This is a genomic window from Ruegeria sp. HKCCD7181, from assembly GCF_057221055.1.
Window position 1 is genome coordinate 56,854 of sequence record NZ_JBWVBC010000008.1, and the last position, 54,680, is coordinate 111,533.

At 57.6% G+C, this 54,680-nt stretch carries 60 protein-coding genes (2 of these 60 only partly in view); 32 read left to right on the forward strand and 28 right to left on the reverse strand.

Annotated features, from left to right (window positions below):
- On the reverse strand, window positions 1–207 hold the 5' end (the start) of the coding sequence (locus AC2TCY_RS15900; protein ID WP_480848803.1) for an AzlC family ABC transporter permease. The gene continues 510 nt to the left of window position 1, outside the view; only the first 207 of its 717 coding nucleotides appear in the window; its start codon is at window positions 205–207; its stop codon lies off the left edge, out of view.
- Between AC2TCY_RS15900 and AC2TCY_RS15905 the strand changes: the two genes are divergently transcribed.
- The 5 genes from AC2TCY_RS15905 (at window position 206) to AC2TCY_RS15925 (ending at window position 4,706) form a co-directional block, all read left to right on the forward strand.
- Entirely contained in the window at window positions 206–1,147 is a 942-nt protein-coding gene (locus AC2TCY_RS15905; protein WP_480848805.1) for a formate dehydrogenase accessory sulfurtransferase FdhD, read from the forward strand. The genes AC2TCY_RS15900 and AC2TCY_RS15905 overlap by 2 nt on opposite strands.
- A 122-nt stretch (window positions 1,148–1,269) precedes the next feature.
- A complete protein-coding gene (locus AC2TCY_RS15910; protein WP_480848806.1) occupies window positions 1,270–2,223 on the forward strand; it encodes an AEC family transporter in 954 nt (317 codons plus the stop codon).
- Between the two features lie 59 nt (window positions 2,224–2,282).
- The gene (mobA, locus tag AC2TCY_RS15915) at window positions 2,283–2,927 is read left to right on the forward strand and encodes a molybdenum cofactor guanylyltransferase MobA (protein ID WP_480848808.1); all 645 of its coding nucleotides are present in this window, start codon (window positions 2,283–2,285) and stop codon (window positions 2,925–2,927) included.
- Window positions 2,924–3,448, forward strand: a complete 525-nt coding sequence (gene mobB / locus AC2TCY_RS15920) for a molybdopterin-guanine dinucleotide biosynthesis protein B (protein WP_480848809.1) — start codon at window positions 2,924–2,926, stop codon at window positions 3,446–3,448. Before mobA ends, mobB begins: the two co-directional genes overlap by 4 nt.
- Complete coding sequence (locus tag AC2TCY_RS15925) at window positions 3,429–4,706, forward strand: molybdopterin-binding protein (RefSeq protein WP_480848811.1); 1,278 nt, start codon at window positions 3,429–3,431, stop codon at window positions 4,704–4,706. The genes mobB and AC2TCY_RS15925 overlap by 20 nt, the downstream gene beginning before the upstream one ends.
- On the opposite strand, the gene AC2TCY_RS15930 is transcribed toward AC2TCY_RS15925, so the two are convergent.
- The 3 genes from AC2TCY_RS15930 to AC2TCY_RS15940 form a co-directional block, all read right to left on the reverse strand.
- Window positions 4,707–5,702, reverse strand: coding sequence for a hypothetical protein (locus AC2TCY_RS15930; RefSeq protein WP_480848813.1), 996 nt, complete (start codon window positions 5,700–5,702; stop codon window positions 4,707–4,709).
- Window positions 5,703–5,716: 14 nt separating this feature from the next.
- The gene (gene greA / locus AC2TCY_RS15935) at window positions 5,717–6,187 is read right to left on the reverse strand and encodes a transcription elongation factor GreA (RefSeq protein WP_480848814.1); all 471 of its coding nucleotides are present in this window, start codon (window positions 6,185–6,187) and stop codon (window positions 5,717–5,719) included.
- Window positions 6,188–6,425: 238 nt separating this feature from the next.
- The gene (locus AC2TCY_RS15940; RefSeq protein WP_480848815.1) at window positions 6,426–6,806 is read right to left on the reverse strand and encodes a VOC family protein; all 381 of its coding nucleotides are present in this window, start codon (window positions 6,804–6,806) and stop codon (window positions 6,426–6,428) included.
- Window positions 6,807–6,896: 90 nt separating this feature from the next.
- On the opposite strand from AC2TCY_RS15940, the gene soxR reads away from it, so the two are divergent.
- From soxR to AC2TCY_RS15960, 4 genes are all read left to right on the forward strand, one after another.
- Window positions 6,897–7,352 carry a redox-sensitive transcriptional activator SoxR gene (soxR, locus tag AC2TCY_RS15945; protein ID WP_480848816.1) on the forward strand — a complete coding sequence of 152 codons (456 nt, stop codon included), beginning with the start codon at window positions 6,897–6,899 and terminating at the stop codon, window positions 7,350–7,352.
- Window positions 7,353–7,488: 136 nt separating this feature from the next.
- Window positions 7,489–9,135 carry an electron transfer flavoprotein-ubiquinone oxidoreductase gene (locus tag AC2TCY_RS15950; RefSeq protein WP_480848818.1) on the forward strand — a complete coding sequence of 549 codons (1,647 nt, stop codon included), beginning with the start codon at window positions 7,489–7,491 and terminating at the stop codon, window positions 9,133–9,135.
- Window positions 9,136–9,236: 101 nt separating this feature from the next.
- Window positions 9,237–10,952 (forward strand): tetratricopeptide repeat protein, encoded by a 1,716-nt coding sequence (locus AC2TCY_RS15955; RefSeq protein ID WP_480848820.1) that lies wholly within the window; start codon window positions 9,237–9,239, stop codon window positions 10,950–10,952.
- Window positions 10,942–11,763 (forward strand): 4-(cytidine 5'-diphospho)-2-C-methyl-D-erythritol kinase, encoded by an 822-nt coding sequence (locus tag AC2TCY_RS15960; protein WP_480848821.1) that lies wholly within the window; start codon window positions 10,942–10,944, stop codon window positions 11,761–11,763. Before AC2TCY_RS15955 ends, AC2TCY_RS15960 begins: the two co-directional genes overlap by 11 nt.
- Here AC2TCY_RS15960 and AC2TCY_RS15965 read toward each other — a convergent pair.
- Window positions 11,756–12,754 (reverse strand): polyprenyl synthetase family protein, encoded by a 999-nt coding sequence (locus AC2TCY_RS15965; protein ID WP_480848822.1) that lies wholly within the window; start codon window positions 12,752–12,754, stop codon window positions 11,756–11,758. The two genes, AC2TCY_RS15960 and AC2TCY_RS15965, sit on opposite strands and share 8 nt — an antisense overlap.
- Before the next feature lie 56 nt (window positions 12,755–12,810).
- On the opposite strand from AC2TCY_RS15965, the gene AC2TCY_RS15970 reads away from it, so the two are divergent.
- From AC2TCY_RS15970 to AC2TCY_RS15980, 3 genes are all read left to right on the forward strand, one after another.
- Window positions 12,811–13,026 carry a putative signal transducing protein gene (locus AC2TCY_RS15970; protein ID WP_480848824.1) on the forward strand — a complete coding sequence of 72 codons (216 nt, stop codon included), beginning with the start codon at window positions 12,811–12,813 and terminating at the stop codon, window positions 13,024–13,026.
- Window positions 13,023–13,787 (forward strand): tRNA1(Val) (adenine(37)-N6)-methyltransferase, encoded by a 765-nt coding sequence (locus AC2TCY_RS15975; protein ID WP_480848825.1) that lies wholly within the window; start codon window positions 13,023–13,025, stop codon window positions 13,785–13,787. The genes AC2TCY_RS15970 and AC2TCY_RS15975 overlap by 4 nt, the downstream gene beginning before the upstream one ends.
- A 130-nt stretch (window positions 13,788–13,917) precedes the next feature.
- Window positions 13,918–14,082, forward strand: coding sequence for a YdcH family protein (locus tag AC2TCY_RS15980; RefSeq protein ID WP_480848826.1), 165 nt, complete (start codon window positions 13,918–13,920; stop codon window positions 14,080–14,082).
- On the opposite strand, the gene yddG is transcribed toward AC2TCY_RS15980, so the two are convergent.
- The 10 genes from yddG to AC2TCY_RS16030 form a co-directional block, all read right to left on the reverse strand.
- Window positions 14,079–14,945 carry an aromatic amino acid exporter YddG gene (gene yddG / locus AC2TCY_RS15985; RefSeq protein ID WP_480848827.1) on the reverse strand — a complete coding sequence of 289 codons (867 nt, stop codon included), beginning with the start codon at window positions 14,943–14,945 and terminating at the stop codon, window positions 14,079–14,081. The two genes, AC2TCY_RS15980 and yddG, sit on opposite strands and share 4 nt — an antisense overlap.
- On the reverse strand, window positions 14,942–15,889 hold the full coding sequence (locus AC2TCY_RS15990; protein WP_480848828.1) for a transcriptional regulator GcvA: 948 nt from the start codon (window positions 15,887–15,889) through the stop codon (window positions 14,942–14,944). The genes yddG and AC2TCY_RS15990 overlap by 4 nt, the downstream gene beginning before the upstream one ends.
- 303 nt (window positions 15,890–16,192) lie before the next feature.
- Entirely contained in the window at window positions 16,193–16,915 is a 723-nt protein-coding gene (gene phbB, locus AC2TCY_RS15995) for an acetoacetyl-CoA reductase (RefSeq protein WP_480848829.1), read from the reverse strand.
- 185 nt (window positions 16,916–17,100) lie between these two features.
- The gene (locus AC2TCY_RS16000; RefSeq protein ID WP_480848831.1) at window positions 17,101–18,276 is read right to left on the reverse strand and encodes an acetyl-CoA C-acetyltransferase; all 1,176 of its coding nucleotides are present in this window, start codon (window positions 18,274–18,276) and stop codon (window positions 17,101–17,103) included.
- A gap of 196 nt (window positions 18,277–18,472) precedes the next feature.
- A complete protein-coding gene (locus AC2TCY_RS16005) occupies window positions 18,473–19,306 on the reverse strand; it encodes an EAL domain-containing protein (RefSeq protein ID WP_480848832.1) in 834 nt (277 codons plus the stop codon).
- A gap of 127 nt (window positions 19,307–19,433) precedes the next feature.
- On the reverse strand, window positions 19,434–19,622 hold the full coding sequence (locus AC2TCY_RS16010; RefSeq protein WP_480848834.1) for a hypothetical protein: 189 nt from the start codon (window positions 19,620–19,622) through the stop codon (window positions 19,434–19,436).
- 90 nt (window positions 19,623–19,712) lie between these two features.
- Window positions 19,713–20,684, reverse strand: a complete 972-nt coding sequence (locus AC2TCY_RS16015) for a sterol desaturase family protein (RefSeq protein WP_480848836.1) — start codon at window positions 20,682–20,684, stop codon at window positions 19,713–19,715.
- A complete protein-coding gene (locus AC2TCY_RS16020; protein WP_480848837.1) occupies window positions 20,681–21,067 on the reverse strand; it encodes a hypothetical protein in 387 nt (128 codons plus the stop codon). The genes AC2TCY_RS16015 and AC2TCY_RS16020 overlap by 4 nt, the downstream gene beginning before the upstream one ends.
- Before the next feature lie 59 nt (window positions 21,068–21,126).
- Window positions 21,127–21,456 (reverse strand): hypothetical protein, encoded by a 330-nt coding sequence (locus tag AC2TCY_RS16025; protein ID WP_480848839.1) that lies wholly within the window; start codon window positions 21,454–21,456, stop codon window positions 21,127–21,129.
- Between the two features lie 94 nt (window positions 21,457–21,550).
- A complete protein-coding gene (locus AC2TCY_RS16030; RefSeq protein ID WP_480848840.1) occupies window positions 21,551–22,114 on the reverse strand; it encodes a TlpA disulfide reductase family protein in 564 nt (187 codons plus the stop codon).
- A gap of 21 nt (window positions 22,115–22,135) precedes the next feature.
- On the opposite strand from AC2TCY_RS16030, the gene argH reads away from it, so the two are divergent.
- The 4 genes from argH to AC2TCY_RS16050 all read left to right on the forward strand — a co-directional run bounded on the left by argH (window position 22,136) and on the right by AC2TCY_RS16050 (window position 27,848).
- Complete coding sequence (gene argH / locus AC2TCY_RS16035) at window positions 22,136–23,524, forward strand: argininosuccinate lyase (RefSeq protein ID WP_480848841.1); 1,389 nt, start codon at window positions 22,136–22,138, stop codon at window positions 23,522–23,524.
- Window positions 23,521–23,706 carry an argininosuccinate lyase gene (locus AC2TCY_RS16040; protein WP_480848842.1) on the forward strand — a complete coding sequence of 62 codons (186 nt, stop codon included), beginning with the start codon at window positions 23,521–23,523 and terminating at the stop codon, window positions 23,704–23,706. The genes argH and AC2TCY_RS16040 overlap by 4 nt, the downstream gene beginning before the upstream one ends.
- 299 nt (window positions 23,707–24,005) lie before the next feature.
- Complete coding sequence (gene lysA, locus AC2TCY_RS16045; RefSeq protein ID WP_480848843.1) at window positions 24,006–25,271, forward strand: diaminopimelate decarboxylase; 1,266 nt, start codon at window positions 24,006–24,008, stop codon at window positions 25,269–25,271.
- Window positions 25,272–25,292: 21 nt separating this feature from the next.
- Window positions 25,293–27,848, forward strand: coding sequence for a TIGR02302 family protein (locus AC2TCY_RS16050; RefSeq protein ID WP_480848844.1), 2,556 nt, complete (start codon window positions 25,293–25,295; stop codon window positions 27,846–27,848).
- 5 nt (window positions 27,849–27,853) lie between these two features.
- Here AC2TCY_RS16050 and AC2TCY_RS16055 read toward each other — a convergent pair whose 3' ends face one another.
- Window positions 27,854–28,624 carry a zinc-ribbon domain-containing protein gene (locus tag AC2TCY_RS16055; RefSeq protein WP_480848845.1) on the reverse strand — a complete coding sequence of 257 codons (771 nt, stop codon included), beginning with the start codon at window positions 28,622–28,624 and terminating at the stop codon, window positions 27,854–27,856.
- Window positions 28,625–28,807: 183 nt separating this feature from the next.
- On the opposite strand from AC2TCY_RS16055, the gene AC2TCY_RS16060 reads away from it, so the two are divergent.
- Genes AC2TCY_RS16060 through AC2TCY_RS16075 form a run of 4 tightly spaced genes read left to right on the forward strand, consistent with a single transcriptional unit; the run spans window position 28,808 to window position 31,713 of the window.
- Window positions 28,808–29,485, forward strand: a complete 678-nt coding sequence (locus AC2TCY_RS16060; RefSeq protein WP_480848847.1) for a cell division ATP-binding protein FtsE — start codon at window positions 28,808–28,810, stop codon at window positions 29,483–29,485.
- Complete coding sequence (locus AC2TCY_RS16065; RefSeq protein WP_480848849.1) at window positions 29,482–30,381, forward strand: cell division protein FtsX; 900 nt, start codon at window positions 29,482–29,484, stop codon at window positions 30,379–30,381. The genes AC2TCY_RS16060 and AC2TCY_RS16065 overlap by 4 nt, the downstream gene beginning before the upstream one ends.
- Window positions 30,381–31,121 carry a lysophospholipid acyltransferase family protein gene (locus AC2TCY_RS16070; RefSeq protein ID WP_480848851.1) on the forward strand — a complete coding sequence of 247 codons (741 nt, stop codon included), beginning with the start codon at window positions 30,381–30,383 and terminating at the stop codon, window positions 31,119–31,121. The genes AC2TCY_RS16065 and AC2TCY_RS16070 overlap by 1 nt, the downstream gene beginning before the upstream one ends.
- Window positions 31,108–31,713, forward strand: coding sequence for a pyridoxamine 5'-phosphate oxidase family protein (locus tag AC2TCY_RS16075; protein WP_480848852.1), 606 nt, complete (start codon window positions 31,108–31,110; stop codon window positions 31,711–31,713). Before AC2TCY_RS16070 ends, AC2TCY_RS16075 begins: the two co-directional genes overlap by 14 nt.
- An 81-nt stretch (window positions 31,714–31,794) precedes the next feature.
- On the opposite strand, the gene lpdA is transcribed toward AC2TCY_RS16075, so the two are convergent.
- The 11 genes from lpdA to mdh form a co-directional block, all read right to left on the reverse strand.
- Window positions 31,795–33,183 (reverse strand): dihydrolipoyl dehydrogenase, encoded by a 1,389-nt coding sequence (gene lpdA, locus AC2TCY_RS16080; protein WP_480848854.1) that lies wholly within the window; start codon window positions 33,181–33,183, stop codon window positions 31,795–31,797.
- 75 nt (window positions 33,184–33,258) lie between these two features.
- On the reverse strand, window positions 33,259–33,528 hold the full coding sequence (locus tag AC2TCY_RS16085; protein ID WP_480848856.1) for a hypothetical protein: 270 nt from the start codon (window positions 33,526–33,528) through the stop codon (window positions 33,259–33,261).
- Window positions 33,529–33,530: 2 nt separating this feature from the next.
- Complete coding sequence (gene odhB / locus AC2TCY_RS16090; RefSeq protein ID WP_480848857.1) at window positions 33,531–35,054, reverse strand: 2-oxoglutarate dehydrogenase complex dihydrolipoyllysine-residue succinyltransferase; 1,524 nt, start codon at window positions 35,052–35,054, stop codon at window positions 33,531–33,533.
- A 3-nt stretch (window positions 35,055–35,057) separates the two neighbouring features.
- Window positions 35,058–38,015: a 2-oxoglutarate dehydrogenase E1 component gene (locus tag AC2TCY_RS16095; protein WP_480848859.1), complete on the reverse strand. Its 2,958-nt coding sequence runs from the start codon at window positions 38,013–38,015 to the stop codon at window positions 35,058–35,060.
- Window positions 38,012–38,551 carry a DUF805 domain-containing protein gene (locus AC2TCY_RS16100; RefSeq protein ID WP_480848860.1) on the reverse strand — a complete coding sequence of 180 codons (540 nt, stop codon included), beginning with the start codon at window positions 38,549–38,551 and terminating at the stop codon, window positions 38,012–38,014. Before AC2TCY_RS16100 ends, AC2TCY_RS16095 begins: the two co-directional genes overlap by 4 nt.
- Window positions 38,552–38,612: 61 nt before the next feature.
- Window positions 38,613–39,431, reverse strand: coding sequence for a hypothetical protein (locus tag AC2TCY_RS16105; protein ID WP_480848861.1), 819 nt, complete (start codon window positions 39,429–39,431; stop codon window positions 38,613–38,615).
- A gap of 38 nt (window positions 39,432–39,469) precedes the next feature.
- The gene (sucD, locus tag AC2TCY_RS16110; RefSeq protein WP_170361385.1) at window positions 39,470–40,351 is read right to left on the reverse strand and encodes a succinate--CoA ligase subunit alpha; all 882 of its coding nucleotides are present in this window, start codon (window positions 40,349–40,351) and stop codon (window positions 39,470–39,472) included.
- 13 nt (window positions 40,352–40,364) lie between these two features.
- On the reverse strand, window positions 40,365–41,192 hold the full coding sequence (locus tag AC2TCY_RS16115) for a glycosyltransferase family 25 protein (protein WP_480848863.1): 828 nt from the start codon (window positions 41,190–41,192) through the stop codon (window positions 40,365–40,367).
- Between the two features lie 196 nt (window positions 41,193–41,388).
- Window positions 41,389–41,616: a hypothetical protein gene (locus AC2TCY_RS16120; RefSeq protein WP_480848865.1), complete on the reverse strand. Its 228-nt coding sequence runs from the start codon at window positions 41,614–41,616 to the stop codon at window positions 41,389–41,391.
- A 2-nt stretch (window positions 41,617–41,618) separates the two neighbouring features.
- Complete coding sequence (gene sucC / locus AC2TCY_RS16125) at window positions 41,619–42,812, reverse strand: ADP-forming succinate--CoA ligase subunit beta (RefSeq protein ID WP_480848867.1); 1,194 nt, start codon at window positions 42,810–42,812, stop codon at window positions 41,619–41,621.
- A 321-nt stretch (window positions 42,813–43,133) separates the two neighbouring features.
- Window positions 43,134–44,096, reverse strand: a complete 963-nt coding sequence (gene mdh, locus AC2TCY_RS16130; RefSeq protein WP_480848869.1) for a malate dehydrogenase — start codon at window positions 44,094–44,096, stop codon at window positions 43,134–43,136.
- 160 nt (window positions 44,097–44,256) lie between these two features.
- Between mdh and AC2TCY_RS16135 the strand changes: the two genes are divergently transcribed.
- Window positions 44,257–45,012: a sulfite exporter TauE/SafE family protein gene (locus AC2TCY_RS16135; protein WP_480848871.1), complete on the forward strand. Its 756-nt coding sequence runs from the start codon at window positions 44,257–44,259 to the stop codon at window positions 45,010–45,012.
- A 3-nt stretch (window positions 45,013–45,015) separates the two neighbouring features.
- Here the strand turns inward: AC2TCY_RS16135 and AC2TCY_RS16140 are convergent, their stop codons facing one another.
- Window positions 45,016–45,321, reverse strand: coding sequence for a hypothetical protein (locus AC2TCY_RS16140; protein ID WP_480848872.1), 306 nt, complete (start codon window positions 45,319–45,321; stop codon window positions 45,016–45,018).
- A 174-nt stretch (window positions 45,322–45,495) separates the two neighbouring features.
- Between AC2TCY_RS16140 and AC2TCY_RS16145 the strand changes: the two genes are divergently transcribed.
- From AC2TCY_RS16145 to AC2TCY_RS16195, 11 genes are all read left to right on the forward strand, one after another.
- A complete protein-coding gene (locus tag AC2TCY_RS16145; RefSeq protein WP_480848874.1) occupies window positions 45,496–46,353 on the forward strand; it encodes an HpcH/HpaI aldolase/citrate lyase family protein in 858 nt (285 codons plus the stop codon).
- 7 nt (window positions 46,354–46,360) lie between these two features.
- Window positions 46,361–46,915, forward strand: a complete 555-nt coding sequence (locus AC2TCY_RS16150) for an NnrU family protein (protein ID WP_480848876.1) — start codon at window positions 46,361–46,363, stop codon at window positions 46,913–46,915.
- Between the two features lie 11 nt (window positions 46,916–46,926).
- A complete protein-coding gene (locus tag AC2TCY_RS16155; RefSeq protein ID WP_480848878.1) occupies window positions 46,927–47,133 on the forward strand; it encodes a DUF1737 domain-containing protein in 207 nt (68 codons plus the stop codon).
- Window positions 47,133–48,161 carry a MaoC family dehydratase gene (locus AC2TCY_RS16160; RefSeq protein ID WP_480848879.1) on the forward strand — a complete coding sequence of 343 codons (1,029 nt, stop codon included), beginning with the start codon at window positions 47,133–47,135 and terminating at the stop codon, window positions 48,159–48,161. The genes AC2TCY_RS16155 and AC2TCY_RS16160 overlap by 1 nt, the downstream gene beginning before the upstream one ends.
- A 71-nt stretch (window positions 48,162–48,232) precedes the next feature.
- Window positions 48,233–48,895 (forward strand): DUF1194 domain-containing protein, encoded by a 663-nt coding sequence (locus AC2TCY_RS16165; RefSeq protein WP_480848880.1) that lies wholly within the window; start codon window positions 48,233–48,235, stop codon window positions 48,893–48,895.
- Between the two features lie 215 nt (window positions 48,896–49,110).
- Entirely contained in the window at window positions 49,111–49,497 is a 387-nt protein-coding gene (gene sdhC, locus AC2TCY_RS16170) for a succinate dehydrogenase, cytochrome b556 subunit (protein WP_480848882.1), read from the forward strand.
- A 13-nt stretch (window positions 49,498–49,510) separates the two neighbouring features.
- The gene (gene sdhD / locus AC2TCY_RS16175) at window positions 49,511–49,882 is read left to right on the forward strand and encodes a succinate dehydrogenase, hydrophobic membrane anchor protein (RefSeq protein ID WP_480848884.1); all 372 of its coding nucleotides are present in this window, start codon (window positions 49,511–49,513) and stop codon (window positions 49,880–49,882) included.
- An 18-nt stretch (window positions 49,883–49,900) separates the two neighbouring features.
- Window positions 49,901–51,706 carry a succinate dehydrogenase flavoprotein subunit gene (gene sdhA / locus AC2TCY_RS16180; protein WP_480848886.1) on the forward strand — a complete coding sequence of 602 codons (1,806 nt, stop codon included), beginning with the start codon at window positions 49,901–49,903 and terminating at the stop codon, window positions 51,704–51,706.
- A 42-nt stretch (window positions 51,707–51,748) separates the two neighbouring features.
- A complete protein-coding gene (locus AC2TCY_RS16185) occupies window positions 51,749–53,641 on the forward strand; it encodes a sulfotransferase (protein WP_480848887.1) in 1,893 nt (630 codons plus the stop codon).
- 28 nt (window positions 53,642–53,669) lie between these two features.
- Window positions 53,670–54,449, forward strand: coding sequence for a succinate dehydrogenase iron-sulfur subunit (locus tag AC2TCY_RS16190; protein WP_170657542.1), 780 nt, complete (start codon window positions 53,670–53,672; stop codon window positions 54,447–54,449).
- A gap of 139 nt (window positions 54,450–54,588) precedes the next feature.
- Window positions 54,589–54,680, forward strand: the 5' portion of a protein-coding gene (locus tag AC2TCY_RS16195; protein ID WP_480848889.1) for a hypothetical protein. The gene runs 49 nt beyond the window's last position; the window shows 92 of its 141 coding nt (coding positions 1–92); it begins with the start codon at window positions 54,589–54,591; its stop codon lies off the right edge, out of view.

Here is a 54,680-nt window from a genome sequence, read left to right on the forward strand (position 1 = left end):
CGTGTTGTCCTGTAGCAGTTGCAGGGCTGCGAACTGGGCTGCACCTGCGAACACGGTTGCGGTAAACGCCATGGTTTGCACGATATTCAGCCCTGCTTCGGTCGCGAAGACACCGAATAGCGTACCGAACGGAATCGCGACGAAAATAAACGGAGTTCCGTCCCGAAAACCCCTCCAGAAGTATGACTTGGATGTGGTGAATGCCATGGCTAAATCCTATGGTGTTGCCAGCAGCAGTAGCTGGCTTGGGAAAGGGTTGCAATTGGCCACGGAAACGGACCTGTCAGAATACATTATCGCTCCCGACCCCGGATCGGCACGTTTGACCCGCGCGGTCGATGGTGTGGATCAGAATGGCGAGGTCAGTCGTATATCGGTTGTCGAAGAACGCCCGTTGACGATTTTCCTGAATTCTCAGGAGATCGTGACCGCGATGACCATCGGCGACTACCCCGAATATCTTGCGCTGGGCTTTCTGCGCAATCAGGGGATGCTGCTGGTCGATGATGAGATCACGCAGGTCGATTATGATGACGATCTGGAGACTGTCGTGGTCCGCACGGCGCGCGAAACTTCTTACGAGGACAAGTTGAAGAAAAAGACCCGCACCAGTGGCTGCGCGGTCGGAACGGTCTTTGGCGACATGATGGAAGGGCTGGAAGACGTTCGCCTGCCGCAGGTGCAGGTCCGTACCTCTTGGCTTTATGAATTGGCGGCCAAGATCAACCGCACCCCGTCGCTGTATCTTGAGGCGGGCGCAATTCATGGCACGGTCTTGTGCCGTGAAAACCGGCCATTGGTCTATATGGAAGACGTCGGCCGTCACAATGCGGTGGACAAGATCGCAGGCTGGATGTTGTCCGAAGGCGAACCTGCTGCAGACAAAGTTCTATACACTACGGGTCGTCTGACTTCGGAAATGGTGATCAAGACGGCGATGATGGGTATCCCTGTGCTGGCGTCCCGGTCCGGTTTCACCGCCTGGGGCGTCGAGATCGCGCGCGAGGTCGGCCTGACCCTGATCGGTCGTATGCGCGGGCAGCGGTTCGTCTGTCTGTCTGGTGAGGACCGACTGGTTCGCGATGTGGACCCGGCAACGGTTGCAATTGAGGACAAAAAGCACCGGCGAAAGAGTGCTGAAACTTAAAATCGATTCCAACGCAGCCGTAGAACAGGGCTGGTTTAAAATTTTCCCGCGAAATTTCCGGGATTTATCCTAAAGTGGTGCTTAGTTTTTACAGAATGCGCGGGTGGTGGTCCCTAATCTGAATGGAACTCATCAATCTCATAGCTCCTGTTTTTGCGGTCATTTTGACAGGCTATGTGTTCGCCTGGACAAACCTATTGGACAAAAACACGTCTGACTATTTGGTTCAGTTTGCGGTCTATGTCCTGATCCCTGCGATCATGTTTTATCTGATCGGTCAGGAAAAGTTCGAGAATCTGCTCAATTACGGTTTCTACCTTGCCTATGGCGGGACGCTGGTCATTCTCTTCGCTGTTTTGTTCCTGGGGTTGAAAAGTGTCCTGAACTTGTCAATCGGGTCGGCAACTGTCGCCGCGTTTGCAGCTGTTGCATCCAACACTGCACTTGTTGCCCTGCCCATCCTTCACGCCATCTTTGGATCAAGCGGAGCGTTGCCAGCCGTATTGGCAAATCTGGTGGTCGCCATTTTGCTTTTGATCCTGACCACAATTCTTGAAAGCTCAGCAGGGCACGCAGCAAAGGAAAAAACATCGGTTTTCAGGATAATCCTGAACGTACTGAAAAACCCGATCATTGCAGCAACGTTGCTTGGCCTTGCCTATTCATTCACCGGTATAGGGTTTGCCGACTCAGTTTCGGATTACCTCGAACTTCTCAGTCAGGCATTGGCGGCGGTTGCGCTGTTTGCCATTGGTTTTACCACCAGTGTACGGACGATTGTTCAGACCGGCCCGTTGATTCTGTTTTTAACGCTCACCAAGTTGATTGTGGCACCCGGGCTGGTGCTGCTGGCCGCACACCTTATCGGGCTTGATCCGCTGTGGACAATTGCCGCCACCGTCTCGGCCGCTGTTCCCACCGCCAAGAACATCTTTTTGTTGGCAAAACACTACAATCAAGAACCGCAGCTTGCCGCCCACACCGTTTCAGCGACGTCCTTCTTGTCGGTCGGGACTTTAATTATGTGGCTATTTGTCCTCCACCACCTTTACCCAAGCGCGTTCCAATTGAGCTGAGTAACACTTAGAACGTTGAAAATGTGCGCTCTGGTCTTCGGAAGTGGTAAGGAACAAAAATGAAATACCCTTTGGGCGTGATACTCGCAGGCGGGCTGGCCACGCGGATGGGCGGGGGCGACAAGGGGCTGTTGCATCTGGGGGGGCGGCCTCTGCTGAACCATGTGATCGACCGGCTGAACCCGCAGGTGCGCGGCGTGGCTCTCAACGCCAACGGTGACCCGACACGGTTTGAAGATCTGGGGTTGCCCATTCTGCCAGATACGATCGAGGGATTTGTTGGACCGTTGGCCGGCGTACTGGCCGGACTCGACTGGGCGGCGGAGCAGGGGGCCGATAGCATCGTGACCGCCGCTGCTGATACACCGTTCTTCCCGCGCGATTTGGTCGATCGGCTGGTTCAGGCTGCCGAAGGACAGGCACAGCCGCTGGTTCTGGCGACAACTCCGCGTACCGGAGATGAGGCGCTGAAATCAGGCGGGAGTAAGCGGGTTAACCGGCACCCGACTTTCGGGCTCTGGCCGGTCGCATTGCGCAACGACCTGAGGGCGGCATTGCAGGACGGGCTTCGCAAGGTTGTTCTTTGGACCGATCAGCACGGCGGGCGCGAGGCTTTGTTTCCGGCTGACCCCTTTGATCCCTTCTTCAACGTCAATACTCCCGAAGATTTGGAACAGGCGCAAAAAATGCTGGAGCAGGTATGAAAGTCTACGGCGTCACTGGCTGGAAAAATGCGGGCAAGACCGGCCTGATGGAACGTTTGGTGGCAGAGATCACCGGCCGCGGCTTTGAAGTTTCGACGATCAAGCATGCGCATCACGCTTTCGATGTGGACCAGCCCGGTCGTGACAGTTATCGCCACAGAACCGCAGGTGCGTCCGAGGTTCTTCTGGCTTCTGCCCATCGCGTAGCGTTGATGCAGGAATTGCGCGGGGCGGAGGAGCCGAAACTGAGCGCGCTTCTCGCCCGTTTGTCGCCGGTCGATCTGGTGTTGATCGAGGGGTACAAGCGGGAGCCTCATCCCAAGGTCGAGGCCTACCGATCCGAACCGGGTAATCCGTTGATCGCGACGGGAAATGATAGCATCCGTGCTGTGGCCAGCGATACTCCGCTGGAACTGGATCGGCCCGTGTTTGGTCTGAACGATACTGTGGGCATTGCCGACTTCATTTTGCGTGAAGTCGGATTGCAGGGGGGGCACGACAGTGAAACAGCCGCAGAATAAGCCGAACATCGCACCGCCTCCGCTTAGAAATGACTGTTTCGCACTGCCCGCCGGGGTGGAATGGACGCCGGTTGATGACGCGCTGGCCCTGTTGCGCGACAGGTTGCGGCCTGTGACCGGGGCCAAGACGATGCCGATAGCTAAGGCTTTGGGCCGAGTTCTGGCCGAAGGCGTCCTGGCGCAACGATCCAACCCACCACAACCTAACACGGCTGTGGACGGCTACGGGTTCGCAGGGGCTGTGCCCGAGGGGGCACACGTGATGCCATTGGCGCAAGGCCGCGCGGCAGCGGGTCTGCCCTTTGATGGAATTGTTCCCGCAGGGCAGGCGCTGCGGGTTTTGACCGGTGCGGCCCTGCCGAGTGGGGTGGATACAGTCATTCTTGAGGAAGACGTGACCGCTCAGGATGGCCACATCGCATTTCGGGGGCCTTTGAAGCAGGGTGCAAACACCCGGCGCGCCGGCGAAGATGTAACGAAAGGCGACCCGGCATTGCTTGCCGGACGCAAGCTGACACCGGCCGATCTGGCCTTGTTGACGGCGGTGGGTGTTGTCGAAGTTTCGGTTCGGGTCCCGCTTCGCGTGGCAGTTCTGTCGACAGGTGACGAACTTATCGAGGCGGGCGAGGCCGCGGAGCTGGGCCAGATTTTCGACGCCAATCGACCCATGTTATTGTCATTGCTCGAAAGGATGGGTTTTCAACCCGTTGATATGGGGCGTGTGGCAGATGACCGCGAAGCGCTCGGCACGCGATTGGATGAGGCCGCAGCGCTGGCAGATGTGATCCTGACCAGTGGCGGCGCGTCAGCGGGGGACGAGGACCATGTTTCAGCCCTTCTGCGCGAGGCTGGAGCGATGCAGCAGTGGCGCATTGCGCTGAAACCCGGACGCCCCTTGGCGCTGGGTATGTGGCAAGGGGTTCCGGTTTTTGGATTGCCGGGTAATCCGGTTGCGGCGATGGTCTGCACCTTGATTTTTGCTCGCCCGGCTTTGGGGTTGATGGCGGGTGTAGGCTGGCAGGATCCGCAAGGGTTTGATCTGCCTGCCGCATTCGAGAAGCGCAAGAAACCAGGTCGGCGCGAATACTTGCGCGCGCGTGTGCGCGACGGGCGGGTCGAGGTGTTTCGGTCAGAAGGGTCTGGTCGGATCAGTGGCCTTAGCTGGGCCGAAGGTCTGGTTGAGATAGAAGATGGTGAACGTCATATCAGGCCCGGTGACCCGGTGCGTTTCATTCCTTACGGCAGCTTTGGTCTGTAATTAGTCGAAGGTACCGGCAACTCGCCCTACCAGCATGAAGGCGCGTGCGGTGCGGGTTTCTCCCAAAGCGGTCAGGTCGGCGTCACTGGCCTCGGGCTCGAAGTCCACGATCATGTGGTCGAAACGGCGAAGGAAATGATGGGCCGCATCGCGAAAGATCGGATCCTGTTTCATCCGCGCCGCTGTCAGCGCAAGTGATGAGCGGTCGCGGATACCACCCAATGCGGCAACCGCACGTCCACGCTCGCCCTGCGCGAACTGGCGCCAGACCTCGGGCCGGGCCATGTCAGGGCGCAGGTCGTCCATATAGATGCCCTCCTGGCTGAGCAGGGTCAGAACATCTTGCGACGCCTGCACAATTTGCGCTGCCTTTCGATCTTTGAGTGCCAGCCGCAAGGCTGTGAAGCCTTCCGCATCTTCCTGCGTTTCCGGGAAGTTCAGGGCGCGGATAAACACCTCGGTCGGCAGCGGCGGTGCAATCTCTTCGGCGGGAGTTCCAAGTTCAAGCGAAGTCTGATCGCCTTTTGTGGGGTCCGGTGCATTGGCGCGAAGGGGTTCAGCCCTGTGGTGCGAAAACGTGGCTTGCGCGCTTTCGGTCTTTTTCACTGTTGCGGCGATTTCGTCCAGCTTCCGGCCAACTGCCGGTTCATAGGTACTGGTGGCGCGTTGCTGTTGATTAACATAGGCGTTGCGGATTGCGTCGATGGCGGTCTGCAGTCGGGCGCTTTCTTCTCGCATGATCCGGCTGGCACGCATGGCCATGGCCGCAACCCAGATCATTGCTACCGGCATGAAAACCGCCAGCAAGGTGACGATGAACCCTCCGCCTTGCTGTTGACCGGGCAATACTAGAAACACGACCGACACCACCAGCCAGATCACGCTGAGCACGACAGCCGCAATCTCGATGCCAGTGACCGCAGGGTGCCCTGGGCGGTCATAGATGCCCAAGGGCGTCGGACGCTCGGCTTCTTGATCTGGCTTTGGCTCCGACATGATAAACGCTCCGGTCAGGCGTACTCGACACTCAGAATTTCATAAGACCGCACACCTCCGGGCGTGCGTACTTCGACACTGTCACCCTCGTCCTTGCCGATCAGCGCGCGGGCGATGGGCGATTTGATGTTCAGCAGGCCGTTTTCGATATTGGCTTCGTATTCGCCGACGATCTGCCAGGTCTTTTCTTCGTCAGTATCTTCGTCGACCAAGGTGACCTTTGCGCCAAACTTGACAGCACCTGCCAATTTGGCCGGGTCAATCACATCGGCCAGGGACAGGATACCTTCCAGCTCTTTGATCCGGCCTTCGATAAAGCCCTGCTTTTCACGGGCCGAGTGGTATTCGGCGTTTTCTTTTAAGTCGCCAAGCTCGCGGGCCGTTGCGATTGCTTCGATAATCGCCGGGCGTTCGACGGACTTCAGGTTCTTCAGTTCCGCCTCGAGCGCGGCATTGCCCGAAGGCGTCATTGGAATCTTTTCCATTTTCTTGTCGTCCACGCATAAATTGATGCGCCCCGCCGCATGGGACAAGCGTCGGGGCGAATTGATGGGTTGGCAAATACCTGACCCAAATGAGGCGTGAATTGCAAGGGCTCAGACGCGACTTACCTGTGAATTCGCGACATTACGCCGTTTAAGGCGGCGCGGGTTTCAGCGTTTGAACGGACCGTCTCGCGGGCCGCTACACCTACGGTTGGACGGGGTGGCGTGCCAGAGCATTTCAATCATACTGAACCACCTCGAATTCAATGCCGTTGTCGTCACGGAAGTAAAACCTTTTGCCGGGTTCGTAATCGGCGTGGTTGTGCGGTTTGAACCCTGCTGCCAAAACACGCGACTCGGTCGCATCAATGTCTTCAACAAGAACGCCAACATGGTTCAGCCCGCCGACCACGTCATAGCTGCTTTCGCTGGCCGGTTTGGGGTCGTCAGGGGTGTAAAGCGCCAGATAGGTGTGCGCGCTGCCCACATGGACAGTGTAACCTCCGGCGATGGCAGGGCCTTCCCAGCGGGTTTTCCATCCAAAAACATCCTGCATCCAGGCTGCCGAGGCCTTGGGGTCGCGCACGGTGAAATTGGTATGTTCAAGCGTTGCCATCATGGGATCTCCTTCGCGATTTATGGCTTGTCTCGACTCACCGTAATTTCTAAACCTAACTTTAGGTCAAGATATTTTTTGGGAGAGTTCGCAATGCCAGCATCAGATGGGTTGCCAATTGGCGCGCTGGCCCGTCGCACCGGGTTGGCTGTCTCGGCGATCCGATATTACGAAGCGCAAGGTCTGATTGCTCCCTGGCGCAACCCCGGGGGGCAGCGGCGGTATCAGCGCGCCGACATCCGGCGCCTGAGTTTCGTGATGATCGCTCAGCAATTCGGTCTGACCTTGCCAGAGATCCGCGAGGTCCTGAAAGACCTGCCGGGAAACCGCACCCCGACGCCGCAGGATTGGAAAGAGATCAGCGTCCGCCTGCGCGCCCGTCTGGATGAACGAATCGATACTTTAACCCGGTTGCGTGACAACCTTGATGGCTGCATCGGATGTGGGTGTCTCAGCCTGCCGAAATGTGCGCTTTACAACCCAGATGACCGGGCGAAATCCAATGGTAGCGGTCCCAGGTACCTGATGGGGGACCGACCGGACCAGTGAACTGCCGTATTGCGACAGTTTTACGCCGTGTTTCGATTGACCAAGGTCTTGCTCAGCATGTAATCAGCCGTGAAACAATATTGCGCCGACCGCGCGTGAAAAGCGCCAATTCTGAAAGATAGCCAAGGAGCCCGCGATGGCCGAGATTGAACGCGAAGCGATGGAATACGACGTGGTGATCGTAGGCGCAGGCCCTGCAGGTCTGTCGGCTGCCATCCGTCTGAAACAACTGGATTCCGATCTGAACGTTGTCGTTCTGGAAAAGGGCTCAGAGGTTGGTGCACATATCCTGTCCGGCGCGGTGCTGGACCCTTGTGGTCTGGACGCGCTGATCCCGGACTGGAAGGAAAAAGGCGCACCGCTCAACGTGCCGGTGAACGAGGACAATTTCTATATGTTGGGTGAGGCGGGCAAGCTGCGCATTCCCAATTTCCCGATGCCGCCGCTGATGAACAACCACGGCAATTACATCGTCTCGATGGGCAATGTCTGCCGCTGGATGGCTGAGCAGGCCGAAGAGTTAGGTGTCGAAATCTTCCCCGGCATGGCCTGTTCCGAACTGGTCTACGGTGAGAACGGCGAGGTCAAGGGTGTCGTCGCCGGGGTGTTCGGCCTGGAACCCGATGGCTCCTACGGTCCGCAAACCGAACCGGGGATGGAACTGCACGGCAAGTATGTCTTCCTGTCGGAAGGTGTCCGCGGTTCACTGTCCAAGGAAGTCATCGCCAAATACGACCTGTCTGCCGGTAAAGAGGTGCAGAAATACGGCGTCGGCATGAAAGAGATCTGGGAGATCGACCCGGCCAAGCACAAAGAGGGCACCGTCACTCACACCATGGGCTGGCCGCTGGGCAGTAACGCGGGTGGCGGATCGTTCATCTATCACCTTGAAAACAATCAGGTCTATGTCGGGTTCGTGGTTCACCTGAACTACAAGAACCCGCACTTGTACCCCTACATGGAGTTCCAGCGTTTCAAGCACCACCCGATGGTGGCCGAGTTGCTGAAAGGTGGAAAACGCGTGGCTTACGGCGCACGTGCTATTACCGAAGGCGGCTATCAGTCGATGCCTAAGCTGGTCGCACCGGGCGTGGCGCTGCTGGGTTGTTCGGCGGGCATGGTCAACGTGCCGCGCATCAAAGGCAACCACAACGCGATGCTGTCGGGCAAAGCAGCGGCCGAAGCGGCGTTTGACGCCATCAAGGCCGAGCGTTCGGGCGACGAACTGACCGCCTACGAAACCAATGTCCGCGAAGGCGCCATCGGCAGCGATCTGAAAAAGGTCCGCAATGTCAAGCCGATGTGGTCGAAATGGGGCCTGATCCCGTCGCTGGCGCTGGGCGGTCTAGACATGTGGACCAACACGCTGGGCTTTTCGTTCTTCGGTACCCTTGGCCATGGCAAGAACGACGCCGAGTCGACCGAAGAGGCCAGCAAGCACCAGCCGATCGACTATCCCAAACCAGACGGCACTCTGTCCTTCGACCGCCTGACCAACGTCTCATTTGCGATGACCAATCACGAGGAAAGCCAGCCCTGTCATTTAAAGCTGACCGATCCGGAAATTCCGGTAAAGGTCAACTTGCCAAGGTTCGACGAACCAGCGCAGCGCTACTGCCCGGCTGGCGTCTACGAGATGGTTGAGGATGAAGGTGAGCCGCGATTCGTCATCAATTTCCAGAACTGTGTTCACTGCAAGACGTGTGACATCAAGGATCCCAGCCAGAACATCACCTGGACCACACCGCAGGGCGGTGACGGGCCGAACTATCCCAACATGTAAGCAAAAACAGGGGCACTGGCAGGGTCGTGAAGGCTCTGCCATTGCCACTTGCATGCCAAGGCCCTAGCTTGACAGGCAGTCAACGACAACAAGGCAGGATTTTGGTGTTTTCTCGGGTTCGCCGGGCGGCATTGGCCGCGTTTCTCACCTCGACCGTAGCAGTGTCTGCATTTGCGGATACTGGCGCGGGGGCATATTTGGCCGGGCGTCAGGCCATCTACGAAAGCGATTACAGCGCCGCGGCCCGGTACTATGCCAAGGCCCTCAGATACGATCCGGAAAATGACAAGTTGCAGGAAAGCGTGCTGCTTGCGCGTCTTGCCCTGGGCGATGTCACCGGAGCCTTGTCGATCGCGCAGGCGATCGAAGAACGCGGCTTACCGAGTCAGGCGGCGCGTATGACCAGTTCGGCAAACCTGATCGTCGAAAACAAACTGGATGAGTTTTTGGCCCGCGATCCGGAAACGCAGGGCGTGGGGCCGCTGGTTGACGGCCTGATGGTGGCATGGGCTCATATGGGTCAGGGGGCAGTGTCCCGTGCAATGGAGCAATTCGATTCCGTCGCCACGCAGGAAGGCTTGCGGGACTTTGCGTTGTACCACAAGGCGATGGCGCTGGCATCGGTTGGCGATTTCGAAGGTGCCGAGGCTGTGTTTGCGGCGAATGAGGGCGCTGTGTCCCGCTTTTCACGCCGGGCAGCTCTGGCACGGACCGAGGTGTTATCGCAACTCGATCGCAACGAAGACGCGGTGCAATTTCTGGACGAAGTTTTTGCTGTCGGAAGTGATCCCTTCATAGAAGACTATGTCGCCCGGCTGCAGGCTGGTGAAGTTTTATCCTTTACTCATGTCCGTTCAGCGCAGGACGGTATGGCCGAAGTCTATTTTTCGGTCGGTGCAGCCCTGAACACCGAGGCAGCACCAGATTATGTGCTGTTATACACGCGTATTGCCAATTTTCTTCGCGCCGATCACATCGACTCAATTCTGCTTAGCGCCGAACTGCTGGAGGGGTTGAACCAGTTTGATCTGGCGGTCGAGGCCTATCGCATGGTCCCCCCGGACAGCATTGATCATCACGCCGCTGAATTAGGGCGCGCCGAAGTACTTCGCCGTTCGGGTAAAACCGACGCCGCGGTTGAGGTCTTGCAAAACCTTGCCATTCAGCAACCTGACCTTCCTGGTGTACATGTGGCGCTTGCTGATTTGCTGCGCCAGCAAGAGGACTATGCCGCAGCCGTCACGGCCTATGACACTGCCATTTCACTCACTGAAGAAGATGCAGGCAACAACTGGTTTCTGCATTACGCACGGGGCATCTCTCATGAACGTCTCAAGAACTGGGAGAAGGCCGAGACCGATTTTCGCCGCGCACTGGAGCTAAACCCGGATCAGCCTCAGGTGCTGAACTATCTTGGCTATTCCCTTGTCGAACGGCGTGAAAAGTTGGACGAGGCGCTGGAAATGATCGAACGCGCGGTCGCGGCACGCCCGGACAGCGGGTATATCGTGGACAGCCTCGGCTGGGTTCTGTTCCGCCTGGGGCGCTATGACGAAGCGGTGGACCACATGGAGCGCGCTGTAGAGTTGATGCCGGTCGATCCAGTTGTAAATGACCATTTGGGCGACGTTTATTGGGCCGTCGGCCGTGCGCGCGAGGCTGAATTCCAGTGGAAACGGGCCCTGTCCTTTATCGACCCCGATGACACTGATGGCGAGGCCGACCCGGAGCGTATCCGCCGCAAGATCGAGGTTGGACTGGACGCGGTGCTGGTTGAGGAAGGCGCCGAGCCCCTGAAGGTCGCCAATGAAGGCTGAGGCATTTGCGCCCGCCAAGATCAACCTGACCCTGCATGTGACCGGACAGCTCCCGGATGGCTATCACTTGCTGGACTCGTTGGTCGTCTTTGCGGATGTCGGGGACCGGTTGGCTTTCACTCCGGGTCCGGATCTTGCCATCGATGTGAAAGGTGAGTTTGCCGACGGCGTTCCGACAGATCACCGAAATCTGGTCTGGCAGGCAGCGCAGGCCGCAGGTTGGACCGGTAGAATCGATCTGGACAAAGGACTGCCCCATGGCGGCGGCATTGGTGGTGGTTCGTCCGACGCGGCAGCAACTTTGCGCGCCCTAGGGGATCAGGGGATGGACATCCCAACTTCTTTGCCCTTGTCGATAGGAGCGGATGTTCCCGTCTGTATGCTTGCCAAGGCCGTCCGGATGCAAGGGATTGGAGACAGGCTCACACCGGTTGACCTGCCAGATCTGTATGCGTTGCTGGTCAATCCGGGGGTCGAGGTGCCCACAGGCGCAGTGTTCAACGCGCTGGAAACACGCAATAATCCAATTATGCCTGAAGAAATTCCCGTTTTTGAGACGCCACAAACCTGCGCCAGCTGGCTCAACGGCCAACGCAATGATCTTGAGGCTGCGGCCAAAACGATCGCCCCTCAGATCGCGCGGGTTCTGGACGAGTTGGAGGCGACCCGTGACGTCTTGATGGCGCGGATGTCCGGATCGGGCTCGACCTGTTTTGCGCTGTATCCCACGATGAAAGCGGCGCACTTTGCTGCTTATGAGATTGGCGCCGTCTATCCGGAATGGTGGTGCCGCGCGACTCAGCTTAACTGAGACGCGAAACCACATAATCGGCCAGTTCACGCAGCAGGGTGCGGATTTCGTGATCCGGCAATACCTCTAACATCGCTTTTGCCTTAGTGGCCCACTCCAACGCATCCACGCGGGTTGCTTCAAGCGTGCTGTACTTATTCATCAGGCTCAGGGCGTGATCCAGATCACCTTCTTGCTGGCGACCTTTCTCGATCGTTCGCTGCCAGAAAGCATGTTCTTCGGGCGTAGCCTGTGCCACGGCCTTGATCACCGGCAGGGTCAGCTTGCGCTCGCGGAAATCGTCGCCGACATTCTTGCCGGTTGCTTTGCTGTCGCCTTGATAGTCCAACAAGTCATCGGCGATCTGAAAAGCGATACCCAAAGCGTCGCCATATGCAAACAACGCCTGAACCTGAGCCTCGGACGCACCGGCGATTACGCCGCCAACCTCGGTCGCGGCCGAGAACAATGCCGCTGTCTTGCCGCGTACAACCTGCAGGTACACGCTTTCATCCGTCTGCAGATCGGTAGCTGCGGTCATTTGAAGCACTTCGCCTTCAGCAATCGTCGCCGAGGCATTGGCTAGGATATCCAAGACCCGCAGCGAGCCTGTTTCCACCATCAACTGAAAGCTGCGTGAAAACAGATAATCGCCCACCAGAACGCTGGATTTGTTGTCCCAAAGCAGATTTGCTGTCGGACGACCGCGCCGTTGCGCGCTTTCGTCCACCACATCGTCATGCAGCAGGGTCGCGGTATGGATGAATTCAACCGTAGCGGCCAGGCGAATGTGATGATCACCCTGATAGCCAAACAGGCGTGCCGCAGCCAGTGTCAGCATCGGCCGCAAACGCTTGCCACCTGCCTCGACCAGATGGGCCGTCACCTCAGGGATACGAGGCGCATGTTCGGACGCCATGCGGGTGCGGATCAGTTCGTTGACCGACGCCATTTCCTCAGTGAGAATTTCCGCCAGTCGCTCATGCGGTTTCGAGATCGTGCTGATATTCATCACACTCCTGATACAAGGCTCGACTTTCGCCTTACCTTGCCCTTACATCCATCCCCATGAAAGAACTTCTGCGCAGCACCGATCCAACTATCCTGGCCTTTGCATCCGCTCTTCTTGAGGGCGAGGATATAGACTGCTTTCAGATGGACGTAAATATGAGCATCCTAGAAGGTGGCATTGGAATCTTTCCCCGGCGCCTGATGGTCCGTGCCGCAGACCTGACCCGTGCGGAGCGAGTGATGCGCGATAACGAGATTCCACTGGGCCGATGAGCCGGTTTGCCGACAGTGACCTGACCTGCAACGATTTTCTGGGGGGGCGTGTCCGCCTTTGGCAACCCCGTTCGGGATACCGAGCGGGGGTCGATCCGGTTCTGCTTGCTGCTTCGGTCCCGGCGACCGGTGGCCAATCCGTGCTGGAACTTGGCTGCGGCGCCGGTGCTGCGGTTCTTTGCCTCGCCGCGCGCGTTGAAGGATTGCAACTTGCGGGCGTTGAACTTCAAACGTCATACGCCGAGCTGGCGCGTCGCAACGCCATTGAGAATGGTGTGCAGCTTGAAGTGGTCGAGGCCGATCTGAATGCCATGCCGTCCGATCTCAGGCAGCGACAATTTGATCACGTTATTGCCAACCCGCCTTATTATCGCGCCGGGGCGCATAGCCCCGCTGAGGACGACGGGCGCCGTGTCGCGCTGGGCGAGCAGACGCCGCTGACCGACTGGATCGATGTTGCAGCCAAACGCATGGCGCCGCGCGGATATCTTCATATGATCCAAAAAGCTGATCGGCTTGCAGACATGCTGTCGGCTTGCTCCGGGCGGCTGGGCTCACTTGAGGTGCTCCCGTTATCTGCGCGCAATGGGAGAAACGCCGAGTTAGTGATCCTGCGGGCGCGCAAGGGCGGCCGGGCGGCTTTTCGTTTGCATGCGCCGCTGATTTTGCATGCAGGTGATCAGCATGAGCAAGACGGCGAGAGCTATACGCCCGAACTGACAGCAGTGTTGCGAAATGGGGCTGCACTGCCAGGGTTTTAGTTTCAATAGGCAATGACCAGCCGAAATTGTCGGATTTATGACAGAATCTGTGCATCTGCGGCGTGACAGGGTGGAAACGATGTGATCAACTTCCTAGGTGGAATATACACACCAACGAAGGAGGATCGCCATGAGCGTGAGCGCACATCTGACGGAGCTGAAGAAGAAACACGAAACTCTCGGCCATGAAGTTGAAGAAGCCCAACGCTCGCCAGGCATCGACGATCTCCACATAGCACAACTCAAGAAACAAAAACTGAAGTTGAAAGAAGAGATCGAACGTCTGTCGGCCTAAGACTTCAGGCTGGCGCGTGCCGCGATTAAGGCACCGCATGTGATCAACACCGCCGCGATCGCCAAGCCCCAGGTTGGGGCGGCGATCCCGGCAATGACAAGCACCACTGTCGATAACAGGGGCGCAGCGTACGAGTTCGTGCCAAGCATCTGAATATCGCCCTGTTTCACTCCGATATCCCATACGTAGAATGCAAGGCCAACGGGCCCCAGTCCGAGGGCAAGGGTCGATGCCCAGGCAAGGGGTGTTCCGGGCCAGACCGTGTCTTCCAGCGCGAAATGCAAAGCCCATGATGCGATCGCTGTCAGAGTGCAGAAAACAGCGACCGTGCTGGTAGGGGTTTCGCCCAACCGCCGGGACAAAACGGAATATCCAGACCACGTCAGCGCACAAAGAAGGGCCAATGCATATCCCGGCAAGTGACCGGCTTGAAACCCAGAGCCACCTCCACCGGTAATGATCAGGGCGGCCCCCGCAAAACCCAGACACGCGCCGATCAGATGACCGGGGCGCAGGTGTTCGCCGGGCAACAATCCTGAGAACAGCACAATCAAAAGCGGCCAGAGATATGCGATAAGCCCAGCTTCGGCGGCGGGCGCCATGCGCAGCGCCGAAAAGTACAACGCGTGATAGCCGAACAGACCGATGGTGCCAAAAACATAAACCCGCCAGCGAATAGTTCTGAGTTGGTTCAGACCACCTGCTTTCCACGTCCAGATCAGGCCCAGCGAGCCGCCCAGTGTGAAACAGATGGCATTTAGCAGCAATGGGGGCGTCGGGGCGGATCCAACCGTCAACAGGGCCAGAAGGGACCAGAGGAGAACAGCAACGAAGCCGATGGAAGTGGCACGGTTTCTGGTCATTTGGACAGGACGTCCTCGACTGGAATTATCCTAAACGCATCCGAGATGTGCGCGGTTTTTTCGATCTCGGCTACAAACCAGTCCCGGAACGCCGCGATCTGTGGTCGGTTTTCTGATCCGGGCAGGCACAGAAATCGAAAACGACCACGTGTTTCGATAGCCGCTTTGAACGGGGCGACGAGACGCCCTTCGGTCAAATCTTTGATGATCATCGCGCGACGCCCCAAGGCGACGCCCACACCTGCTACAGCAGCGTCGATCGCGTGATCGGCATGAGAAAACCGTGCTCCGTGCGTTGGAGCAAAATCCACCCCTACTGAACGGAACCATGTCGTCCAATCCGCAGGTGGTTTGAGGAAATTGATCGAGTCGTCATGGATCAGGGGCGCCTCGCGCAGACTCTCGGGCGTTGGGTATTGCTCGGCCAATTCTGGTGTCATCACGGCTGTCAGCCATTCCTTGCGCACGGGCAACGCATACAGCCCTTCATCTGGGCCATAGCCAAACCGGATTGCAACATCGACGTCATCACGCTCGAGATCCATGTTTCGCAGCGTCGCTGAGAACTTCAGGTCAATCTCGGGGTGGGCGCGGGCAAAGTCGTAAAGGCGCGGCGCCAGCCACTTGGCCGTCAGGGCTGGCCCCGCAGTTACTGTCAGGCTGGTATCGTCGCCTTGTTTCCGAACAGTGCGCCAGGCGGATTGCAATGTTGCGAACCCTTCCGCGGCGCCGGGTGCAAGAGTCCGGCCTGCCTCCGTCAGTTCGACTGCCCGATTCAGGCGGCGAAACAGCAGTCGCCCAAGATGCTCTTCAAGTGATTTGATTTGGAAAGATAGGGCGGCAGGCGTGACATGTAGCTCTTCGGCCGCCTTTGCGAAGGACAAGTGGCGTGCCGCCGCATCGAAGGCGCGTAAAGCGGTCAGAGGGGGCAGGCGTTCATTCATACCGATTAAGTTATTCTTAACTGAAGGATTGAGAAAGCTCGTTTGTCAGGTAGGAAAATAGGGCTCATATTGAGAGAAAGTCAAATAGACCTGATCTGAAAGGGCCGCACCAATGATTGAGATGACGACCAATCCAGCAACCCGCCGCGCCTTTCAGCGCGCGCATGAGGCGCGTGGCATGGCAATCAAATCCCTGTTGAACAGGTTATTCGGTTTCCGCTGAACGCAGCGCGCGCGTTCTTACGGGATAAAGGAAGGGCCGGTCCTGATGGACCGGCCCGTATTCATTGCATGACTGTCTGTTCAAACGAAGAATTGCGCACCGTTGGCCGAAATGGTCGAGCCATTGATGAACTGAGAATCGTCTGAAGCCAGGAACGCGACGCAGCGCGCGATCTCTTCTGGTTCACCCAGGCGGCCTGCCGGGATCTGTCCAATGATAGACTCGCGTACTTTTTCCGGCACCGCCATTACCATCTCAGTCGCGATGTAGCCCGGGCAAATGGCGTTTGCAGTGATACCCGCGCGCGCACCTTCCTGAGCAAGCGACTTGACGATGCCCAGATCGCCTGCCTTGGTCGCGGCATAGTTCACCTGAGCAAACTGACCCTTCTGACCATTGATCGAGCTGATGACAATCACGCGGCCGAATTTACGCTCGCGCATACCGGACCAGACGGGATGAACTGTGTTGAACACGCCGGTCAGATTGGTGTCGATGACCTGGTGCCACTGTTCCGGTGTCATCTTGTGAAACGGAGCATCGCGGGTGATGCCGGCATTGGCGACGACGATGTCGATCGGGCCAACTTCGGCCTCAACTTTCGCGATGCCTGCCTTCGATTCATCATAGTCGGCGACGTTCCATTTGTATGTGGCTATACCGGTCTCTTCGGTGAAATTCGCCGCGGCTTCGTCATTCCCCGCATAGGTGGCGGCAACGTTATATCCTTCGGCCTTTAGCGCCTTGGAAATTGCTGCGCCAATGCCGCGGGAACCGCCGGTTACGAGTGCTGTACGTGCCATTTAGGAATCCTCCAAATTTAGTCGTCTTGGTAATGCTGTTACTCTGAGAGGTAAGGATGCGCAATATTATTTCGCCATGAATTTCGGTTTCCAAGGTGTCAATATCGTCGCATCCAACAGATAGAGTTTGTTTGTAACAAAAAAGGGCGCCAAAGAGCGCCCTTTTTATTTGGTTGTCAAAGCACTTAATCGCGCTCCACGCAGAGTGCGACACCCATGCCGCCACCGATGCACAAGGTCGCCAGACCTTTCTTGGCGTCGCGGCGCTTCATTTCGAACAGCAGCGTGTTCAGAACCCGGCAACCCGAAGCGCCGATCGGGTGACCGATGGCGATGGCGCCGCCGTTCACGTTCACGATTTCCGGGTTCCAGCCCATGTCCTTGTTCACGGCGCAGGCTTGCGCAGCAAAGGCCTCGTTGGCTTCAACGAGGTCCAGATCGTCAACCGACCAGCCGGCTTTCTCCAGCGCCTTGCGCGAGGCGTAGATCGGACCAACACCCATGATCGACGGGTCCAGACCTGCGGTTGCGTAAGACGCGATGCGCGCCAATGGCTCGATGCCGCGCTTTTCAGCGTTCTCGGCCGACATCAGCAGGGTCGCGGCGGCGCCGTCGTTCAGACCGGATGCGTTGGCCGCGGTCACGGATCCATCCTTGGCGAAGGCAGGGCGCAGTTTTGCCATGGCTTCCATGGTCGCGCCGTGACGGATGTATTCGTCCTTATCCATCACGATGTCGCCCTTGCGGGTCTTGATGGTGAAGGGAACGATTTCGTCCGCAAACTTGCCGGCCTTTTGCGCAGCTTCAGCCTTGTTTTGCGAGGCAACGGCAAATTCGTCCTGCATGTCGCGGCTGATCTGCCACTTCTCGGCTACGTTTTCGGCAGTCTGGCCCATGTGGTAGCCGTTGAAAGCATCCCACAGACCGTCGCGGATCATCGTGTCGATGTATTTCATGTCGCCCATTTTGTGACCGGCGCGCAGAGCGGCGGCGTGGGGAGAAAGTGTCATGTTCTCCTGACCACCAGCGGCCACGATGTCGGCGTCACCCAGCTGGATATGCTGTGCACCCAACGCGACAGCACGCAAGCCCGAACCGCACACCTGGTTGATACCCCAGGCCGCGCTTTCCTGCGGCAGGCCCGCATTGATATGTGCCTGACGGGCAGGGTTCTGACCCTGAGCAGCGGTCAGGACCTGACCCAAAATGGTTTCGCTTACCTCGCCTTTGTCGATCCCGGCGCGTTCAACAACTGCTTCCAGGACGGCAGCGCCCAGATCATGTGCAGGGGTGTTCGCGAACGAACCGCTAAAGCTACCGACGCCCGTACGTGCGGCGGATGCGATTACTACGTTGGTCATAAAGTCAATCCTTTACCGTCAAGGTCATGAGGGAAATCCAATGGCGCAGACGGCCGAGAAATACCCGCCCCGTCCAGAAGCGCCTCGTGTTTCCCCCGCTCCAGCATGTACTGAATTACCTTAATGCTGCACATGCAGCAACGGACAGCTTGTCCCAGCACATAGACAGGCGAAGTCTTGCAACCTTTTATAGTCGTTAAGTGCCTGTTTTAGATAAGTTACCGGACTTCCATGGTGGCGTGACTGACGGGGCGCCAAATAGAAAACCCTGTAAGCAGTCGACACCATTGGCGACCAGAAAGTCGGCATCCAGTCGGGTTTCGACCGATTCGGCGGTTACAAGAATCTCAAATTCCCGCGCGACTGATATCAGTGCGCGGACCAGCGCCTGATTGTCGGGGTTGCCGCTGATGCCGCGAATGAACTGGCCGTCGATCTTGGCGGCATCAAACAGGAACTCTCGAAAATAGCGAAAGCTGAAATTGCTTGCCCCGAAATCATCCAGTGCGAAGGCAATGCCGCGCGCCTGTAACCGGTCCATGAAATCGATAACCAACTCGGGCACCAGCATGGCTGAACTCTCCGAGATTTCGAGGATCAGTCTTTCACCAAGCGTCGGATCTCTTTTCAGAAACCGTTCCAGCACACGAGACCAGCGGGAAAAACCGATGGAGCGTGCGGACATGTTGATCGATAGTCGAATGTCCGGGTTCCGGATCAGTGTCCGCAAACCCATTTCCAACGCGATGCAGTCCAGTTCCCGGCCAATCGGCGTGGTATCGACCTGCGGCATGAATTCTCGTGCGGGAATGACACGGCCGGTGTCGTCCAGAACCCGGATGAACCCCTCATAAAAAGCGACGTCATGGGGGGGATGAACCTGCATGACCGGCTGAAATGCCAGCTTGCATTGCTTGTGCTTCACCGCCTCGGTCGCCATCTGGACAGTCGAGGCATCGCGCGCCGTTACCGCTGCATTCAATGGGCTGTCCGTGCCTTCGGGCAGGTCTGCCAATTTGTCTTTCCGCATAAGCGCACCGTTCCCCTGAGCGTTCTGGAAATAGATCCGGCGACGATTTCACGGGAAACAAGTGAATCTAGGGTTAAGGCGGCAGAAATATGGGTGTCAGGGTAGGTTGAAATTGTCCGACATCAGGTCAGCGGGCGGATTGCCAAACTCGGCCCAACGAAGAAACGGCGCCCAGCAGTGCTCCGAACAAACCAAGTGCCACCATTAAAAACCCAAAGCCCAAAATCGAGGGCGAGGCTTCGTTGAGCGCTGCCAACATGGCCAGAACAAGGCCCAAAAGCCCTGTGACGGTGGAAATCGTCATAAATCTTGTCATGTGACCCTCAGCAATCGGTTAACGAAACACTGTACCGATATGGAGCACCGAGTTTTTAATTCAAGCTGATAGGCGACTTACCGCCTTGCGTCAGATCCTTTCTGCCCCCGCATTTGGCGGAATTTCATCGAATTGCTCGAATCCAGGCGTTCCGCGAACTTCGGGGTGGCGCACGATGTGTTTGGCCTTGATCTGCTCTGAGTTGTCGCGGCTGCCGTCGTGGCTGTAGCCCGGTGGAGCAAAGCAATAGGCCAACCGCTGGCGCAGGGTTAGCCCCGGCTGTGTTGCGTCGCGCCAGATACCGACCCATTCATGGAATGCCACACGCAGCGGATTAAAAGTTCCGATATTGTGAACGAGCCCATAATCCACGCGGTCATCTTCCTGCTCGGGGACGTAGGTCCCGAACATCTTGTCCCAAATAATGAATACGCCCGCGTAGTTGCAATCAAGGTAGCGCGCATTGCGACCGTGATGCGCGCGATGATGGCTTGGCGTATTCATAATGGCTTCGAACCAGCGGGGCATCTTGCCGATGGCCTCGGTGTGAATCCAGAATTGGTAGATCAGGTTCAGGCCACCACAAAACAAGACCATAGCCGGGTGAAAGCCAAGCAGGATCAGCGGCGCGCGAACCACCATCATGAAGGTGAACGTATAGGTCCAGGTTTGCCGCAGCGCAGTGGTCAGGTTGTAATGCTGCGAGCTGTGGTGGTTCACATGGCTGGCCCAGACCCAGCGGACCCGGTGGCCCAGCCGGTGCACCCAGTAGTAACGTAAGTCATCCAGCACGAAACACAGGATGATGACCGGGATAGAAGTGCCCAGATTCAGTGGGGTGAGCTGCCAGAGCCACATGAAGAACGCCCAGGCGATGAATCCCAGCAAAAAGCCCGAGGCGATGTTACCGGCCCCCATGATCAGCGAAGTCACCGCATCGCGTGTTTCATAACGCCCGCCTCGACCTTTGACAGCGATCCACAGGAATTCCGCCAGAATGGCGGCAATGAAGAACGGTACCGCCCACTGAACGGCGTCAGGGAATGTCACTTGGTCGGTCATGCGGGCTCCATCAGGTCGCGCCAATGGCTGCGTTCAAACTCGTCCAGTCGGACGAATGTCTTGGGCGCAGAAAACTCGTGAAACTGGATTTCAAAACCTTCAGGATGACTCAGCAGATCATAATCCAGCAGGTGCCGACCGACAGTATCTGCGCCAAAGGACCACAGAAGGCCGTTGCCTGTTTCTGTGCGCACCAACGCCGTATGGCCATCATGGGCCACTGTAACGTCGATCACATCGTCATCGGGAAAATGTCGGATCCACTGGGCGCGAGCGGTTTCCGGCGATAACTCGAACTGTCGCGATTTGCCTGTCACGTGCAACAGCAGCGTGATGCAGGCAATGCCGCCGACCACCAGCACCAATAAGATTTCGAGTGGCATTCCATCCTCCTTCGGACAAATTGCAAAGGAGATGAAAGCCTGTCAAAGGTGGCGTGGCGTCAGCTGTTTTCCATTCCTTCCAGAACTTCATGCTGCACGACTCGCTCGACAAAAGGCACCAACCCGTCAGGACCAGACGAGCGATCCTTGAGATGGATGCATATATCTGGCCTGCGTGCAGCGATGATGCCCACCATTTCTCCGCGTATCTTGTCGTCCAGACCAGCGCCCATAATCGCACAAGCAATTCTGGGTTCAGCGTCCAGCTGCCGCCGGACGTCATCCTGATCATGTGCGCCGAGCCATTGGATTGGCAAATGATCCAACCGCCGCGCCACGTCGCCAATTACGCTCGGCAGCCGACCAATCAGCAATACTACCGGTTTCATCGCTGTCTCCCTTCATTTCAGGCCGCAAACGAAAACCGGCCCATAGGGGCCGGTTTCAGTTTAGCACAAAATGGCGCGGACAGTGCGAGAGGCGTCAGCTATTCGCTTCAACCAAAGTGGAAATGATCGCCTTGGCACTGTCTGAATTCCATTCTGCATCGCCGATCAGGCGCGCGATTTCATTGCCATCCGGATCGATAATCACGGTGATGGGTAGCCCGATCACTCCCATTGCGCGCGCGACGGCCTGACTTGGGTCCTGATGGCGCGGCAGGTTGTCGATGCCGTTTTCTTCAAAGAACTTCTTGATTCCTGCGGGCGAGTTTCGTCCGGTGGCCAAGGTCAGAACCTCGAATTTGTCACCGCCAAACTCCTCCTGAAGTTCGGCGATCTGCGGCATTTCCTTGCGGCAGGGCGCGCACCAGGTGGCCCAGAAGTTCAACAGCACATACTTGCCCTTGTAATCGGCCAGCGACCCGGTGCCGCCGTCTTCAAGCTGAAACTCAACCACTTCAACGGGTTTTGGCTCTTTGTGCAGGATCAGCCGTTTCAGGCTGTCTTCGCGCAGTGGGCCAAGAGTCTCGGCATCCGTGGCCAAAGCCGCGTTTGCACCCAGCGCAAGGGCCATATAAAGGGGGATCAGACGAAATAGGCGCATATCAACTCCGGGTTTTCCAACATGACCGATCAATCCTCGAACCAGATGTGGGGCGGCCGCTTTGCCGCCGGTCCAGACGCGATCATGGAGGCGATCAATGCCTCGATCGGGTTCGATCAGCGGATGGCAGCCCAGGACATCGCAGGCTCGCGTGCCCATGCCGCCATGTTGGCCGCCACAGGCGTTATAACTGATAGTGATGCGCAGGCCATTCGGGAAGGGCTACTCACCGTATTGTCAGAAATCCAGAACGGTGAGTTTCAGTTCTCGACCGCGCTGGAAGACATTCACATGAATGTCGAAGCGCGCCTGAAAGAAGTGATCGGTGAGCCCGCAGGCCGTTTGCACACGGGTCGCAGCCGAAATGATCAGGTCGCGACCGATTTCAAACTCTGGGTCCGCGATCAGTTGGACGCGGCTGAATCCGGTCTGCTGGCCCTGATCCGCGCGCTTTTGGCGCAGGCTGAGGTTGGCGCAGATTGGGTTATGCCGGGCTTCACCCACCTGCAAACCGCGCAGCCGGTCACATGGGGCCACCACATGATGGCCTATGTCGAGATGTTTGGCCGCGACCTGAGCCGCGTTCGCGATGCGCGGGCGCGAATGAACGAATCGCCCTTGGGAGCTGCCGCACTGGCCGGGACATCCTTCCCCATCGACCGGCACATGACGGCCGAGGCGCTGGGCTTTGACCGCCCTGCGGCCAACTCTCTGGACGCCGTCAGTGACCGCGATTTCGCGCTGGAGTTTCTGTCGACCGCTTCGATCTGCGCAGTCCACCTGTCGCGCTTTGCCGAAGAATTGGTGATCTGGTCTTCGGCCCAGTTTCGCTTTGTTGCCCTGTCCGACCGGTTCTCGACCGGATCGTCGATCATGCCGCAGAAAAAGAACCCTGATGCGGCTGAACTGATCCGCGCCAAGGTAGGGCGCATCTATGGCGCCAATACCGCTCTGATGATGGTGATGAAGGGTCTGCCGCTGGCCTATTCCAAGGATATGCAGGAAGACAAAGAACAGGTCTTCGACGCCGCCGACAACTGGATGCTGGCGTTGGCAGCGATGGAGGGCATGGTCAAGGATATGAGCGCCAACCGTGAAAGCCTCGCCGCCGCCGCCGGATCGGGATTCTCGACCGCCACCGATCTGGCCGATTGGCTGGTGCGCGTTCTGAGCCTGCCGTTCCGTGATGCCCATCACGTCACCGGATCTCTGGTGGCTATGGCCGAGGGTAAGGGTTGCGATCTACCTGATCTGACTTTGGAGGATATGCAGTCGGTCCACGCAGATATCACTGAAGACGTCTATTCTGTCCTTACCGTCGAAAATTCGGTAAACTCGCGCCAGTCCTATGGGGGCACGGCACCGGATCAGGTCCGCGCCCAGGTTGAGCGATGGAAGGCGATGACATGACAGCGCTTATCCGAGTGATCATTTTCGTGTCTGCAAGCGTGGCGCTTGCCGGTTGCGGCGCTGACGGCGAACCGGTTCAGCCGACCTTCAACGCCGCAGTAGGCGTTGGCAGCAGCGGGTCTTATGTCGCGGGTGGGGTCGGTGTTAATCGTGGCCCCGTCGGCCTTTTTGTGGGGTTTTGACCGATACACAGTTGAACGCGCGCGTTTGACACCCCATTCTCAGGTCAAGCTCAGAGCATTCATAGAAAAGAACCACAAATGAGAATTTTCGGCCTGATTCTTTCGCTCGCCATTCTGGCGGCTTGCGATACCTCGCAAAATCCGCGCCCGGAACCGGCGCCAGAGCCCAAAAGCTCGGGGATTTCTGTGTCCGGTTATGCGCGGGTGGGCGCGTCCACTACCTTTTGAAGACTGTATTAAAGGGCGTGATGGGCGGAATCATTTGATCCATATGCCTCTTTTGGTCTAAGCGCGCAGTCATGGATCACTTTCTCTACCGCGACGGCGCGCTTTTCGCCGAGGATGTCCCGATCTCCGAAATCGCTGCTGCGGTCGGAACGCCGTTCTATGTCTATTCGACCGCCACTTTGCTGCGACATTTCAAGTTGTTCGATGACGCGCTGGACGGTACCGATCACCTCGTCTGTTACGCGATGAAAGCGGCCAGCAACCAGGCGATCCTGAAGACGCTGGCGCAGGCAGGCGCGGGGATGGATGTGGTCTCGGGCGGCGAATATCTGCGGGCTAAGGCCGCAGGCGTGCCGGGCGACAAGATCGTGTTCTCGGGTGTTGGCAAGACTGCTGATGAAATCCGCACCGTACTGACCGGCGGTATCCGTCAGTTCAACGTCGAATCCGAGCCCGAAATGGAGGTAATCAACGCCGTCGCCCAGGAATTGGGCGTTGTTGCACCGATCACCGTGCGAGTGAACCCTGACGTAGACGCCAAGACCCACGCCAAGATTGCGACCGGCAAGTCCGAAAACAAATTCGGCATTCCCATCGCCCGCGCATCCGAAGTGTATGCCCGCGCAGCCAGCCTGCCCGGCTTGGAGGTCATCGGGATCGACGTCCATATCGGCTCGCAATTGACCGATTTGGAGCCATTCGAGATGGCGTATACCAAGGTTGCCGAGCTGACCGAGCGACTTCGCTCGGAAGGGCATAAAATCCGCCGTCTCGATCTGGGTGGTGGTCTGGGTATCCCCTATACGCGCTCGAATGATGCGCCGCCGCTACCGGTGGAATACGGCGCGCTGATAAAGAAAACGCTGGGTCATCTGGGCTGTGAAATCGAAATCGAGCCTGGCCGCCTGATCGCCGGAAACGCGGGGCTGATGGTCAGTAAGGTGATCTATGTGAAATCCGGTGAGGGCCGCGATTTCCTGATCCTTGACGGCGCCATGAACGACCTGATCCGTCCGGCGATGTATGAGGCGCATCACGATATTGTCGCGGTGCAGGAGCCCGCGCCGGGTGTCGAACAGCAGCCCTATGACATCGTGGGGCCCGTGTGCGAAACCGGTGATACGTTTGCCAAACAGCGGAATATGCCACCGTTGCAATCGGGTGACCTGATCGCTTTTCGCAGTGCCGGAGCCTATGGCGCTGTAATGGCCAGTGAATACAATACCCGTCCGCTGATCCCCGAAGTTCTGGTCAATGGGGATCAATTCGCAGTTATTCGTGAACGCCCGAGCTTTGACGAAATCATAAACCGCGATACCATACCCTCGTGGCTTTGACGCGATAACCGCGCGGGCCCGATGAGGAGGCCCGCGTTGCGAGACAATTCGAACCTGCCAATTCCAAGACTGTCTCTGTGGCTGACACATGCAGGGATGTTGGCCGAGCAAGTTTTGCGCGCCTTCTGGCCTCTGTTTTCGATCGCGATGGCAGTAATGGCCGCGCTGATGCTGGGACTTCAGGACATTGTCAGTGTCGAGACCGTCTGGATTGCTGGCGCACTGTCTTTGCTCGGGCTGCTTGCTGCCGCGATATTTGGTGCACGCCGGATGCACCTGCCGACACGGGCCGAGGCACTGGTGAGGCTGGATGAAACGCTGCCGGGCCGCCCTATTCAGGCGTTGATGGATGAACAGGCCATAGGTGCGATGGACGCTGATTCGGTTGCCCTGTGGCACGCCCACCAGGCACGCATGTCCCAAAAGGCGGCGCAGGCGGAGCCTGTCATACCTGATCTGAGACTGGCATCGCGAGACCCGTATGCATTGCGCTATGCGGCTCTGTTGGCTTTGGTCGTGGCAACGCTGTTTGGATCGTTCTGGCGTATAGGTTCGGTCGCTGACATGGCCCCCGGAACCGCAGTTGCCGGTCAAGGCCCGACTTGGGAAGGCTGGGTTGAACCGCCCCGCTACACAGGACTTCCGACGCTTTACTTGGCGGATCAAGACGGCTCGACGCTGACAGTTCCGCATGGAAGCCGGATCACGTTGCGGTTCTACGGTGAGGTCGGTGCCCACAGTCTGACCGAAACCACTTCGGCTATTGGTGCCGAGGCGGCAACCGATCCGGAACAGGATTTCGTCGCCGACCGGTCGGGCCAATTGACGATTGACGGGCCGACCGGGCGGGACTGGGCAGTTGCCGTTGTCTCTGACACACCGCCCCGGATATCAACGGCTGGCGTAGCCGAGACCGAGGCGGGCGGTCAGATGAAGCTACCCTTTTCGGCCAGCGACGATTACGGCGTTATATCCGGTAGTGCGCGAATTGAGCTTGATTTGGCCGCTGTTGATCGACGCTACGGACTATCGACCAAACCGGAGCCTCGGGAATCAATCGCTGTTGAGCTGCCAATGCCCATAACGGGCGAGCGCTCGGATTTCACCGAGGACCTGATCGAAGATTTCTCGCAGCACCCATGGGCGCATTTGCCGGTTAGAATCACGCTTGTGGCGCAGGACGCGGCTGAACAGCAGTCGCAATCGAATCCTTACATGACCGCTTTGCCAGCACGCCGGTTCTTTGATCCGCTGGCCGCGGCCATGATCGAACAACGACGTGACTTGTTGTGGTCGCGGGAAAACTCGCTGCGTGTGTCTCAGGTCTTGCGCGCTGTATCACACCTGCCCGAGGATTTGTTCCGGTCGGAAACAGCCTACCTGCGGTTGCGGGTCTTGTTGCGCAGGCTAGAGACGTTTGATGAATATGGTCTGAAACCCGAGCAACAGGCAGAAATCGCCCAAGCTCTTTGGGATTTGGCTATCCTGATCGAAGAAGGGACTCTGGCCGATGCGCTGGAACGAATGCGCCGGGCGCAGGAACGCCTGACGGAGGCGATGAAGAACGGTGCAACCGACGAAGAGATCGCGGAGTTGATGCAGGAGTTGCGTGAAGCCACGCAGGACTACATGCGGCAGCTCCAGCGCCTTGCCCAGGAAAACGAGTCCGACGAACGTCAACAAGGTCAGAATGGTGAAACCCTGCAGATGACGCAGGATGACCTGCAACGCATGATGGATCGCATTCAGGAATTGATGGAACAGGGCCGCATGGCCGAGGCCCAGCAGGCGTTGGAAGAATTCCAGCAGATGATGGAGAACATGCGCGTCACGCAAGGTCAGGGAGAGGGCGGACAGTCTGAAGGCCAGCAGGCTATGGAAGGATTGGCCGAAACCCTGCGGGAACAACAGGGCCTCAGCGATCAGGCCTTCCGTGATCTGCAGGAACAGTTCAATCCGGGCGCGCAAGCCGGTGAAAACCAGGGCAACGAAGGCCGCTCGGGCGGTCAGGGGCGCGGCCAAAGCCACGAAGGTCAGGGTGGCCAGGGGCAGGGCTCGGATCAGGCAGGCGAGGGTCAGCAAGGTCAGGGCTCTCTGGCCGACCGCCAGCAAGCGCTGCGCGAAGAATTGCAGCGTCAGCAACAGGGTTTGCCCGGTGGCGGCACTCCCGAGGGAGAAGCCGCACGCGAGGCGTTGGGCCGAGCCGGACGGGCTATGGATGAGGCCGAAGATGCCTTGCGGGGCGACGATCTGGCCGAGGCTATCGATCGTCAGTCAGAAGCTATGGAAGCACTGCGCGAAGGAATGCGGTCGCTAGGCGAGGCACTGGCGCAGAACCAGCAGAACCAGCCGGGGCAGGGCACTCAGGAAGGTGACATGCAAGCTCAGAACCGCGATCCGTTGGGGCGTACGCCCGGGGCGTCAGGGTCGATTTCGACCGATGACAACCTGTTGCAGGGCGAAGACGTTTATCGCCGAGCGCGAGAGCTGTTGGACGAAATCCGTCGCCGCACTGGCGACACGGACCGGCCTCAGATCGAGTTGGAATACCTCAAGCGGCTGCTTGAGCGGTTCTGAGAACTTTAGTTCTGAGACGTTCCGCCACTGGTTTGCGCCTCGAGCCAGAGACGCGCCTGATCAACCATAGAGACATAAGATTGCAGCATTGGATCAGCCTGCGGTACCGCCTCGCTGATCCGGTTTGCGTTGCCGTAGATCAATATCAGCAAAACGCCGATGATCACGATCAGGGCAAAGCCGCGCAGAAAACCACCGGACTTGCGTGCTGCAGTGGGCGCTGTTTCAGAAGTCTTTGGGGCGTCATCGCTGCGCAGGCCGGAACTAATAGCCTCGACATCCGGAAGCGAGTCTTTTTGACCGGCATCCGTGGCTGTCTTGGTCGCAGCGGGTGGTGCGGGTTCAACCTTGGGTTCTGCGGGTGGATCGAGCGCCAGATCCGGTTGGCTTTCCAGGCTGACGCCTTCTTTGGCGCGCAGGTCGGCTTCGCGCGCGGCTTCTTCCTGGAGAATACTGGCTACAGCGGGGTCCACATTTCCCGGGCTTTCTGCTGGTTCGGATGCTTCGTCGGTTTTGGGTTTTTGCGGTGCAGTTGGGGTATCTTCCGCTGAGGCCGAGGCGTTGGACGAGTCGTCGACGGGCTTCTGCGGCACGTCAGGTTTTGGCTCAGCGGTTTCGCTGGCCTCAGGCTTGGATGCCTCGGTTTCTGCTTCCTGGTCCTTGGTCTGAAACCAGGTCTTTTCACAGTTTGAACACTGCACGTCACGCCCACCATCGGGGATCACGTCGTCCGGAACCTCATATTGGGCACTGCAATTCGGACATGTAAGTCGCATACTGCCTCCTGACCTGCCTGTCGGCCTGATACTAGTTTTTTCAGGAATTATATTCCGTTAAACCCTATCAGCAAAGCGTGTTTTCGGTTTCAGGTGGGTAAGTGTCACCAATTGGAACCGGTAGAGGCATTGAAACCACGGCCACACTGAGGCAAGACAAGCCTCAGAACAAAGGGGGCAGGTGTGATCGAGCTGGAAAATGTCAGCTACAGCTATGGCGGCGGAGAGCTGCTGAGTGATGTATCAGTGCGTCTGCAACCCGGATCGTTCCATTTTCTGACTGGTCCTTCCGGTGCCGGCAAGACCACGTTGCTCAAGTTGTGCTATGGCGCATTGCTGCCGACGTCAGGACGGCTGAGCGTGTTTGAAGAAGATATCGCGCGGCTCGACCGGGATCAGATGGCTTTGTTGCGCCGCCGGGTCGGCGTTGTGCATCAGGATTGCCGGTTTCTGGATCACATGACGCTTGCTGAAAACGTGTCACTGCCGTTGATGGTGTCCGGGCGCGCAGTTGATGCCGAACAAAACAACCTGACCGAGCTTTTGAGCTGGGTCGGGCTGGGTTCACGGCTTGAGGCCAGCCCACCCGAGCTATCCGGCGGTGAACGCCAGCGCGCGGCACTTGCACGTGCACTTATTCTGTCGCCAGACGTGGTATTGGCGGATGAACCCACGGGCAACGTTGATTGGGAGATGTCTCAGCGTCTGCTGCATCTCTTGATTGAACTGAACCGAATGGGCAAAACGGTTCTGATTGCCACCCACGACCTGAGCCTGATCCGAGCCGCCAAAAGCCAGGTTCAGGCGCGCGTTCTGCGCATTTCGCAGCGCAGGTTGCAGCTTGCGGGGGCCGATTTATGAGCAAGGGCGACATCCGCAGTTTGTTGCGCCGTGACAGCCGTGCAGACCGGGTCGTTCCGCCGACCGGATTCACGGCCCATTTGACCCTGTTCGTGTCGGGCGCCATGGCATTTCTGGCCGTCTTTGCATTGGCGCTTTCACTGGCGTCCGGGCGATTGGCTGACCGCTGGGCTTCGGAACTGGCCGGGGCGGCGACCTTGCGGATCAACGCCCCGGCCGAGCAGCGAGCCGCCCAGACCCAGGCGGCTTTGGCCGTGTTGAGTCAAACGCCCGGTGTGGCATCGGCCCGCGCACTGACAGCTGAAGAGCAGGCGGCTTTGCTGGCCCCCTGGTTTGGCCCCGACCTGCCACTGGACACGCTTCCTGTTCCGCAACTGATCGAAATCGTCATCGGTGAACCTGGTTTGGATGCGACCGGATTGCGTTTGCGATTGGGTGCCGAAGTTCCCGGCGCTGTATTGGACAATCATTCCAGATGGCGCGACCCTTTGGTTGATGCTGCGACATCACTGCGGCGGTTGGGCTGGGTCTCAATCTTGTTGATTGGTGGCGCTACGGCCGCAATGATTACGCTTGCGGCCAATGCCTCTCTGGCGGCCAACGCACAGATCATCGAGGTGTTGCGTCAGGTCGGTGCCCGGGATCGGTTTATTGCTGGGGCTTTTGTCCGACGCTTTACCTTTCGGGCCCTTTTCGGAGCCGCCGTTGGGACGTTGCTGGGCATGTCGGGAGTGCTGCTGCTGCCTGAAGCTTCGGATGAAGGCGGCTTTCTGACCGGGCTTGGCTTTCAGGGCATTGGATGGTTGTTGCCGGTGTTGATCCCGCTATTGGGTGCGACTGTCGCGTTTCTGGCGACCTGGTCCGCTGCCCGTCGCAAATTGAAGGAGCTCTCGTGATGTCCATGGCCCTGCAATGGATACGATCCCTGATCTTCATGATCACGATCTATGCCTGGATGCTGATCCTTGGGCTGCTGTTTGCCCCTTACGCGCTGTTCTCCAAGCGTGGCGCTTTGCTGGCCTGCAAGACATATGCACGCACAACTCGGTGGTTGGCGCGCTGGATGGTATCCATCCGGACCGAAGTTCGTGGACCTGTCCCGACCGGCGAAGTTGTGATTGGGGCCAAACATCAGTCCTTTCTGGATATCATCATTATTTTTGACGCTATTCCCCACGGAAAGTTCATCATGAAACGAGAGCTTTTGTGGACCCCTGTAATCGGTATGTATGCGCGCAGGCTGGGCTGTATTCCCGTTGATCGCGGCAAGAAGGGCGTCGCCGTAGCCAAGATGGTCAAAGATGTTGCGCGCGAGTTTTCTGAACCCGGCCAGCTGGTGATCTATCCTCAGGGCACACGTGTCGCGCCGGGGATAACAAAACCCTACAAGGTCGGAACGGCGGTTTTGTACGAGGGTCTGGGCTTTCCATGTGTTCCTGCGGCGACAAATGCGGGTGTTTTCTGGCCGCGTTCGGGCATTCTGCGCAAGCCCGGCCTGGCAATCGTCGAGTTTCTGGCCCCAATTGAACCGGGCGTTGAGCGCAAGGATTTTCTGGGGCGTCTGGAAGAGGTCATCGAAGTGCGTTCAAACGATCTGATGCGGGAAGTGGGGTTTGATCCGGATGAAGTACATTGAAGACATCGCCGCGCTGGAGGTGCTCTATGGCACCCCCGGCGCTCCGGCAATGCGCAAGGTTGCGCGCCGACTGACACCGCTGTACCGCCAATGGATCATGGCATCGCGCCTGTGTGTCCTGAGTACCGTGGGCCCGGAAGGGGTCGACGGAAGCCCGCGCGGCGATGACGGTCCGGTTGTACTGGAACTTGATCCGGGAACCTTGGCCTTACCGGATTGGCGGGGCAACAACCGGCTGGACAGTCTGCGCAACATCGTTCGGGATCCGCGCGTGTCATTGATGTTTCTGGTGCCGGGGTCCAACAACGTTGTGCGACTGAACGGAACCGCTCGATTGACTGCGGACGAGACATTCCGGGCGCAATTCGAAAAACAGGGCATACGCCCGGCGACGGTAATCGTCATTCAGATTGGCGAAATCTACACCCAATGCGCCCGTGCGTTAATGCGGGCCGGCACGTGGACTGGTGGCGATGAAAGTGCTGACCTGCCAAGTGTTGGGGAAATTCTGGCCGAAATGACACAAGGCGAGGAAGGCGGAGAACGCTACGACTTGGAATGGGGTGCGCGGGCGGCTGAAACCATGTGGTGAGAGGGTTCAGGCTCCGCTCGTAGTCTGGCTGAAAAAAATACCGGAGGATGCTTCGCACCCTCCAGCTTGGTATTGCTTTGACTACGCGTGGATCGGGCCGTCACCACATGCCAGCGCCGCTTCGCGCACGGCCTCCGAATAAGTCGGGTGAGCATGACAGGTTAGTGCCAGATCCTCTGCCGACGCGCCAAATTCCATGGCAACACAGACTTCGTGGATCAGATCACCTGCCGCCGGGCCGATGATGTGTGCGCCTAAGATCCGGTCGGTTTCTTTGTCAGCCAATATCTTGACGAAACCATCGGCGGCAAAATTTGCCTTAGCGCGACCATTGCCCATGAACATGAACTTGCCGACCTTGTAGGCACGACCCTGTTCCTTGAGGGTCGTTTCGGTCTCACCCACATTGGCAACCTCGGGCCAGGTGTAGATCACGCCTGGAATGACGCCGTAGTTCACGTGCCCATGCTTGCCGGCAACCTGCTCGGCGGCAGCCATGCCTTCGTCCTCGGCCTTGTGCGCTAGCATCGGGCCTTCGGTCACGTCGCCGATGGCGTAGATGCCGGGCACGTTGGTTTGCCAGTCGGCGCCAACCTTGATCTGTCCGCGCGGGGTCATCTCGACGCCCAGAGCGTCCAATCCTAGCCCATCCGAGAACGGCTTACGGCCCGTGGCCACCAGAACAGTGTCCGCGTCGATCACATGTTCACTGTCGTCCTTGAGCAGCTTGTAGGTCACCTTGGCCTTGGTCTTGGTGGCATCGGTCTTTTGCACGGCCGCGCCCATGATGAATTTCAGGCCCTGTTTTTTAAGGATACGCTGGAAAGTTTTCTGCACTTCGGGGTCCATGCCCGGTGTGATTTCCTTGAGGAATTCAATCACCGTCACCTCGGCCCCCAGGCGTTGATAGACCGAACCCAACTCAAGCCCGATTACGCCTGCACCAATCACAACCATCTTCTTCGGGACCTTGCCCAGCGACAGCGCGCCGGTCGAGGTCACGACAACCTTTTCGTCTACGGTGACCCCGGGCAGAGACGACGGCTCGGACCCGGATGCGATGATGATGTTCTTGGCCTCGTGTACCTCGTCGCCGACCTTGACCTGACCAGCGGTGGGGATTGACCCCCAGCCTTTCAGCCAGTCGATCTTGTTCTTTTTGAACAGAAATTCGATGCCCTTGGTGTTGCCGTCGATTACCTCATCCTTATAGGCCTGCATCTGCTTCCAATCGACCGAGGGGCTTTTGCCCTTCAGACCCATCTTGGCAAAGTTATGCTCGGCCTCATGTAATTGATGGCTGGCATGCAGCAGCGCTTTGGACGGGATACAGCCAACGTTCAGGCAGGTGCCGCCCAGCGTCTCGCGCCCTTCGACCACTGCGGTTTTCAGGCCCAGCTGGGCGCAGCGGATGGCGCAGACATAGCCGCCGGGGCCGGCGCCGATTACGATGACGTCATAGTTTGCCATTTTATTCTCCTAAATCGACCGGGTAGCCCGGCGCCTGCGTGATCCATCTTTCCTGGGTCACGACATATTTTTGCGTCAAACAGGATCCAGCAGCTTGATCGTGATATGAGCAATTCCGCCCCGTTCGTGGTGCATAGCCAGTTCCTCGGATCCAAAAAAAGCCCTTGCCTTGTCCAGGTTCGTCACTTCGAACATAGCGATTGCATGGTCGCTCTGATCCGGGTCGCGCCAGACGTGTAGGTCGCGGATACCCGCGGCCTTGCGCATCGGTTTGTCTTCGCGGAACACTTTCAGCCAGGCGTCGAAATCGGCCACATCGGCCTGCCAGAGTACATGTGTTGCCATGATTACAGATCCATCAGCAGGCGGCGCGGGTCTTCCAGCGCCTCTTTTACACGAACAAGGAAGGTCACGGCGCCTTTGCCGTCAACGATCCGGTGGTCATAGGACAGAGCCAGATACATCATCGGGCGGATCTTGATCTCACCATTGATGACCATCGGACGGTCCTGAATTTTGTGCATGCCCAGGATACCCGATTGCGGAGGGTTCAGGATCGGTGAGGACATCAGCGAACCGTAGACACCGCCGTTGGAGATGGTGAACGTGCCGCCCTGCATTTCAGCCATGCTCAGCTTGCCGTCGCGGGCGCGTTTGCCTTTTTCGGCGATGGCTTTCTCGATGGCTGCAAAAGACATGCTGTCGGCATCGCGGATGACCGGAACAACCAGACCCTGCGGCGTACCGGCAGCAACGCCCATGTGCACGAAGTTCTTGTAAACAATGTCGGTGCCGTCAATCTCGGCGTTAACCTCGGGGACTTCTTTCAGCGCATGGCAGCAGGCTTTGGTGAAGAAGGACATAAAGCCCAGACGCACACCGTGCTTCTTCTCGAACTGGTCCTTGTACTGATTGCGCAGGGCCATCACCTCGGTCATGTCCACCTCGTTATAGGTGGTCAGGATCGCGGCAGTGTTTTGTGCGTCCTTCAGACGCTTGGCGATGGTCTGACGCAGGCGCGTCATGCGCACGCGTTCTTCGCGACCGGCATCTTCGGCCGCAACAGGTGCGCGTGGTGCCTGGGCAGCGGGGGCGGGCGCAGCCGCTGCAGGCGCTGGGGCCGCAGCCGTGGCAACAGCGCGGGCCACATCTTCCTTCATGATGCGACCATCGCGCCCGGTGCCGCTGACCTGATCCGCAGACAGACCAGCCTCGGCCATGGCTTTCTCAGCCGACGGGGCATTGGCGACATCCTTGCCGGCACCCGTGGCGACGGCAGGCGTCACCGCAGCGGCCGGTGCCGCCGGAGCCGGGCTTGCACCCGCTGCCGAACCCGAGATGACTGCCAGTTTCGCAGAAGCATCCACCGTTGCGCCCTCCGGCGCTGCGATTTCAGCGAGGACACCTGCGGCGGGTGAGGGGACTTCGACCGAGACCTTGTCGGTCTCCAGCTCACACAGCATCTCATCCTGCGCTACACTGTCACCAACCTGTTTGAACCAGGTCGAAACGGTGGCTTCGGTGACGGATTCACCCAAGGTCGGGACCATCACATCAACGCTTGCTGCGCCCGGATTGCCGGTATCTGTGCCCGCCGGTTCCGCCGCGGGGGCTGGTGCCGAAGCCGCGCCTTCGCCGGCGGCAATTGTCGCCAGCAAGGCATCGACGCCGACGGTTACGCCTTCGGCAGCCACGATCTCACCCATCTTACCAGCAGCAGGCGAAGGGACTTCGACCGTGACCTTGTCGGTCTCCAGCTCACACAGCATTTCATCTACGGCCACAGCGTCGCCGGGTTTCTTGAACCATGTCGCAACCGTGGCTTCGGTCACCGACTCGCCAAGCGTGGGAACACGAACTTCAATCGTCATCGCTTACTTTCCTTCGATGCTCAGCGCTTCGTTAACCAGCGCTTCTTGTTGGGCTTTGTGTTGGCTGGCCAAACCCGTCGCGGGCGAGGCCGAAGTTGCGCGGCCGACATAGCGCGGCCGGGTGTGCTTGGCGCCGATACGGGTCAGAACCCATTCGATATTCGGCTCGATAAAGGTCCAGGCGCCCTGGTTCTTGGGTTCTTCCTGACACCAGATGATTTCAGCGCCTTTGAAGCGCTCAAGCTCATTGATGAGCGAGTGCGCAGGGAACGGGTAATACTGCTCGATCCGCATCAAGTAGACATCGTCAATGCCACGTGCGTCGCGCTCCTCCAGAAGATCGAAATAGACCTTGCCCGAGCACATAACGACCCGCTTGATCTTGTCATCCTTGACCAGCGTAGTGTCCGAATTCCCTTTCTGCGCGTCATCCCACAGGACCCGGTGAAAGCTGGAGCCGGTGGTGAAATCCTCAGTCGTGCTAACCGCCAGTTTGTGGCGCAGCAGAGATTTCGGTGTCACCAGGATCAGCGGTTTGCGGAAAGTGCGATGCAGCTGACGGCGCAAGATATGGAAGTAGTTCGCAGGCGTCGTACAATTCGCCACGATCCAGTTGTCCTGACCGCACATTTGCAGGAAACGCTCCAATCGCGCCGACGAGTGTTCAGGCCCCTGCCCCTCAAACCCGTGCGGCAACAAGCAAACCAGACCGGACATGCGCAGCCATTTGCTTTCGCCAGAACTGATGAACTGATCGAACATGATCTGCGCCCCGTTGGCAAAGTCGCCAAACTGCGCCTCCCAAAGGGTCAATGCATTGGGTTCAGCCAGCGAAAAGCCGTACTCAAATCCCAGCACCGCATATTCGCTGAGCATTGAGTCGATCACCTCGTAATGCGACTGGCCCTTGCGAATATTGTTCAGGGGATAGAACCGTTCTTCGGTTTCCTGATGGATGAACCCGGAATGGCGTTGACTGAACGTGCCGCGTGTTGCGTCCTGACCGGACAGTCGCACCGGATAGCCTTCGGTCAGAAGCGAGCCAAACGCGAGGGCTTCGCCCGTTGCCCAGTCGAACCCTTTGCCGCTGTCGAACATCTGCTTCTTGTGGTCCAGAAGACGGGCTACCGTTTTGTGAACTGCTATGTCCTGCGGCGCGTGGGTCAGTGCGTTCCCGATCTCTGCCATCGTTTCGGGCGAGATTGCGGTGTCTCCGCGTACGTATTCTTCTTTGTTCTTGTCCAGGTGAGACCATCGCCCATCCAGCCAATCAGCCTTGTTGGGCTTGTAGTCCTTTCCGGCATCAAACTCATCGTTCAGATGCGCTTGGAACGCGGCCTTCATATCCTCGATCTCACCCTCAGGGATCAGCCCGTCCTTGACCAGTCGCTCGGTATACAGGCTCAGCGTGGTCTTATGCGTCTTGATCTTCTTATACATGATCGGGTTGGTGAACATGGGCTCATCGCCCTCGTTATGCCCGAACCGGCGATAGCAGAAGATGTCGATGACCACGTCCTTGTGGAACTTCTGCCGGAACTCGGTCGCCACCTTGGCCGCATGAACCACTGCCTCGGGGTCGTCGCCGTTGACGTGGAAAATCGGCGCCTCGACCATCAGGGCGATGTCCGTGGGGTAGGGCGACGAGCGGCTGAAGTGTGGCGCGGTGGTAAACCCGATCTGGTTGTTCACGACGATATGCATTGTGCCGCCGGTCTTGTGGCCCTTCAGGCCCGATAGACCGAACCCTTCGGCGACAACGCCTTGGCCGGCAAAGGCCGCATCCCCGTGCAGAAGAATGCCCATCACCTTGGTGCGGTCCACGTCGTTCAGCTGATCCTGCTTGGCGCGCACTTTGCCGAGGACGACCGGGTTCACCGCCTCAAGGTGGGACGGGTTTGCGGTCAGGGACAGGTGCACGCTGTTGCCGTCGAATTCACGGTCACTGGATGCGCCCAGATGATACTTCACGTCGCCCGAGCCATCCACATCTTCCGGCTTGAAGCTGCCGCCCTGGAATTCATTGAAAATGGCGCGGTAGGGTTTGGCCATCACGTTGGCAAGAATGTTCAGACGACCCCGGTGCGGCATGCCGATGACGATGTCGCTGACACCCAACGCACCACCGCGCTTGATGATCTGCTCCATTGCCGGGATCAGGCTTTCGCCGCCGTCCAGACCGAAGCGTTTGGTGCCCATGTATTTCACATGCAGGAACTTCTCGAAGCCTTCGGCCTCGACCATCTTGTTCAGAATGGCCTTACGCCCCTCGCGGGTGAACGAGATTTCCTTGCCATACCCTTCGATCCGCTCCTTCAGCCACGCGGCCTGTTCCGGGTCGGAGATATGCATGTATTGCAGCGCGAAGGTGCCGCAATAGGTCCGCTTCACAATCTCGACGATCTGCCGCATCGAGGCCATTTGAAGCCCCAGCACGTTGTCGATAAAGATCGGGCGATCCATGTCGGCATCAGTGAACCCGTAGGTTTTGGGGTCCAGTTCCGGGTGCGTGCTGGCCGCGCGCATGCCCAGCGGGTCCAGGTCGGCGGCCAGATGCCCCCGGATACGGTAGGCCCGGATCAGCATCAGTGCCCGAAGGCTGTCCAGCACGGCGCGTTTGATCTGATCATCGCTGACCTCGACACCTTTGGCCTCGGCCTTGTCCTTGATCTTCTTACCTGCCGCCTTAGCGTCGATCTCAGCCCATTCGCCCGTCAAGGCGCCCGTTAGGTCATCCGCCGGCATCGGAGGCCAGTCGGTACGGGCCCAGGATGGTCCTTCGGCCTCTTTCTGAACATCCGGCGTGGCGTCGCCCATCGCCTTGAAGAATTCGGCCCAGGCGGCATCCACAGCGCCCGGGTTCTTTGTGTACTGAGCATAGAGCTGCTCCAGATATTCGGCATTATGCCCCTGCATGAAGCTAGAGGCATGAAAGGCAGTGTTGGGTGAATGTTCGGTCATGGGGCTACCTCATGTGGGTTGGGACCGTATTGATTGGTGCCTGGCTGGCTGGGGCGGGTCAGCCACCACAAAACCAGGAGGGGTGACACTGCCAGAACCAGCAATGTCGGAATGACGATAAGCAAGGTGGCACGGGTGAACAGGATATCCAACGTGCCGCCGTGGAACTGGCTGGCGATGCCGATGCCAAAGATCAGAACCGCCAGGGCACCAACCATCAGCAGGATCGGCAGCAAGGCAAAAATCCCGTTGCGCCCGGTATCATGCATCCGGCGGAAGGCCACGGCCAGATGCGGGACGAAGACGATCAACCCCACGATGCTCTGCACAGGGCGCGAGGACGTGGCGGTGACGGATTTCACCTCATCGGTTTTGGCTACCGAGACCTGTGTGAAGAACTGCCAGTCGATGATCCCGGCGATTACGTTCCAGATTACGATGAACAGGAAGAAGAACCAGTACTCGGGCCGCGAGGCACGACCTGAGAAGGTGAAAAACTTGGAGAAACAGGTGCGGACTGCGTCGGAGAAGGTCATCAGAAGCCGCCACTCAAATTCTTGTTAGTTGGAGTTCTCACTTGATTAATCCCCACGACGCTCAACTGAATTGCCTGAGATGGATGTGCAGCACAACCGGGAGCACCCAAACTTCCGGAAACTTCTCGTTTCGAAATGCGGATAGACGAGTAAACGTGCTTCCTACATGCTCATAGAATTTAATCCTATGTTCATAACTTTCTCTTCCGCCTCCCGCCGAGATTTCTTTACCAGAATAGCTAATAGCGCTAGGAACCCGGTCATGATCCGGGCCGAGATAGTACCAACAATCTTGCTTTTTATCGTTGTTTTGGGTGGTAGGCGGTGACGTTTCATAGGCATTGAAGAACTGCCAGACGGCTTCAGACATGTGTCTAGGAAACGCAGCGACTATATTTACCTCACTATCGAAACCCGGCTTGGCCGTTGCCATAATGATAGGTTCTGGCGTCTTGCGATCTGAGATTAAACTCGTTCCTTTTTCGTCATTGGCCTTCCATACGACACTGACCAAAGGGGTATGGGGGCTAGTGGACCTCCACGGCTCTCCAGCGAACCGCTCAATAGAGTGATTGGATTGTCTCCGAGAGGTTCGCGACAAATAGAACGCGTCTTCCGCCGTCGCCAGTTGGAGCCTGCTCAAGTAAGCCATGGTTCCTGTATGATCGTTTATGGACGCACTTCTAAGCCCATCCCGCTTTGCAAACGCAGGCAACGACTTCACGGCAATTCGGCTGAGGTGTTTTGTTTGGTCAAGCTCGATATTCGATATCAACGATAGGTAGGTGGAAAGGTTTGGCCACTTGTAGAACAACTGCGTTCTTCTAATTTCCTCGGTCGCATCAGACAACCGGCGACGCCCAAATGCTCTTTCAAGCATTTGGGCTCTGTCGCGGCGGTTACCTTTCCGTAGGAGCATTACCCGATCGCTTCCAGCACAGCCTCACCCAGCTGCGCCGGGCTTTCGGCCACGACGATACCGGCCGAGCGCATGGCTTCGATCTTGTCTTCGGCACCGCCTTTGCCACCGGCGACAATCGCGCCCGCGTGGCCCATGCGGCGGCCCGGAGGGGCCGTGCGGCCTGCGATGAAACCGGCGGTCGGCTTTTTGCGGCCCTTCTTGGCCTCATCCGCCAGGAACTGCGCGGCTTCTTCCTCGGCCGAGCCACCGATCTCACCGATCATGATGATCGACTCGGTCTCGTCATCGGCCAGGAACCACTCCAGCACGTCGATATGCTCGGTGCCTTTGATCGGGTCACCGCCGATGCCCACGCAGGTGGACTGGCCCAGACCGACATCGGTAGTCTGTTTGACGGCCTCATAGGTCAGGGTGCCCGAGCGCGACACAACGCCGACCGAACCGCGCTTGTGGATGTGGCCGGGCATGATGCCGATCTTGCAGGCGTCTGGAGTAATCACACCGGGGCAGTTCGGGCCGATCAGACGCGAGCTTGAGCCTTCCAGCGCGCGCTTCACCTTCATCATGTCCAGAACCGGGATGCCTTCGGTGATGCAGACGATCACTTCCATCTCGGCATCAATCGCTTCGAGGATCGAGTCGGCCGCAAAGGGGGGCGGAACATAAATCACCGAGGCGTTGGCTTCGGTCACGGCTTTGGCTTCGTGGACCGAGTTGAACACGGGCAGGTCAAGATGGGTCATCCCGCCTTTGCCGGGGGTCACGCCACCGACCATCTTGGTGCCGTATGCGATGGCCTGCTCGGAATGGAAAGTGCCCTGTGAGCCGGTAAAGCCCTGACAGATAACCTTGGTATTTTCGTCAATGAGGACTGCCATTTTGTCCCTTTCTCTAGGCGGTATTGGATTGATTGGGTTCAGTCGCCGGCAGAACCTGCGGCGCATAGGTAATTTTCTCGAGCGTAGCACGACCCAGTGCCAGATTGGCGATTGTACTCAGGCCGCTGCTGACTTCCGCGATGCCCCGGCGAATTTTCTGCCGGACCAGGGGCCAGCCCGTCGGACGGCGACGCGGTGCGCCCATACGCAACTCACCGGGGGCGTCGTTGCCTTGTTCGACCATGGCGGGGATCACCTGATAGATGTTGACCTGCCGCGCCGCGCGTGAGGCCGACGGGTTGAACAGCAAGCCGTCCAACGTGATGTCGTAGGGTTTTTGTGCCAGGAAGTGTTCAGCCGCATTACGAGTCAGCGCGTAGGCTGCACCGCCGGGGTGGCGTGAGCGCATCAGGCGCAGCTCTCGTCCCAGATGGGACAACCGCTTGCGCCCGAGTGCCACGTACAGCTTGCTGCTGCGCCAGCGTTCGAACCGCACGATGTCAGCGTCCGCGGGCCACCAGGACGGGTCGTTCAGCCATTCGGTGAGTTCGGAAGACAGGAATACATCGTCCTCAAGGATCAGCGCTTTCTCGGCCCCCGAGGCGATCAAAGCCTCCCACGCTTTGGCGTGGCTTAGCGTGCAGGCCATATCCTTGGTGTGGAAGTAACCCCATGGCCCCTCATCCCGGCAGTCACGCAGGAAATCCTCACGCGTGGCGGCATCGCAGTCAACGGCGTTGACACGGGTTGCCGACAGGCCTGCCTTATGCAGCTCCTGCTCCATCAAACGCGCCCGCCCGGTGGCGCGTTCAAGGCCTATGAGGAAGATGGGGATGGTCATGGGTTACGTTATTTCTCAGTCCCGTTTTAAGACAGATTAAACAGTCAACACCGAATGCGATCCACCCTGCGAGCCGGTAAAACCCTGACAGATCACTTTGGAGTTTTCGTCGATGAGGACTGCCATTTTAGGAGTCTCCTTAGAAAATTGTCGTTTCACTAGCCATATGGCGGGCTCATGCATTAGGTTAGGCTGGTTAATTTTGCGCAGAGATTGTCCAGGTATTTTCTCCATCATCGCAGGAAACCGGGCGACCAATGGCGAGTGATTGTTCTCGCATTGCATCCGCATCGGGGCCTGCGGGACAGTCAATCAGGATCGGCGTGCGCGAAACCGGGTTTTGTGGGACACCACCTTGGTTCAAAGCTGCTTCCTCGGCGCAACTTGCCAATGCTGCAAAAACCAGAACCAAGACAGATCTCATCATCAACCCTTAACCGCCTTCACGATCTTCTCGGCTCCGTCTTTCAGGTTATCCGCTGCGATCACGTCCAGGCCCGAGGTGTTGATGATCTCTTTGCCTTTCTCAACATTCGTGCCTTCCAGACGCACGACCAGCGGAACCTTCAGACCGACCTCTTTCACCGCGGCGACAACACCCTCGGCGATGACGTCACAGCGCATGATGCCGCCGAAGATGTTGACCAGAATGCCTTTGACCTGCGGGTCCGAGGTGATGATCTTGAACGCCTCAGTCACTTTCTCTTTGGTCGCACCGCCGCCTACGTCGAGGAAGTTGGCGGGCTCGGCCCCATACAGCTTGATGATGTCCATCGTCGCCATCGCCAGACCGGCACCGTTCACCATACAGCCGATCTCACCATCCAGCGCGATGTAGTTCAGGTCGTATTTGGAGGCTTCCAGTTCCTTGGGGTCTTCCTCGGTCGTGTCGCGCAGTTCGGCGATGTCGGGGTGGCGGTAGACCGCGTTGCCGTCAAAGCCGACCTTGGCGTCCAGCACCTTGAGGTCGCCGCTATCGGATACGATCAGCGGGTTGATTTCCAGCATCTCCATATCCTTCTCGACGAAGGCGGCGTACAGCTGGCTCATCAGTTTGACGCACTGCTTGACCTGCGCGCCTTCCAGACCCAGCGAAAACGCGATGCGGCGTCCGTGGTAGGGTTGGTAGCCTGTGGCAGGATCGACCGAGAAGGACAGGATCTTTTCGGGCGTTGCGGCCGCAACTTCTTCGATGTCCATGCCGCCTTCTGTCGAGCAGACGAACGAGATGCGGCTGGTCTGGCGATCCACCAGCAGCGCCAGGTACAGTTCGCGTTCGATGCCGGATCCGGCTTCGATGTAGATGCGGTTGACTTGCTTGCCTGCCGGACCGGTTTGGTGCGTGACCAGCGTGCGGCCCAGCATCTTCTTGGCTTCTTCGGCGGCTTCCTCAACCGACTTGGTCAGACGAACACCGCCCTTTTCACCGGCATCCGCCTCTTTGAACGAGCCTTTGCCGCGCCCACCCGCATGAATCTGCGCCTTTACGACCCAAAGGGGGCCATCCAGCTCACCGGCTGCGGTTTTGGCTTCCTCGGCGCGCAGAACCGCGCGACCGTCGGAAACCGGAGCGCCATAGCTGCGAAGAAGGGCTTTGGCCTGATATTCGTGAATGTTCATCGAAATTGTCCCGTCTGACTACGATTTAACCGTTATAGGCGTGTCTAAGGGGCAAGTTTAAAGGGTTTTTTTGCGGGAAAGCAGTTTTTCACGAAGATTTATATATTTTGTGATCACAGTATTTTGGGGTGTGATCACAAACTGAAAATCTCTGCGGCGATTGATTCGATGTATCCCCGATGATCTCATAAAACATATTCACAAAGGGTGTTTGTGGCGTTTGCGCCAACATGTGTGAACAACGTAAGGGTCGTGATTGTGATCCGGCAAAAGAAAACCGGCCCGCAAGCGAGCCGGTTTGATCTTTTGAAAATGGATGCCTCAGGCCAGCGAGTTGTCGATGCCTTTGCACGCCTCAATCAGGCCCTTCACGGCATTGACTGAATTGTCGAAACCTGCCTGCTCTTCTTCGTTGAGCTTGATGTTGACAACGCGTTCGATGCCGCCGGCACCGATCACGGTGGGCACACCGACATACATGCCTTCGACACCCAATTCGCCATTACAGTAAGCGGCACAGGGCAGAACGCGCTTCTGGTCTTTCAGATAGGCTTCGGCCATTTCGATCGCCGAGGTAGCAGGCGCATAGAAGGCAGAACCTGTCTTCAGGAGGCCAACAATCTCGGCACCGCCGTCGCGGGTACGCTGGACGATGGCGTCGAGTTTTTCTTGCGTGGTCCACCCCATTTCAACCAAATCCGGCAGCGGGATGCCTGCGACGGTCGAGTACCGTACCGACGGCACCATGGTGTCGCCGTGACCACCCAGAACGAATGCGGTGACGTCGCGCATGGAGACGTTGAACTCTTCCGACAGGAAATGTGCGAAACGCCCCGAATCCAGAACGCCTGCCATCCCACAGACCTTGTTGTGCGGCAGGCCCGAGAATTCGCGCAGGGCCCAGACCATCGCATCCAGCGGGTTTGTGATGCAGATGACAAATGCATCGGGGGCGTTGGCGGCAATGCCCTCGCCGACCGACTTCATGACCTTCAGGTTGATACCCAGCAGATCGTCGCGGCTCATGCCCGGTTTGCGCGGCACACCGGCGGTCACGATGCAGACGTCTGCGCCTGCGATGTCTGCGTAAGACTGGGTGCCTTTCAGGTTTGCGTCGAAGCCTTCGGACGGACCGGACTCGGCGATATCAAGCGCCTTGCCTTCCGGAGTGCCTTCGGCGATGTCGAACAGCACGACGTCACCAAGTTCTTTCATTGCTGCGAGGTGGGCGAGCGTGCCGCCGATCTGACCTGCGCCGATCAGCGCGATCTTGGGTCTGGCCATTTGGATTTTCTCCGGTCGGTTTTTAAATCGCGATTTTGCTAGTCTCTAAAACGACATTGCGCAAGTGTTCTGCGGCGCGGCATGCGACCGCATACCGTTTGCGCATCACCTGCTGATTGCGCTAAAGGGCCTTCATAGCAAGCTGTTCCGGGGCAACCGCATGTTCGAATTGAACCTGATGTTTTTTGTTGTGGCGATCCCGGCGGTGATCTTTGCAGGTATCTCGAAGGGCGGCTTCGGGTCAGGAGTGGCCTTTGCGTCTTCGTCGATTCTGGCGCTTATATTGGAGCCGGGGCAGGCTTTGGCGCTCATGCTGCCAATCCTGATGGTCATCGATGTTGCGACGCTACGCCCATATTGGAGGCGCTGGAATTGGCCGGATTCACGCTTGTTGATGCTAGGTGCGGTGCCGGGCGTAGCGCTGGGCGCGTTGCTGTTTCGCGGCACCAACGATGACCTGCTTCGCTTGTTGATCGGAGCGATCTCCGTCGGATTTGTGGCCTGGCATATTTCGCAGACCCGTGGCTGGGTGCGTGGGTTTGCTAATCGCCTGCCGCCATCTGCCGGATTGTTTGCCGGTCTTGTTGCAGGGTTCACCAGCTTTGTCAGCCATGCCGGCGGGCCGCCTGCAGCGGTATATCTTTTGTCGCAACGCCTGTCGAAAACCGAATTTCAGGCCAGCACAGTTTTGGTGTTCTGGGTCATCAACGCCGCGAAATTTGTACCTTATGCCTATTTGGGCATGTTCACATGGCACACAGCCTGGGTCGATCTTTTGCTGGCGCCTTTTGCTGTGCTTGGCGCGTGGCTGGGCGTTCGGGCGCATTGGATGATGTCCGAACGCCTGTTCTTTGGCATCGCTTATGTTCTGCTGACCATTACCGGCAGTAAGCTGATCTGGGATGCGGTTACTTGACCCTCAGGCATTAGGTGGCAGTGCCTCAGCCAGCGTCTCAAATGATTGTCCCGAGGTTACAAGGCAAGTCAGCCCATCTGGCAGGGTTATCGTAATAGTCCAACTGCCTGTACTGGCCGAGGCGAACACTTCCATCACAGCGCCCTGACGGGCTATCCCGATACCCCGGCGTGTTTCACCATACGTCTCCGCCAGTTGCTGAATCACGTCCGCGCGTGGCGCACATTGGCGGGTCTGGGCGTGCAGTTGTTGTGTTGCCAATACCACGATGCCCAATCCCATGGTCATCTTGATCAAAGTCGCATTCATATCGGTCCCCTTTTCACCTGCATCCTTCAGCGTGACGGGACAGTGGAGAAATCCGGTTAAGGCAACGCACGTTGCTTCGGTTGGAGGGAATGCTGCATCGCGGCAAATTTTCACTTGAACTTTCCGGCAAAAAATGCCCCATTTCGCGCAACTTTATTTCAAAGGGAAAAGTCAATGGATCCCCGACAGCGCCCCTATCGCTCGGTTCTTTATATTCCCGGCTCGAAAGAGCGGGCTTTGGATAAGGCGCGTACACTGCCAGTGGATGCGATAATCTTCGATCTGGAAGATGCGGTTGCCGCCGACGAAAAGGACAACGCCCGTGAAACGCTCAAGGATGCGTTGGCAGTCGGAGGCTTTGGCGAGCGGGTCAAGATCGTTCGAATCAACGGGCTGGACACGGAATGGGGACGGGCGGATGCCGAAGCCGTGCGTGAGATGGCCGCTGATGTGGCCCTGCTGCCCAAGGTGAACTCGGCCGCTGACGTGGATGCGCTGGCCGCGATCACCGGGGACATTCCGATTTGGGCCATGATGGAAACCCCGCGCGGAATGCTGAACGCAGCCGAAATCGCAGCGCACCCGCTAATGGCGGGCTTTGTGATGGGCACCAACGATTTGGCCAAAGAGTTGCAAACCCGGTTCCGCCCTGACCGCTTGCCGCTGATGACCTCGCTGGGCCTGTGCCTGCTGGCTGCAAAGGCCGAGGGCCTTATTATCGTTGATGGCGTCTACAACGCCTTTAAGGATGGAGAAGGTCTGGCCGCTGAATGCGCGCAGGGGCGTGACATGGGCTTTGACGGCAAGACCCTGATCCATCCGGCTCAGGTGGACATCACCAATGCGGCTTACGCCCCGTCAGAAGTGGAAATCGATCTGGCCCGCCGCCAGATCGCCGCTTTTGAGGAAGTAAAGGCACAAGGGCAGGGCGTTGCTGTCGTCGATGGCAAGATCGTTGAAAACCTGCACGTTGTAACTGCCCGTGAAACTCTGGCAAAAGCAGAGGCAATATTAGCTTTGCAAGCGGGGTAAGCCAGCAATGGGCTTTGTTCTTCTGATTCTTGGTGTGCTGCTATGGTGGGCTGCACATCTGTTCAAACGTGTCATGCCCGAACGGCGTGCGGCGATGGGCAATGGTGGCAAAGGTGCGGTTGCGCTGGCGTTGGTTGCGGCAATCCTGCTTATGATATTCGGGTATCGCATGACCGATACCGTTTTTGTCTGGGCTCCTCCGTCCTTCATGGTTCACATCAACAACCTGCTGGTGCTGATCGCGATTTACATGATGAGCCCGGCCGGGACCAAAGGGCGCCTGCTGAACAAAGTGCGTCATCCGATGCTGGGCGGTTTCAAGCTGTGGGCCTTTGCACATTTGTTGGTCAACGGCGATTTGGCTTCGATCATCCTGTTTGGTGGCCTGTTGGCCTGGGCCGTAGTCGAAGTTATTGTCATAAACCGGTCCGAACCCGGCTGGACTCCGGGTGAGCCTGGCACCTATGGCAAGGATGCGATGTTCTTTGTCGCCTCGATCGTGCTGCTGGGGATCATCGGCTATATCCACGGGCTGGTCGGCCCGTCACCTTTCCCTTCGTAAGGAACTGACTCATGGCAAAACTCTATCGCCTGCTGACCGAGGAAGACACTTCGGCCTTCTGTCACAAAGTATCCGATGCATTGGCAAAAGGGTGGGTGCTGCACGGCTCCCCCTCTTACGCATTTGATCCAGCCAACAATGTGATGCGCTGTGCGCAGGCGGTGACCAAGGATGTCGAAGCCGACTATTCCCCCGAAATGAAACTGGGACAGCAATAATGGCAAAAACCAATCCGGGCCGCTTTTTCGAAGATTATTCTGTCGGGCAAGTTCTGCAGCATGCAGCACCCCGCACTGTCACAACGGGTGAACGCGCGTTGTATCACGCGCTCTACCCGGCGCGACATGCACTTTATTCTTCAGATGAGTTCGCCCGGAACTGCGGTCTGCCACAAAGCCCGATTGATGATCTGGCGGCTTTCCACGTGGTCTTTGGAAAGACCGTGCCGGACATTTCGCTGAATGCTGTCGCCAATTTGGGCTATGCAGAGGGCCGCTGGCTGAAACCAGTCTATCCCGGCGACACGCTACGGTCGGAATCCGAAGTAATCGGGCTAAAGCAGAACTCGAATGGCAAAACGGGTGTCGTTTGGGTTCGCACCCGTGGATTGAACCAGCGCGACGAAGTGGTGATTGAATATGTGCGATGGGTCATGGTGCGTAAATCGAACCCAGAATCTCCGGCCCCGCAAACCGTCGTGCCCGAGCTGAAGAAAGCGCTGAGTGCGCAGGATCTGGTGGTCCCGCAGGGGCTCGATTATGCGAATTATGACTTTGCACAAGCAGGCGAGGCGCATCGTTGGGGCGACTACGAAATTGGTGAAACGATCGACCATGTTGACGGTGTCACAATAGAGGAGGCCGAGCACATGCTGGCCACCCGGCTGTGGCAGAACACCGCCAAAGTGCATTTCGACCTGACTTTCCGGCCCGAAGGTCGTCTGATTTACGGGGGGCACGTAATCTCCATGGCGCGAACGTTGTCCTTCAACGGGTTGGCGAATGCGCAGATGATTGTTGGCCTGAACGGGGGCGCGCATGCCAATCCCTGTTTCGCCGGCGACACGATCAAGGTCTGGTCTGAAGTTCTGGATAAGGCGGAAACAGGAGTTTCGGGGGTCGGAGCCCTCCGCCTGAGAATGGTTGCGACAAAGAACGGTGATCCGTTTACGTTGCGCAATGAAGACGGGAAATATCTTCCCGGAGTACTGTTGGATTTGGATTATTGGGCTTTAATGCCCGTCTGACCCAGTTAGCTGCCAACCAGAGTTTACATTCATTTGAATGCAGTTTGCAGCAATCGTGTTAGGCTGCGGGCATGAAAATGCTTCGCTGTTTCATGACATGCTTGTGTCTGGCGCCGCCCGCTGCGGCCTGTGATCTTGCATTGGCTTTGGCTGTCGATGTGTCCGGCTCGGTGGATTCAACGGAATTCCGAATTCAGATGGACGGTCTGGCCGCTGGATTGCGTGATCCGGTCGTATCCGAAGCACTCGTCCGGGGGCAGGCAAACCTGATGCTGGTGCAATGGACTGGCAGCTCACGTCAACGCGTGACGATCCCCTGGACCCGAATAAACAGCTTCGATGTGCTGGACCGGTTTGCCGATCAGGTCTCTGCCGATCCGCGTGTCTGGCGCAACTTCTCCACAGCCATCGGCGAGGCGTTAGAGACGACAGTCAACAGTTTCGATGCAGTGTCCAGGTGCAAACGGCATCTTATCGACCTGTCGGGGGACGGAATTTCGAACGAAGGGGTCGAGCCATCCGAGTTGCACGGCCTGTTGCGTGATCGCGGCGTTACCGTGAATGCCATTGCCATCGAAGAGAGCGAACCAGACCTGACTGCATATTTTTTCGAGAACGTGATCGTCGGCGAAGGTGCCTTTGTTGTCTCGGCCGCCGGCTTTTCCGATTACCCGGAAAGAATTCGAAAAAAGCTTTTGCGAGAAGTGACACAGCAAACTGCCAACCTGGAATGACCCGTTTGCAGATTCGTGATCACAATGCTTTGGCATTGAAAACGCTAACATAGGAGGGGTTGAATGGATTTTGTGATCACGACATTATTTTGTGTGATCACAATATTGCATTATCCGCCGATTTGCGCCGAATTTAATGATTTTTGCACCTGCAGCACGTGACAGAGTCGCAAAAAGCGGTAAAACGTTCGGTAGCCAACCGAAAAGGAGCCGCCATGGCCGATGTAAATCGGGGCAACCGCCCGCTTTCTCCGCATCTGTCGATCTATCGTCCTCAGCTGACGTCGGTCACATCCATTCTGACGCGGATCACTGGAAACGCCATGATCGTGACGGCGTTGCTGATCGTCTGGTGGTTTTTGGCCGCCGCGACCTCGCCCGAGGCGTTCGCGCGAGCCAACTGGTGGCTAACCTCGGTTCTGGGCGATCTGGTGATGGCGCTGTCGCTGTGGGGTCTTTGGTACCACACATTGGCGGGTGTACGACATCTGATCTGGGACAATGCCGCCGGATTGGACCTCCCCACAGCCTACAAACTGGGTTGGGCCGTCGTGATCGGTTCGGTGGTCCTGACTCTGATTACTCTGTTGATCGTCGGATAAAAGGAAGCCTGACATGCGTTATCTGACCGACCGCAAACGCGCGATTGGCCTTGGTTCAGCCAAGTCCGGCACCGCCCATTTCTGGAGCATGAAAGTCAGCTCGGTTGCGCTGCTGATCCTCGTTCCATTGTTCATCTTCACTTTCGGTCCGGTTCTGGGCCAACCCTATGATGTCGTGTTGGACTACTACTCACGCCCGTTCCCTGCCATCGTCGCGGCGCTGACGTTGATCGTTGGCTTCAAACACTTTGCCAATGGCGCACAGGTGATGCTGGAAGACTATGTCCACGGCACAATGGAAAAGGTGCTGATCATCCTGACCACCTGTTTGTCTTACGGCGCTGCTGCTGCTGGCGTCTTCGCCATTGCGCGCATTGCCCTTTAATCCCCGGAGCTGAAAGAAATGGCTGCATACGAATACGAAACGCATGAATATGACGTGGTCGTTGTCGGCGCCGGTGGGGCCGGCTTGCGGGCGACGCTGGGTATGGCTGAACAGGGTCTGCGCACGGCTTGTGTAACCAAAGTGTTCCCGACCCGCTCTCATACAGTGGCGGCGCAAGGCGGCATCGCTGCTTCGCTGTCAAATATGGGTCCTGACCACTGGCAATGGCACATGTACGACACTGTCAAAGGGTCTGACTGGCTGGGTGACACCGACGCGATGGAATACCTGGCGCGTGAAGCTCCCAAGGCGGTCTATGAATTAGAACATTACGGCGTGCCCTTTAGCCGGACAGAGGAAGGCAAGATTTACCAACGCCCCTTTGGCGGCCACACCACCGAGTTTGGCGAAGGCCCCGCAGTGCAGCGGACTTGTGCAGCAGCGGACCGGACCGGTCACGCGATCTTGCATACGCTTTATGGCCAATCGCTGAAGAACAACGCCGAGTTCTATATCGAGTATTTCGCTATCGACCTGATCATGTCCGACGACGGGCAGTGTCAGGGCGTTGTCTGCTGGAAACTGGACGACGGTACTATGCATGTCTTCAACGCCAAAATGGTGGTGTTGGCGACAGGCGGTTATGGCCGTGCCTATTTCAGTGCAACTTCGGCCCATACCTGTACCGGTGACGGTGGCGGCATGGTGGCCCGCGCGGGTCTGGCGCTGCAGGACATGGAGTTCGTTCAATTCCACCCGACCGGCATCTATGGTTCGGGCTGCCTGATCACCGAAGGCGCCCGCGGCGAAGGTGGTTACCTGACCAATGCAGAAGGCGAGCGTTTCATGGAGCGCTATGCTCCGCAGTACAAAGACCTTGCGCCACGCGACTATGTTTCACGCTCAATGACGATGGAAATTCGCGAGGGTCGCGGTCATGGTGATGAAGGTGATCATATTCACCTGAACCTGAGCCACTTGCCTGCGGAAGCCTTGGCAGAGCGTTTGCCCGGGATTTCGGAATCGGCTCGGGTCTTTGCCGGTGTTGACGTGACCAAGGAGCCGATCCCGGTTCTGCCGACGGTGCATTACAACATGGGTGGCATTCCAACGAACTACTGGGGTGAGGTTCTGAATCCGACCGCAGACAACCCGACGGGTGTTGTTCCTGGGCTGATGGCTGTTGGTGAGGCTGGATGTGCTTCGGTCCACGGCGCGAATCGTCTGGGCTCGAATTCGCTGATTGACCTCGTGGTCTTTGGCCGCGCTGCGGCGATCCGGGCCGGCAAGGTTGTGGATGCCGACGCGCCGAACCCGGTTCTGAACCAGGCTTCGGTCGACAAGGCTTTTGACCGTTTCGATGCTGTGCGCAATGCCAGCGGATCCATCCCGACCGCCGACCTGCGGCTAGAAATGCAGAAAACAATGCAATCTGATGCGGCCGTATTCCGCACCGCTAAAACCATGGCTGAAGGCGTCGAAAAAATGACCGCGATTGCGGCCAAGATGGACGATCTGAAAGTCACAGATCGCTCGCTGGTCTGGAACAGCGACCTGATGGAAACGCTGGAACTGACAAACCTGATGCCGAGTGCTCTGGCCACAATCGTCGGCGCCGAAGCGCGTAAGGAATCCCGTGGCGCCCATGCGCATGAAGATTTTGCCGAGCGTGACGATGAGAACTGGCGTGTTCACACCGTGTCTCGTGTCGAGGGCAATACGGTGGAACTCAGCTATCGTCCGGTTGTCGTCGATCCGCTTACAACCGAGGATGAAGGCGGCATCAGCCTGAAAAGGATCGCGCCGAAGGCGCGGACATTCTGATCGATTGGGCATGCAGCGATGAAACCGTCCTCTGAGGCTCGATTGGCGCGTTTTTCGGGTAAGGTCTTTGGTATAGGCCTGCCTAAAACTGCCACGACCTCGCTGGAGGAAGCATTTGAGTACTTTGGGTACACCAAGCTTGGCTTTTCGAGACCCGGGCTGGCAGCCTTTCTTCAAAACGGTTTCTGTGATCGTTTGCGCGGCATTGTTGAACAGAACGAAGCTTTTGCCGATTGGCCTTGGTGCCTGTGTTACAAGGACTTGTTTCGGGAATATGGGTCGAACGCTAAGTTCATTCTAACGCGTAGAAGGAACCCTGAAACCTGGTTGAAGTCGGTTTTGGCCTCTTCACTCCAAGCCAATATGGCGAGTGTCCGTCGGCAGGTTTACGGTTTTGAAATGCCGCATGGGCACGAGGCCTTTTTGTTGGCCCATTATGATCGACACATCCAGCGGGTGCGCAACTTCTTTGAGGAACAAGGAGCAGCCGATCAGCTGCTGGAAATTGACATTGGGGAAGAAGGCAGTTGGAACGCGCTGTGTGATTTTCTCGGGGTCAAGCCTGATTCCAGAGGATTTGCCCAAAAAAACGCCACGCAGGAAAGAGAGTTCAAGCACCGAACGCTGTATGCAAACCTAGAAGCTCTGAACAATGCCCAGATTGGTCTGGATCGGTCGATGATGACATTCCCCGAAGCCAGCCAAGCAATCGCCGTTCCAGAATGGCGTGACCCTCGCACGTTCCATAGTCTAAAAGAATACGCTCACACGGGGCTGAGCTTATGTGACCTTCAGCACGCTCGGAGTAAGCAGCTAAAGTCAAGAATATCTGGATCAAAGAAGAAGATTGCGAACGCATTGTCGTTTGGGACCGGCTCAGTAGCAGTCTCAAAGGAGAAAAAAAACCAGATTCGAGGACGCGCCGCTGACCTTGTGTCGAAGCACATAAAGCGGTGTTTATCCGAAATTGAAGATAAAAAACTGTTTGGTCTTTCCGCACTTTCCGAGCTACCCGGGAAAACGGGTTATCAGGAGCTTGGCGGCGATGTCGCAGGGGTGTTAACGCAGGCCGTCACAAAATACGTAGAGAATAAGGGGGTTCTCCCTAACCTCCTGCTCCCGCAAACATTTAGTGAGTTTAATATTCTTGCGAAAGTGTTCTCCCGGTTTCCGCAGGGTCGCCTGGAAGACAAGATCGAGGCTGTTGGATTGGTGCCGCAAACCGTTAGGCATCTATTGGAAGATCACCACCGACCATTTATTGCCGATACGCCGGAAGTTCCGGACAACAAGCTGGTGCCACCGGGGGCGTATCTGTGGAAGGCGAATTTTGGATATGCGCTTTATGACATGATTGAGTTTCCGGTCAGTTCCGAAAAACTCGCCGATATGAAGGCGCAGGCGGAGGTTTGGTTCGGGTCGCCCAGCAACGTGGCAACAGGCCAATGGTGGACGGGCCATGTAAAGCGCAGAGTTTATTTAGAATCTCGATTGGGTGAACCCGGAGAGGATCCGAAAGACTGGAAGTTCTTCGTTTTTGGTGGGCGTGTTGGGCTGCTTCAGGTTGACTTCGGACGCCACAGTGACCACCACCAATCGGCCTACGACCGGGATTTCAACCGACTGGACGTGGATATCTTTGCCAGGCGCGGAGATGACGTTGAAAAACCCGAGAGGTATGAAGACATGGTTTCGGTCGCCGAAGCAATTGGCGCGGCCTTCGATTTCATGCGTGTCGATTTGTACTACGAAGATGGAAAGATCTATCTTGGAGAGCTTTCTCCTGTTCCCAATGCGGGATTCAAACCTTTCCGATCACAAACACTGGATTTCAATCTGGGATCCATGTGGCCGAAGGACAGTGTGCTGCGGCAGGATCTGGATTGGTACTACTATAATTGCAACACTGGTTCGCAACATGGATTGCCGGGCTGAAGGCGACCGACTGTGAAAGGCAACGCTAATGGTTCAACTAACTCTTCCAAAGAACTCTCGCATCACAACGGGCAAAACCTGGCCCAAGCCCGAAGGCGCGACCAATGTGCGAAAGTTCCAGATTTACCGCTGGAATCCCGATGACGGGCAGAACCCGCGCGTCGATACCTATTTCGTCGACATGGACACCTGCGGCCCGATGGTTCTGGATGCGCTGATCAAGATCAAGAACGAGATTGATCCGACCCTGACCTTCCGCCGCTCATGCCGCGAAGGTATCTGCGGATCCTGCGCGATGAATATCGACGGGATCAATACGCTGGCCTGTATCTACGGGATGGATGAGATCAAGGGTGACGTGAAAATCTATCCGTTGCCGCATATGCCGGTGGTCAAGGACCTGATCCCGGATTTGACGCATTTCTATGCTCAGCACGCCAGCATCATGCCGTGGCTGGAAACCAAGACGAACCGTCCCGCAAAAGAATGGAAGCAATCCATCGAAGACCGTAAAAAACTGGACGGTCTTTATGAATGCGTGATGTGCGCCAGCTGTTCCACGTCCTGCCCCAGTTACTGGTGGAACGGTGACCGGTATCTTGGCCCGGCGGCTTTGTTGCATGCTTACCGCTGGATCATCGACAGCCGCGACGAAGCAACTGGTGAACGTCTGGACGATCTGGAAGACCCTTTCAAATTGTATCGCTGCCATACAATTATGAACTGTGCCAAGACCTGCCCAAAGGGCCTGAACCCAGCCAAGGCGATTGCCGAAATCAAAAAGATGATGGTCGAGCGGGCAGTATAGCGGCCCGTTGGAAATCAGGCGCTTGCCGGTCTGCGGCAAGCGCAACCCCAGTCTGCAAAATTGTGCGGTGCGCAGACCGTGTAGCAAGCCTATGATCCGGATTGGGGAGGAGTGATTGGACCTGGATAGGATCACTCCGATGGACACGAAAAACACAAAAAAACAGGCGGATGAGGCACTTGAACTGCTCGAGCAGGCTTGGGCGTATTACACGCCGGAATCTCTGCCAAA

Coding starts and splice junctions, on each gene's coding strand:
- AC2TCY_RS15905 (WP_480848805.1), top strand. CDS start 206: ATGGCTAAATCCTATGGTGTTGCCAGCAGCAGTAGCTGGCTTGGGAAA.
- AC2TCY_RS15910 (WP_480848806.1), top strand. CDS start 1,270: ATGGAACTCATCAATCTCATAGCTCCTGTTTTTGCGGTCATTTTGACA.
- mobA (WP_480848808.1), top strand. CDS start 2,283: ATGAAATACCCTTTGGGCGTGATACTCGCAGGCGGGCTGGCCACGCGG.
- mobB (WP_480848809.1), top strand. CDS start 2,924: ATGAAAGTCTACGGCGTCACTGGCTGGAAAAATGCGGGCAAGACCGGC.
- AC2TCY_RS15930 (WP_480848813.1), bottom strand. CDS start 5,702: ATGTCGGAGCCAAAGCCAGATCAAGAAGCCGAGCGTCCGACGCCCTTG.
- greA (WP_480848814.1), bottom strand. CDS start 6,187: ATGGAAAAGATTCCAATGACGCCTTCGGGCAATGCCGCGCTCGAGGCG.
- AC2TCY_RS15940 (WP_480848815.1), bottom strand. CDS start 6,806: ATGATGGCAACGCTTGAACATACCAATTTCACCGTGCGCGACCCCAAG.
- soxR (WP_480848816.1), top strand. CDS start 6,897: ATGCCAGCATCAGATGGGTTGCCAATTGGCGCGCTGGCCCGTCGCACC.
- AC2TCY_RS15950 (WP_480848818.1), top strand. CDS start 7,489: ATGGCCGAGATTGAACGCGAAGCGATGGAATACGACGTGGTGATCGTA.
- AC2TCY_RS15960 (WP_480848821.1), top strand. CDS start 10,942: ATGAAGGCTGAGGCATTTGCGCCCGCCAAGATCAACCTGACCCTGCAT.
- AC2TCY_RS15965 (WP_480848822.1), bottom strand. CDS start 12,754: ATGAATATCAGCACGATCTCGAAACCGCATGAGCGACTGGCGGAAATT.
- AC2TCY_RS15970 (WP_480848824.1), top strand. CDS start 12,811: ATGAAAGAACTTCTGCGCAGCACCGATCCAACTATCCTGGCCTTTGCA.
- AC2TCY_RS15975 (WP_480848825.1), top strand. CDS start 13,023: ATGAGCCGGTTTGCCGACAGTGACCTGACCTGCAACGATTTTCTGGGG.
- AC2TCY_RS15980 (WP_480848826.1), top strand. CDS start 13,918: ATGAGCGTGAGCGCACATCTGACGGAGCTGAAGAAGAAACACGAAACT.
- yddG (WP_480848827.1), bottom strand. CDS start 14,945: ATGACCAGAAACCGTGCCACTTCCATCGGCTTCGTTGCTGTTCTCCTC.
- AC2TCY_RS15990 (WP_480848828.1), bottom strand. CDS start 15,889: ATGAATGAACGCCTGCCCCCTCTGACCGCTTTACGCGCCTTCGATGCG.
- phbB (WP_480848829.1), bottom strand. CDS start 16,915: ATGGCACGTACAGCACTCGTAACCGGCGGTTCCCGCGGCATTGGCGCA.
- AC2TCY_RS16000 (WP_480848831.1), bottom strand. CDS start 18,276: ATGACCAACGTAGTAATCGCATCCGCCGCACGTACGGGCGTCGGTAGC.
- AC2TCY_RS16005 (WP_480848832.1), bottom strand. CDS start 19,306: ATGCGGAAAGACAAATTGGCAGACCTGCCCGAAGGCACGGACAGCCCA.
- AC2TCY_RS16010 (WP_480848834.1), bottom strand. CDS start 19,622: ATGACAAGATTTATGACGATTTCCACCGTCACAGGGCTTTTGGGCCTT.
- AC2TCY_RS16015 (WP_480848836.1), bottom strand. CDS start 20,684: ATGACCGACCAAGTGACATTCCCTGACGCCGTTCAGTGGGCGGTACCG.
- AC2TCY_RS16020 (WP_480848837.1), bottom strand. CDS start 21,067: ATGCCACTCGAAATCTTATTGGTGCTGGTGGTCGGCGGCATTGCCTGC.
- AC2TCY_RS16025 (WP_480848839.1), bottom strand. CDS start 21,456: ATGAAACCGGTAGTATTGCTGATTGGTCGGCTGCCGAGCGTAATTGGC.
- AC2TCY_RS16030 (WP_480848840.1), bottom strand. CDS start 22,114: ATGCGCCTATTTCGTCTGATCCCCCTTTATATGGCCCTTGCGCTGGGT.
- argH (WP_480848841.1), top strand. CDS start 22,136: ATGACCGATCAATCCTCGAACCAGATGTGGGGCGGCCGCTTTGCCGCC.
- AC2TCY_RS16040 (WP_480848842.1), top strand. CDS start 23,521: ATGACAGCGCTTATCCGAGTGATCATTTTCGTGTCTGCAAGCGTGGCG.
- lysA (WP_480848843.1), top strand. CDS start 24,006: ATGGATCACTTTCTCTACCGCGACGGCGCGCTTTTCGCCGAGGATGTC.
- AC2TCY_RS16050 (WP_480848844.1), top strand. CDS start 25,293: ATGAGGAGGCCCGCGTTGCGAGACAATTCGAACCTGCCAATTCCAAGA.
- AC2TCY_RS16055 (WP_480848845.1), bottom strand. CDS start 28,624: ATGCGACTTACATGTCCGAATTGCAGTGCCCAATATGAGGTTCCGGAC.
- AC2TCY_RS16065 (WP_480848849.1), top strand. CDS start 29,482: ATGAGCAAGGGCGACATCCGCAGTTTGTTGCGCCGTGACAGCCGTGCA.
- AC2TCY_RS16070 (WP_480848851.1), top strand. CDS start 30,381: ATGTCCATGGCCCTGCAATGGATACGATCCCTGATCTTCATGATCACG.
- AC2TCY_RS16075 (WP_480848852.1), top strand. CDS start 31,108: ATGAAGTACATTGAAGACATCGCCGCGCTGGAGGTGCTCTATGGCACC.
- lpdA (WP_480848854.1), bottom strand. CDS start 33,183: ATGGCAAACTATGACGTCATCGTAATCGGCGCCGGCCCCGGCGGCTAT.
- AC2TCY_RS16085 (WP_480848856.1), bottom strand. CDS start 33,528: ATGGCAACACATGTACTCTGGCAGGCCGATGTGGCCGATTTCGACGCC.
- odhB (WP_480848857.1), bottom strand. CDS start 35,054: ATGACGATTGAAGTTCGTGTTCCCACGCTTGGCGAGTCGGTGACCGAA.
- AC2TCY_RS16095 (WP_480848859.1), bottom strand. CDS start 38,015: ATGACCGAACATTCACCCAACACTGCCTTTCATGCCTCTAGCTTCATG.
- AC2TCY_RS16100 (WP_480848860.1), bottom strand. CDS start 38,551: ATGACCTTCTCCGACGCAGTCCGCACCTGTTTCTCCAAGTTTTTCACC.
- AC2TCY_RS16105 (WP_480848861.1), bottom strand. CDS start 39,431: ATGCTTGAAAGAGCATTTGGGCGTCGCCGGTTGTCTGATGCGACCGAG.
- sucD (WP_170361385.1), bottom strand. CDS start 40,351: ATGGCAGTCCTCATTGACGAAAATACCAAGGTTATCTGTCAGGGCTTT.
- AC2TCY_RS16115 (WP_480848863.1), bottom strand. CDS start 41,192: ATGACCATCCCCATCTTCCTCATAGGCCTTGAACGCGCCACCGGGCGG.
- AC2TCY_RS16120 (WP_480848865.1), bottom strand. CDS start 41,616: ATGAGATCTGTCTTGGTTCTGGTTTTTGCAGCATTGGCAAGTTGCGCC.
- sucC (WP_480848867.1), bottom strand. CDS start 42,812: ATGAACATTCACGAATATCAGGCCAAAGCCCTTCTTCGCAGCTATGGC.
- mdh (WP_480848869.1), bottom strand. CDS start 44,096: ATGGCCAGACCCAAGATCGCGCTGATCGGCGCAGGTCAGATCGGCGGC.
- AC2TCY_RS16135 (WP_480848871.1), top strand. CDS start 44,257: ATGTTCGAATTGAACCTGATGTTTTTTGTTGTGGCGATCCCGGCGGTG.
- AC2TCY_RS16140 (WP_480848872.1), bottom strand. CDS start 45,321: ATGAATGCGACTTTGATCAAGATGACCATGGGATTGGGCATCGTGGTA.
- AC2TCY_RS16145 (WP_480848874.1), top strand. CDS start 45,496: ATGGATCCCCGACAGCGCCCCTATCGCTCGGTTCTTTATATTCCCGGC.
- AC2TCY_RS16150 (WP_480848876.1), top strand. CDS start 46,361: ATGGGCTTTGTTCTTCTGATTCTTGGTGTGCTGCTATGGTGGGCTGCA.
- AC2TCY_RS16155 (WP_480848878.1), top strand. CDS start 46,927: ATGGCAAAACTCTATCGCCTGCTGACCGAGGAAGACACTTCGGCCTTC.
- AC2TCY_RS16160 (WP_480848879.1), top strand. CDS start 47,133: ATGGCAAAAACCAATCCGGGCCGCTTTTTCGAAGATTATTCTGTCGGG.
- AC2TCY_RS16165 (WP_480848880.1), top strand. CDS start 48,233: ATGAAAATGCTTCGCTGTTTCATGACATGCTTGTGTCTGGCGCCGCCC.
- sdhC (WP_480848882.1), top strand. CDS start 49,111: ATGGCCGATGTAAATCGGGGCAACCGCCCGCTTTCTCCGCATCTGTCG.
- sdhD (WP_480848884.1), top strand. CDS start 49,511: ATGCGTTATCTGACCGACCGCAAACGCGCGATTGGCCTTGGTTCAGCC.
- sdhA (WP_480848886.1), top strand. CDS start 49,901: ATGGCTGCATACGAATACGAAACGCATGAATATGACGTGGTCGTTGTC.
- AC2TCY_RS16190 (WP_170657542.1), top strand. CDS start 53,670: ATGGTTCAACTAACTCTTCCAAAGAACTCTCGCATCACAACGGGCAAA.